Below are 57,671 nucleotides of genomic sequence, written 5' to 3' on the forward strand. Positions count from 1 at the left end.
AAGGCTTGATGCGCGTACACCATTTAATGTGGAATATAATCCATCGTTAGAAAGTGTTATAAAGTCGTATTTAAAGCATAGAAGGCGTCATTTACAAACATTAATTACGGCGAGTGCGTTTTATTTTCCAATGTTTGAGCGTGAGTTAGATAATCAAAATATTCCTTTAGAAATTAAATATTTGGCCATTGTGGAATCTGCATTAAAACCACGTGCAAAGTCTAGAGTTGGTGCTACCGGTTTGTGGCAGTTTATGTTCGCTACCGGAAAGCAATATGGTTTAGATGTTAGCAGTTATGTAGACGAGCGTAGCGACCCTATAAAATCCACAATAGCAGCTTCTAAATATTTATCAGATTTGTACCGTATTTTTGGTGATTGGGATTTGGCTTTAGCTGCTTATAATTCGGGTCCAGGAAACGTTTCTAAAGCTATTAGGCGCTCTGGAGGTTATAGAAACTACTGGAATATTCGTCATAATTTACCACGTGAAACAGCAGGATATTTACCAGCTTTTTTAGCAAATATGTATATTTTTGAATATGCAAAAGAGCATGGCTTTACGCAATATAAACCCGAAATAGCATATTTTGAAACCGATACTATTCGTGTAAAACGCATGATTACTTTAGATCAAGTTTCGGAAGTTACAAGTGTGCCTATAGAAAAATTACAGTTTCTAAACCCTTCATATAAATTAGATGTTGTTCCTTTTGTAGAAGAAGAAAACTATAGCTTAAGGTTACCAAATGATGTGATAGGAACCTTTGTAAATAATGAAGATTCTATTTATGCTTACGCTAAAGCGGAATTTGAAAAAAGAGAAAAACCATTGCCACAGTTTTTTGAGGCGGATGATAAAATTACCTATCGTGTAAAATCTGGCGATTATTTAGGTAAAATTTCTAGAATGTACGCCGTTAGAGTTAGCGATTTAAAACGCTGGAACGGGCTAAGGAGTAATAGCTTAAAAATAGGGCAGCGATTAACTATTTTCCCTAAAAAACCTCATACTTCAACGTCTAGTGCTCCAAAGGCAGCGGTTAAAACAAAGCCTATTACAGGCGAGGTTATTTACTATACAGTAAGCGATGGAGATTCGTTATGGAGTATTTCTCAAAAATTCCCTGAAGTTTCTGTTCAAGATATTAAAGAATGGAACGGTATTAGTGGTAGTAAATTAAAAATAGGTATGAAACTTAAAATAGCTAAACTTTAAAAAAAAACAATATATCATTATGCGAAAAATTATTTTTTCTGCCGTGGCTTTAATATTATTAGTGTCTTGTGGCGATAAGAAAACTTCAGATAAATCTATGTTACCAGATTCTTCTGGAAATATAAGTCATGTTTCGGTGGTTTTAGGCAACGATTTATGGGATGGAAGTGTAGGTGAAGCGATTAGAAATATACTAGGAACACCTATTTATGGACTTCCGCAAGATGAGCCTATGTTTTCTGTAAGTCAGATTCCTGCTTCGGTTTTCTCTGGTTTTGTAACTAAAAACAGAACGATTTTAAAGATTGTTCCGAATAAAGAAGCCGGAATTAAATTTGTTGATGATGTGTATGCAAAGCCTCAAAAGGTGATTACGGTTTCTGGAAAAACAAGGGAAGAAATCATTAGTACGCTTAATGCAAATGCCGATAAAATTATTGAAACCTTCAGAGATGTGGAGCTTAAGGAGCGTTTACGCCAAATGAGTAAATCGAACCACACGCATACATCTATAGAAGAAAAGCTAGGGTTAACTATTGATTTTCCTTCTATTTATAGAATAGCGAAGGAGAGTGATAATTTCTTTTGGGTAAGAAAAGAGATAACAACCGGAACCAATAATTTAATGATTTATACATTACCGTTCGATGCTATAACGCGGAATGATAGTGTGGTTAATCAAATTATAAAAGTAAGAGATTCTGTTGGTGAGTTATACATACGTGGAAGACAAGATGGAGAGTTAAAGGCAAACGGTGATAAAATAGAGTCTTATATGATCACTGAGAACGCTTATACGCCCTTTCATGGTGAAACTATTGTGGATAATAAACCAACCTTAGAGACTAAGGGTTTGTGGGATTTAAAAGCCGATTTTATGGGCGGACCATTTATTAACTATGCTATTGAAGATAAAATTAATAAGCGTTGGGTAGTTATTGAAGGTTTTGCTTTCGCACCATCGGTAGAAAAGCGTAACTATATGCTAGAACTCGAGGCTATTATTAGATCGGTTAAAATAAAATAAGCCTAAAAAACGGCATAAAAAAAGACCAACATTTAAATAAAATGTTGGTCTTTTTTTTAAACTAAAATTAGTTTTATTCTTTTTTGTTGCTTGCTGTATCTTCTTCTTTACTAGCGTCTTTAAATTCTTTAATTCCACTACCAAGTCCGCGCATTAATTCAGGTATTTTTTTACCTCCAAATAAAAGTAAAACAACCACTACAATTAAAATAATTTGTGGAGCCCCAATCATTCCTAAAAATATGTTTGATAACATCATAACTTTCAATTTTGTTTTGCAAAGTTAATAATTAAACTTAAATAACATCGTTTTAAACATAACTTTAGCATATTGCCAAACCCATATTTAAATAGTTGAATTTGTAATTACTTAATAAATTCTATTTATTTTTGTTTTAACATGAAAGAAAAAAAGAAAAAGCCAAAGAAAATAAAACGCAAACTGCTTGATAGGTATAAGCTTGTTATACTTAACGAAAATACGTTTGAGGAGCGTTTATCGCTTAATTTAACGCGTTTAAATGTGTTTGTTTTAATATCGGTGTCTGCTATATTTTTAGTGGCGGCAACCTATGCTTTAATTGCATTTACACCACTTAGGGAGTATATTCCTGGTTATTCTTCAACAGCATTGAAAAGAAAAGCTACCGAATTGAATTATAAAACGGATTCTTTGCAGAAATCAATTTCGGTAAACGAGCTTTATTATGCATCGATTAAAAAGGTTTTAAAAGGCGATTTAAGTCCAGAAAATTTTAATAAAGATTCTATTATTCAAGCCGTTCAATTAGAAGCTAGTGAGGTCGATTTAAATCCATCTTCAGCTGATTCTTTACTTCGTGAAAAGGTGGATAAGGAAGATAAATATAATTTGTTCGAGTCGGCAACATCGGCAACTAACTTTATATTATTTCCTCCGGCAAGTGGAACCATTAGTGCTTCCTATAATATTAAAGAAAAGCATTATGCGGTAGACGTTGTAGTGGCGAAAGATACACCAATTAAGGCTACAGCCGATGGTATTGTTATTTTTGCCGAATGGACGGCTAGCACAGGTTATGTGGCGATAATAGAACATAGTTATGGTTTAATATCGGTATATAAGCACAATGCGAGCTTAACAAAAGCACAAGGCGATTTGGTAAAAGCAGGAGAGGTTATTGCTACTGCAGGAAATACAGGCGATTTATCTACTGGCCCACATTTACATTTTGAGCTTTGGAATGATGGATACCCTATAAACCCAACAAACTTTATAGATTTTAAATAATATGTTCAGTTCAAATTAGGTTTTGAATCTTTTGGCTTGTATGCTGTTTTCTTTTATTGAAATTTTAAAAAAAAGAACGTTTTAAAAAGTTTTTTAATTTTTAGTTAAACTAATTAAAATATTCAATTTTACCTTTTAAAAAAGGGGTGTTTATGGAAATAAGATAATGGTAGAAGCATTAGATATTAAGGTTGAATTTTATAAAAGAAACCAAAATATTTTTGCTAAATTACGATGCTTAAATAGTTCGAAAAATTTAGCTGACGAAGGTGATAGTTTAATTATTAATTGGTTCAAAACGCATTCAAAATAAATATGTTTTCATTAAAAGCTGCATTAGCAAAACCCTTTGCAAAACGTGTTTTTAAATCCATTCAAAAATGGAGCAATAACCCTGTGGAAACTCAAGAAAAGGTATTTCGTGAGTTAATTACAAAAGCTACGGCAACCCAATTTGGTAAGGATCATGATTTTATTAGTATAAATACGCATACCGATTTTGTAAAACGTGTTCCTGTTCGAGATTACGAAGCCTTAAAACCTTATGTAGAACGAGTAGTTGCTGGTGAAAAGGATATTCTTTGGACCGGAAAACCGCTATACTTTGCAAAAACCTCAGGAACAACCTCTGGTGCAAAATATATTCCTATTACAAAAGAAAGTATGCCAAGCCATGTAGAAGCGGCTCGAAATGCGATTTTAATGTATATTCACGAAACTGGTAATGCTAAGTTTGTAGACGGAAAAATGATTTTTTTACAAGGAAGTCCTATTTTAAAAGAACAAAACGGAGTGCAATTAGGACGTCTTTCAGGTATTGTGGCGCATTATGTTCCTAAATATCTTCAGAAAAATAGATTACCATCCCTAGAAACTAATTGTATTGACGATTGGGAAACCAAAGTAGATGCTATAGTGGAAGAAACACTGCCGGAGGATATGACTATTATTTCTGGAATTCCATCTTGGGTACAAATGTATTTTGAGAAGCTTCAGGAAAAAACGGGTAAAAAAGTTGGCGATATTTTTAAAAATTTCAACTTGTTTATTTTCGGAGGTGTTAATTACGAGCCTTACCGTGCTAAATTTGAAAATCTTATCGGAAGAAAAGTAGATAGCATTGAACTCTATCCTGCAAGTGAAGGTTTTTTCGCTTTTCAAGATAAACAGAATGAAAAAGGCATGTTGCTTCAATTAAATTCTGGCATATTTTACGAGTTTATAAAAGCAGATGAGTTTTTTGATGATCACCCAAAACGAATTACTATTGGTGCCGTTGAGATTGGTGTAAATTATGTGATGATTATTTCGTCTAACGCCGGGCTTTGGGCTTATAATATTGGTGATACTGTTGAGTTTACTTCAGTAAAACCATATCGTGTTATTGTTTCGGGACGTATAAAACATTTTATCTCGGCCTTTGGAGAGCACGTAATTGGAAAAGAAGTAGAGCAGGCCATGCAAGAAGCAACGGCAAATACAGATATTCGCGTTTCAGAATTTACTGTAGCACCACAAATTAATCCTTCCGAAGGGTTGCCCTATCATGAATGGTTTGTAGAATTTGAAAATAACCCTGAAGATCTTTCCGCTTTAGCGAAAAAAATAGACCAGTCTTTACAAACCCAAAATAGTTATTATTTCGACCTAATAAAAGGCAAGGTTTTACAGCCTTTAAAAATTACAAAAGTTGAGAAAGATGGATTTCAAAATTATATGAAGTCTATTGGTAAATTGGGCGGACAGAACAAAATACCAAGGCTTTCAAACGACCGTAAAATAGTTGATTTATTACGGTAAGAAAATTAATTAAAATAGTATTACCTTTGACCCACCAAATTAAATTATGAGTAATAAAAAACATCACGAAAGAACGAGAGCTCAGGAGAGTTCGAATGCTATTGAGCGCTTGTATATTACTATGCGCCACTTGTTTAATCGCGGTTTCTATAAACCTATGGGGATTTCTGGTGAAACACTAAGGAGTTCTTTACTTTTACTAAGGCCAGAAATTTATGGTTCTATTGGCGACGAAAAAGCTGAGCTAGAAGGTTTGCTTTACGTAATTGATAGATTACCAATTGGTATTGAAGAGTGCATGTTTATCAATTTAACCAGTGATGAAGGTTATGGAGATTCGCATTTTGAACCTATAATTCCACCAAAAAGACGTCGTAATTGCTATCGTATTGATGATGAGCAAATGAATATCGAAATTACACGCGGTCGCTCTGAAATTTACGATATTTTAACTCACCTTACTTTTCTATTTGTAGAGTCTCATAAAATTAGCACGCGTGTATTAATTAATGATGAAGGTGATACAACGCGCGATTGGATAAAATTAGAAAATGCTGTTTTATCTAAAAAGAAATTTACACAAGAAGAACGTGAAGTTGCTATTACACATACTGCAAATATTTTAGGCAGAACTTTTAAAGAAATTACGGATGTATATAGCGCATTTGCTACGGCTTCGCAGCCAGAGCGTTTGTTGCATATTGTGTATTGGTTAGGTAAATTGGCAATAGAAGAATTGGTTGGTAATAATAAACGAACTATTACGTTTAGCCCGGTTTTAAGAGAACGTATTGGTCATCATATCCATGGTGAAATATGGTCGAATACCATTAAGGAAACATTACACAAAAATAACTTATTAGAAAGACCAATTCATATTATAAGTGCAAACATGCATAGTGTTATGAATACGCTTTTTGCTCCAAATGCTTTAAAACCTATCGTTGCTAAAAAAGATATATTTGAAGTTTACGAGTCTTTGAGTCATAAAGAAAACGAGAGCTTACGCAATAAAATTTCTAAGGAAGCGTTGCAGAAAGGGATGTTCTATATTAAAGATACATCGGGTGCAAATATTGATGTACAAATATTTGACACCAGTAAAATTGATAATTCTAAATTAGATATTAAAGCTTCTGAAACCGTTTTAAAAGAAAAGAAGCCCGTAATTATAGTAATGGACTATGCTTTTGGAGAGCAAGCTTACGAAACGATAGACGAACTTTTAAAGCCATATAAACCTAAAGGGAAAGAGAAAGTACATATGAATGTAGAATCTCTATCCATAATGGGTAAAGCAGGTATTTTAGAAGGTGGTAAAGGTGATATTATGATACCATCGGCACATATTTTTGAAGGTACAGCAGATAACTATCCTTTTGATAACGAATTAAAACGTGAAGATTTAGAAGGAAAAGGTGTAAATGTTTATGATGGTTCTATGATAACCGTTTTAGGAACATCGCTTCAAAATAAAGACATTTTGAAATTCTTTTATAATTCCACATGGAATGTGATTGGATTAGAAATGGAAGGTGCACATTACCAAAAAGCGATACAAGCTGCATCTAAAGTACGTGGAAGTATAAGTCCTGATGTAAAAGTGCGTTATGCATATTATGCTAGTGATAACCCGTTAGAAACAGGAGCAACATTAGCCTCTGGAGGTTTAGGTGCCTCTGGAGTAAGACCAACATATTTAATTACAAGAACCATATTAGAACAAATATTAAATTAAAATTATGAGTAAAGAGTTACCACAACCGCAACAATCTGAAGAGTTAGATTTAGGGCAGTTATTTAAACTTATAGGCAATGCTTTTGATAGACTTTTTAAGTTTATTGGAGGGATTTTTACAAAGATATTTGGATTATTTATGGGTGTTCTATCTCATTTTTTTAAAAGAAAAATTTGGTATATTTCGGTTGTTATAATTGGGATTGCAATTGGATATTTCATAGATTCAACGGCAGATAAAACTTACGGTGCAAATATGTTTATCGAGACTAATTTTAATTCTGCTAGGCAGGTTTACGAAAACATTAAAGAGTTTCATCAATTAGCCAATAAAGATAAAGATTTTGTAGAGCTTTCTAAGCGATTAAATATTACAGTAGAGGAAGCGGAAACATTAAACGGGTTTTATATTCAGCCTGATGAAGATGAAAGTTTAATCGTAGAGAAATATTCAGATTTTTATAAAAAATTAGATTCTACTTCACGATTGGAGATGAATTATGAACGGTTTAAAAAATCTTTATCATCTTATGATTTTAGAATCCATCTAATCGGTGTGTCAACAACAAATAAAAAGATTTATAAGAGTATAGAGGAAGCTTTTGTTAAAGAAATATCTCGTAATACTTATTTAGAAGAAATTGTTGAGGTTAATCTTGAAAACTTAAATAGAAAAGATGATGCTCTTTTAGTGCAGATACAAAAAACAGACTCGTTAGTAAAAGAATATTTAAGCATAAGAATAAACGAATCTGAAAAAGAGAATTTAACTGGTTCTGGGACAAATTTATATATGGGTAATACGGAATCTGGAAGTTTAATTATGGATGAGTCCGTGATTATAGAAAAACGTCTTGATCTGGAGGCTCAAAGAAGAATGATTAATAAGGATAAGGTTGAGCAAAAAAATGTTATTAATGTGATAGCTAATTTTCCTACTAATGGTTATGATATTAGTAATTGGTATGAGAAAAACAAGTTTCTAATTCCTATAATTTTGTTTGTATTAACTTTTTCTATTTTTATGATTGTTGGGTTAGGTAAGTATTTAGATAAGGAAAGTAACAAGTAAAACTAATTAAATGACTATTTTAATAACAGGAGGAGCTGGTTTTATAGGGTCTCACGTAGTAAGGCTTTTTGTTAAAAACTATCCCGATTACAATATTTTTAACTTAGATAAACTTACCTATGCTGGTAATCTGGAAAATTTAAAAAACATTGAATCTAAATCTAATTATACGTTTATAAAGGGAGATATCACCGATGAAGTTTTTATCGATGGCCTGTTTAAAAAGTACAGATTTGAAAGAGTCATTCACTTAGCTGCAGAATCACATGTGGATCGTTCTATTACAGATCCTTTAGCATTTGTTAAAACCAATGTTATTGGAACTATGGTTTTATTAAATGCCTTTAAAAATACGTGGAAAGATAATTTTAATAATAAATTATTTTATCATATAAGTACCGATGAGGTTTATGGATCTTTAGGACAAACGGGATTATTCAAGGAAACAACGTCCTATGACCCGAATTCACCATATTCAGCATCAAAAGCTAGTTCCGATCATTTTGTAAGAGCTTACGGAGAAACTTACGGATTACCTTATGTTATAACAAATTGTTCTAATAATTACGGCCAAAATCAATTCCCGGAAAAATTAATTCCTTTATTCATTAATAATATAATTAAGAATAAAGCATTGCCTGTTTATGGCGATGGTAATTACACAAGAGATTGGTTGTATGTGGTAGATCATGCTATTGCGATAGATTTAGTTTTTCATAAAGGAAAACAAGGAGGTACTTATAATATTGGTGGTTTTAATGAATGGAAAAATATCGATTTAGTAAAATTGCTTTGCCAACAAATGGATGAAGCATTAGGAAGAGAAAAAGGGTCTTCCGAAAAATTAATAACTTATGTTAAAGATCGTCCAGGGCATGATTTAAGGTATGCTATTGATGCATCTAAAATAAACAAAGAATTAGGTTGGGCGCCATCGGTTACATTCGAAGAAGGTTTAAAAACAACTATAGACTGGTACTTAAATAACGAAACTTGGTTAAATAACGTTACAAGCGGGATTTACCAAACATATTACCAAAAACAGTACAGTTAAAATATAAACATTATGAAAGGGATAATTTTAGCAGGAGGCTCAGGAACAAGACTTCACCCATTAACATTATCAGTAAGTAAGCAACTTATGCCTATTTACGACAAACCAATGATTTATTATCCGCTTTCTACTTTAATGTATGCTGGAATAAATGAAATATTAATTATTTCAACACCTAAAGATTTACCTTTATTTAAGGATTTACTCGGAGATGGTAAAAAATATGGTTGTAAATTTGAATATGCTGTTCAGGATGTTCCTAATGGTCTAGCTGAAGCATTTATTATTGGTGAAGAGTTTATTGGAAACGATAAAGTCGCATTAATATTGGGGGATAATATCTTTTACGGAACAGGCTTAGCAAAACTTTTAAAAGCCAACAATAATCCTGACGGTGGCATTATTTATGCCTATCGTGTACACGATCCGGAGAGGTATGGGGTTGTGGAGTTTGATGATAATATGCATGCAAAATCGATAGAAGAGAAGCCAGAACACCCTAAATCAAACTATGCTGTCCCTGGTATTTATTTTTATGACAACTCTGTGGTAGATATAGCAAAAAATATAAAACCTAGCCATAGAGGAGAACTGGAAATCACTGATGTAAATAGAGAATATCTTAAACAAGGAAAACTTAACGTTAGCATTTTAGACAGAGGCACAGCTTGGTTAGATACGGGCACATTTCAATCGTTAATGCAAGCCTCTCAGTTTGTTGAAGTGATAGAAGAAAGGCAAGGATTAAAAATAGGAGCCATTGAAGGAGCTGCTTTCGAAATGGGGTATATAAACAAGGAACAGTTTAAAAATTTAGCGGAGCCACTATTAAAAAGTGGATACGGTAAAAACTTATTAGGCTTACTTAAAAATAAATAATGATTGCAAAAGAAACCAAATTAAGAGGTTGTTTTATATTAGAACCTAAAGTTTTTGAAGATAGTAGAGGTTATTTTTTTGAAAGTTTTAATCAAAAAACATTTAATAAATTGATTGGTCAAGAGATTAATTTTATTCAAGATAATGAATCCTTTTCGTCAAAAGGAGTTTTAAGAGGCTTACATTATCAAGAAGGAGAATCTGCTCAAGCAAAATTAGTGAGAGTTATTAAAGGAAAAGTACTTGATATAGCTATAGATATTAGAAAAGAATCTTCAACCTATGGACAGTATGTATCTATAGAATTAACAGAAGAAAATAAAAAGCAGTTATTTGTACCACGAGGATTTGCACATGGCTTTATTGTGTTGAGTGATACCGCTATTTTTTCTTATAAATGTGATAATTTTTATAAGAAGGAAGCTGAGGGAGGTATTATTTATAATGATAAAGACTTAAATATTGATTGGAAATTAGATGAAAAAGATTTTGTGATTTCTGAAAAAGATTTACAATTACCAACTTTTAAGGAGGCTATTTTATGACAACTATTTTAGTTACTGGAGGTAACGGACAATTAGCAAGATGCATAAAGGATGTTGAAAAACAGTATGATGATTTAGATGTAATTTATACAGATTATATAGAACTTGATATTTGTGATTTAAATCAAGTACAAGCTTTTTTTAAAACAAATAAAAAAATAGAATATTGCATTAATTGCGCAGCCTATACAGCTGTTGATAAAGCAGAAACAGAGGTTGAAAAAGTTTTTGATATTAATGCAAAAGGCGCAAAAAACTTAGCATTAGCTTGTAACGAATATGGAGTGATTTTAATTCATATTTCAACCGATTTTGTGTTTGATGGTGAAAAAAGAGAACCGTATATAGAAACAGATGTAGCTAAACCGATTAGTGTTTATGGAGCGTCTAAATTGCAAGGAGAAGTTGAAATACAAAAAATTTTAGATGAGCATTTTATAATAAGAACTTCTTGGTTGTATTCAGAGTATGGTAATAATTTCATGAAAACAATGTTAAGATTAGCTGAAACAAGAGATGAAATTAGCGTAGTTTGTGACCAAATAGGAACACCAACTTATGCAAGAGACTTGGCGGAGGTCATACTAAAGATAATATTGAAAAGAAATAGCTTTTATGGGGTTTATCATTATAGTAATGATGGGGTAGCAAGTTGGTATGATTTTGCAAAAGAAATATTTGATTCACAAAGCATTCCAATTAAAATTATTCCAATTAAAACAGAATTTTATCCAACTCCTGCAAAGAGACCCATGTATAGTGTGTTTGAAAAAACGAAAATAAAAACCAAGATAGAATTAGAAATTCCTTATTGGAAAGATAGTCTCATGGTAGCAAAATATAATTATTGTAGTTAGTTTTTTTGTTTTAAGGCAATTAGGGACAAACTACTTTTAAAATTATGGAAGTTGACGGATAAGGTTTAGCTAGCTAAACAAAAAGGATAAAAAAAATATATTAATCATATGCGTATTAAAAATCTAATAATTTTCGGCACAAGACCGGAAGCGATTAAAATGGCTCCATTAGTAAAGGAGTTCCTAAAATACAACCATAAATTTGATACGAAAGTATGTATTACGGCTCAACATAGGGAAATGTTGGATCAAGTACTTTCGTTTTTTGAAATTATTCCAGATTTTGACCTTAATCTTATGAAGCCGAATCAGAACTTATATTCCTTAACTTCTGAAATTATTAATAATTTAAAACCAGTTTTAGAAAGTTTTGAACCTGATTACGTATTCGTGCATGGAGATACAACCACTACTATGGCGGCCAGTATCGCCTCATTTTATTCTGGAGCAAAAATTTGTCATGTAGAAGCCGGATTGCGAACTTTTGATATGACATCACCTTTTCCTGAAGAAATGAATAGATCTGTTACTGGTGTGGTTGCTAATGTTCATTTTTCTCCTACGGAAACATCAAAACAGAATTTAATTAATGAAAACAAGAATCCCAATACAATTCTGGTTACTGGAAATACAGTAATTGACGCTTTGTTGTTCAGTGTTGATAAGGTCAATAACCCTAAGTTTAAAGACCAAGAGATTGATGATTTAAAAGCTATTTTAGAAGCTGATAAAAAACTGATTTTAGTTACAGGGCATCGCAGGGAAAACCACGGACAAGGTTTTATAAATATTTGCCAAGCATTAAAGCAGATTGCATTAGAACAACCAGAAATCCAAATAATTTACCCTGTTCATTTAAACCCAAACGTTCAAAAACCAGTATACGAATTACTTGGTGGAATTAGTAATATAAAACTTATTCAGCCTTTATCATATCCTGCTTTTGTTTGGCTAATGGAAAAATCTTATTTAATTTTAACGGATAGTGGTGGTGTACAAGAGGAAGCGCCTGGTTTGGGAAAACCAGTTTTAGTAATGAGAGATACAACCGAAAGACCGGAAGCTGTTGATGCAGGAACTGTGATATTAGTTGGAACAAATACTACTGAAATAATTAATAAGACAAAACAGTTGTTGTTGCAGCCAGACACTTACTCAAATATGAGTAAACTTCATAACCCTTATGGAAATGGGAAAGCTTGTAGTCAAATTGTGGAATATATTTTAGAGCATTCGAAAAAGCTTCAATAAAAAAACTAATAAAAACTAATAAATAAACTAGATGAATCATCCAGAAGTTGTTATGATTGGATTGGGTTATATTGGACTCCCAACAGCGGCACTTATTGCTCAAAAGAAAACTAAAGTTTATGGGGTAGATATTAATCCGAGTGTTGTAGAAACTATAAACGCAGGAAAAATACATATTGTTGAGCCAGAATTGGATATTGCAGTTGCTAATGCTGTAAAAGAAGGCTATTTTAAAGCGGCAATAGCCCCTGTTATCGCTAGCACTTATTTAGTTGTGGTTCCAACACCTTTTAAGGCAAAGAATGAGCCAGATATTTCTTTTGTAGAAGCTGCGACTCGATCCATACTGCCTTTGTTGAAGCCTGAGGATTTATATATAATTGAATCAACATCTCCCGTAGGAACAACAGAGAAAATGATGAATCTAATATATTCTGAAAGACCGGAGTTAAGAGGTCAGTTGCATATTGCTTATTGTCCAGAGCGTGTACTTCCCGGTAACGTGATGTTTGAGCTGGTTCATAATGATCGAGTTATTGGTGGCATAGATGATAACTCAACAGAAAGAGCTGTGGCTTTTTATAAACAATTTGTAAAAGGAGATTTACATAAAACCAATGCACGAACAGCAGAGATGTGTAAATTAGTTGAAAATTCGTCAAGAGATGTTCAAATAGCGTTTGCTAACGAACTATCTTTAATTTGTGATAAAGCTGATATTAATGTATGGGAACTAGTTGCTTTAGCAAATAAACACCCTAGAGTAAATATCTTACAGCCAGGTTGTGGAGTAGGAGGACATTGTATCGCTGTGGATCCCTATTTTATTGTATCAGATTATCCAATGGAATCGAAAATTATTGGAAAGGCACGAGAGGTTAATAACTACAAATCCTTTTGGTGTGCTGAAAAAGTGCAAACAGCCAAACTTGAGTTTGAGCTAATAAACCACCGTAAACCAAGTATAGCTTTAATGGGCTTGGCTTTTAAACCAGATATTGATGATTTGAGGGAGTCACCAGCCAAATACATTGTTCAAAAAGTATTACAAAACGCTAATAATGAAGAATATTTTATTGTTGAGCCTAATATAATTGAACATAAGGTGTTTAAAATTACGGAATATAAAGAAGCCGCAGAAAAAGCTGATATAATTGTGTTTTTAGTGGGGCACAAAGAGTTTAAGACATTAGAAATTTCTTCAGATAAAGTCGTTTTAGATTTTTGTGGCATAAGTAATTAGTAAATTGATATATATAAAAAAATTACTAGCTTCTGATATTGGTGTTTCAACCATTTTTAACCTATTTACTAAAGTAATAGGTCTAGTAGGTGGGTTTATTTTGACATTATTAATTACTAATTATTTTGGTTTAAATACCCTAGGAATTTATGCAACGGTATTTACTTTAATTAACATTGCAGGTCTGTTTGGGAAATTTGGACTGGATATTGTAGCTGTAAAAATGATAGCGGAGAAGGATGGTTTAAAAGATAGACAATCGTTGTATAGAAAGTTGTTTATTCAGGTCTTTATTATTTCAACTATAGTTTCTGTGTTGTTTTATTTTAGTTCAGCTTTTATTGTTGGTAAATTACTGGATAATGATAAAATTATTCATATTACTAAAATGTCTTCATTTGTTATTTTGCCTTTCAGTTTTTTTTATTTGAATATAGAAACCCTCAGAGGCTGCGGAAAAATAACGATATATAGCTTTATGTATACGTCTGCGGTAGTATTATTAAATGTTTTAATAATTTTAGTGATCATCAACTCTTCTCATTTCGAATTGAATTCAGATTTAATCATCTACGTTCTTCTAATATCTATTTTAATCGCTTTTCTAATAAGTTTCATTTTAGTTATAAATACGTTGTTTAAAGGAAATTTATGGTTTCTGTTTCAAAAAAAAATTAGTGTTGATTTTTCACTTTTAAAAACGTCTGCACCTTTACTATTCAGTGGGGCATTATATATGCTAATGAATAGAATGGATATATTAATGCTAAATAGATTTGCAGATTTAGATGCTGTAGGTAGCTATAATATTATTTTAAAATTCTCTAATTTACTACCCATTGGGGTCATGGCGACAAACGCAATGGTAGGCCCCATGTATTCAAAGTATTTTGTTGAGAAGAATTTTGAAGAAATAGAAAAGTTAGCGCTCAATTCAACAAAGTTGATTTTTCTAATTGGGTTGGGTGTTTTGATTTTTTTGCTTTTATTTAAAACGCAATTGATTTCATTATTTAATATTGATTATAATGTTATAATAACATCATATCTTACCGCTATAGGCTTGTCTTTTGTTTATGCTATGACGGGTGCTGTTGGGTTAATTTTACAAATGACAGGAAAGCAAAACGTTCAGATGTATGTGTCAATTTTCGCGTTGATTGCTAATGTTTTATTAAATATTATTTTAATCCCAATTTATGGCTTACTAGGCGCAATTTTTTCTACTTATTTAAGTTTGATATTGCTAAATATTACGCTTTCAGTTATAGTAAAAAAGGAATTTGGAATTAGAACAATTATTAAAATATGAAAAAAGATTTAACTATAGGTATTTTACTATGGAACAGTATTAGTCATTTAGAAGATTTATATGGTTCTATTGTTAGTCAAGATGTTATAAATGATTTCCAATTATTAATAATTGATAATGGCTCTTCAGATGGCTCAGTTTCGTATTCTAAAGCTTTTTTTAAAGACAAAGATATTGACCTTCGTATTATAGAAAACCCAGTTAACAGGGGGTTTTGCCAAGGGGCCAATCAATTAATTGAAGAGACAAATAGTGAATATTTTATATTACTAAATAGTGATGTGAAATTTGAAAGTGATTATTTTGAAAGCTTATTATCTAATATTAAAAAAAGTGATTCAGAAGTTATTGGGTTGATTCCTAAAGCATTGTATTTCTATGATGAAGCTAGAATAAATAATTTTGGAAATAATTTTAGTCCATTTAGTTTATGGCAAGGAGAGTATACTGATAAAATTGATGAGGCTTCAATAAGCACTTATGAGTGTATGGGAGGTTTGTTTATTTCACCTATTTTTAAAGTAAATTTACTTAAGGAAATTGGCGGATTTATTGATGAATTTGGATCATATGGAGAAGATTTTGATGTATCCTATAGAGCAAGAATTATGGGTTATAAATGGATTGCGGATTCAGATTCTATAATTTATCATAAATTTCAGGCTTCAATAAAGGATAATAATGTAGATAGAAGAAAATGGTACATTAATGGTTTTAGAAATGCATTTTATGTTTTGATCATCAATTTGCAATTATTAAATCTTATTTATGTTCTTCCCATTTTTTTTGCTAGAATTTTAACGCGATACAATATTTACTCGCACCAAAACAATTATAATTTTTTTGAAACAAACAGCTTATTTTTTAAAACTTTTTTAAGAAAAGCCGATTTCACTTGGATTAAATCATGGCGAAAGTTTGTTCAAGACAAACGGGTAATTTCAGATTTTAAAGTTTGGAAATTATGAGAATTAAAAAAGATATATTGTATAGAACGCTAAGCTACTTTTTTCTTATAGCTGCATTTTTATTAGAGATTACTTTTTTAAAAGTAATCTGTTTTTTCTGTTTTCTATATTTTTTTATTTCAATATCACGTAGTTATATAAAAAACAATTTAAATTATTATTTCTTACTAGCACTCGCTACGTTCTATTTTATTGGGAGCATAGATTATGGAATCGTTTTAGAATATAATCAGCGTGAAATTTCTTATGTTTCACGGATAGCTGTTGTTTTATTTTTTATGGTATATCATTCACTTATGACAAGTAGTTATGATGTGTCAATAAATATAAATGCACTAAGAACTGATTTAAAAAACAGAAATTTTAATCATAATCTATTGTTTTTTATAAATGTAGTTTCTATTGCTATTAACATTGCTGTAATTGCTTATGTAATCTCTATTTTAGGTAAATACACATGGGGTGATGAGTATAGGCGTGTTTTAGGCAGGGTTATCCCAGGTGAGTTCACTGTTTTTAGTTTACTTGTCATTATTCTTTTTCATTATAATACTTTATTCATATTACGTTCAAAATCCAAAACAAAGTTTTACTATTATATATTCAATTTATTGATTGTGTTACAAGTGTTTTTGAATTCATCAAGATCATCTTTTGTGTTTTTGTTTGGGCCATCTCTTTTATTGTTTTTCCTAATAAAAGGAAAAACAGTCTTTAAACTTAAGTATTTAATTATTGGGATCACCTTACTTGCGCTTTCCAGTTTTTGGGGATATTATAGATTAATGAACAGACCCAAGCTTGACTTCGCAAAAATAGTACGACAAACAGGATTTCCAGAAGAGTATATTGTGTTTTATGATGCTGTAGTAACTTTTAGAGGTTCGGTAGAGATTTATAATAAAGTAGTAACTAAAGATGTTAGTCCAGAATATGGCTCTTTTTTAATTAGGCCGATAAATCAATTATTCAATAAAGGAGAATTAGGACCAGCACAGCATGTTGCTAGAAAGTACGTTGGAAGAACCTATGATTCAGCCCTACCTCCAACCTTAGTAGGTGGTTTTTATATAGATTTTAGACTATTGGGATGTATTATAGGTCCTTTGCTTATGTTATTTCTTTTTCATTTTTTTAAAACAAATTTTAATATACTCGCGTATGCCCTTGGCTATACCTACTTAATTACTTATTATGTGATAAGTATTTATGGAAATTTTTTTAATAATATTGGTTTCCCCTTGACCTTGGTTATTTATATAGGAATAAGTTTCTTCCTGTTTACTAAGTTTAAATGCAATATTACAGGGTTATTGGGACGTAAAATTTAGAGCTATGATAGAAGTTTTTATATACAAGTTATTAAATAAGTTTGTTAATAGACCATTATTGAAATTTAGGTTAAAAGCATGTGGGAAAAATTTCAGAATTGGCTATAGTTCTGAGTTAAAAAACCCAAAGAATTTCACTTTTGAAGATAATTTTTTTTCGGGGCCTTATGGATATTTTGTTACTAATGAGTTTATTCCTGTAAAAATTGGAAACCATGTAATGTTTGGTCCTTTTTGTAAAATTTTTGGAGGTAATCATAATATTAAGTATACAAAGAATCACATTTATTATGCACCAGAATCAAAGGTTGAAGAAAAAAAAATAGTTATTGAAGATGGAGTTTGGGTTGGAGCAAATACTACTATATTAACTAGTACTTATATTTGTGAAGGTGTTGTTGTGGCCAGTGGCGCATTAGTTAATCATTATATACCGCCATATTGTATTGCTTATGGCGTGCCCGCTAAGCATTTTAATAGAAGGTTCAACGATAAAGAATTAATTGAAGTATTACAAAATACAAAGAGTAAATATAAACTTGAACAATTACTAGATATTTATAAAAGGCATGAAATTTATTTGTAGTAGAAGGCACTTGTTGGTTATGGGATGTAGTTTGGCTGCTATAGGATATGTTTTTTCTATTGCAACGGCATCCTTAGGGTTAATGGCTTTTTTGTTAATATGGCTATTAAATATTAAGAATTTAAACTTTAGTAATTTTTTAAATAATAAAAGCCTTTGGATTCCTGCGGGGTTTTATTTAATAATGTTAATGAGTTTGTTGTATTCACTGGATTATAGTCAAGGTGTTAAGATTGTTATAAGGTATTTGTCTTTTGTTTTATTGCCAATTATATTTCTTACAATTAAAGGTTTTAGTGATAAAGAAAGATCTTTAATATTAAAAATATTTGTATTTGCTGTAACTTTTTTTCACCTAAGTTGCTTTCTAAATGCAATATATCGACAAGTTGTTTTTTTTTGGAATGGAGGCGTTTTTAATTGGTACTTTTTTTTTAGATATGATTTATTGGAGATATTTGAGCAACACCCAACTTATGTTGCCATGTTTACTTTAATGTCAATAAGTATTCTTTTATTTTCTTCACTAAAACAATTGTTATCCAAAAAATATTCATTTTTTTTATTATTAGTGCAATTTGTGGGCTTATTGTTTTCAGGCAGTAGAATAGGTCTTTTAATTTTAATTGTGATTATATCACTTTATGTATATAGAAAAGTGTTTGTACAGTTACAAAAAACAAATTCAAAAAGGATTTCAATCATACTCGTTTCTACTTTTTTAATGCTTTTTATAGTCTGGAATATCCCTGTCATCAAAGAGAGAATACTTTTTACTATTGGATATGATTATGATTATAAGTTTAATAAAAAGAAATTTGTAAAAAATGGCGCTCCTGAAAAACACGGAAGGTTATTATTGTGGGGAGATGTGATAGAGTTAATAAAAGAAAAACCAATTTTTGGTTACGGAACGGGCTCTAACAATATAGTTTTAAATAAAAAGTATGAAGAAAAAGGACATAGACATTTTTTAAATGAAAATTATAATGCGCATAATACATATTTGGAGTTATTAATATCTGGAGGTTTTTTTCATTTAAGTATATTTCTTTTGATGTTATTATCTATTGTTTTTAAAGGATGGAGAAAGAAAGATTTTGTAACGCTTTCTTTTTTTTGTGTCATATCGATAACAGCATTAACAGAAACGATTTTTAGATCTCAAGGAATTATTTTTTTTACTTTTTTTTATTGTTTTTTATTATCAAAACCAAAGATAAAAAGGGAGGGAGTCTTGTTGGTTGGGCCATACCCGCCTCCAATAGGAGGGATTTCTCTTTTTATTAAGAAATTAAACAGCTTTTTAAGTTCAACCTTTAATGAAGAGGTTAACATTGTAAATGAATTTGGAAATAATACTGAAAATAGTTCTGTATATAATTTATCTTCAAGTTCCAAATTATTATATTTTTTTAGATTATTATATTATTTGTTTTTTTTAAACACTAACAAATATGTCTTTTATCATGGAGTTCATGGAATTACACGATTTATACTTGTTTTTTTAAGTAAAATTTTAAATTATGAAGTTGTATTTCAGTTTCATGGAAAATCGGTTGTGCAATTTCATGAAAAGAATAAACTAACAAATAAGATTAGTTCTTTTTCATTAAAAGGAGCAAGAAAGTTAATTGCTGTTAATAATGATATTATTAATGAATTAAAAGTATATATCCCTTCTTTGGAAGTAAGTAATATTCCGGCATATTTACCAGATCATAAAATGATTTTAAATCCTGATGTAGATGGGTTTTTTAAAGGCTTGGATAATAGAAAAAAATATTTCTTAAGCTATGCTACATTGGATAAAGCTAACAATGGAGAATATAATTATGGAATCAATGACCTTTTTGATTTTTTTGATAAAAATAAAATACGAGATAATGGATGTTGTTTAATATTGGTATTGATTTTATACAAAAAAGAGCATGTTAAAGAATATGAGGAAAAATTATCTGTATTATTTAAAAGGGAGAACAGTAATGTTGAAGTTTTTATAAATCATGGAAACACACCATTAGTTCCATTTTTTAGATATGTTGAAGGTTATATAAGATGGACATACGAGGATGGATTAGGCGTTTCGTTAATAGAAGCATTAGATTATGGGATATCAGCTATCGCAACAAACGTATGTGAAAGACCAAAAGGAGTAAAAACTTTTGATATAATAAACCCAATCGAACTTGAAAAATACGTACTTTTATCGTCCAATAAAAAAGTAATTCATAGAAGAATTGATTACCAGAAAGAATATATTAATTTGTTTACTGATTTTGGTTTTACATTTATATAATAACAGATTCCGTGGAAGATAAGTTATATCACCTACTTACATTATACAAAAATTTACCTTTTCCAATAAAGTTTATTGTGGGGAAAATATATAATTCTCTGCCAACTAATATAAAATATGGAAGGTTTTATAATTTATACCTTAAAAGAATTAATGATTTTAACAAGAGACAGAACGTTCTTCTTGAAAATCAAATTTCTTATGTTATAGAGAATATACCTTATTATAAAGGAAATGAATATAAATCTATTATAGATTTTCCTGTTATAAATAAAAATATTATTAGAGAAAACTTTAATCAATTCCTTAATTTAAAAAATAATGGAATAAAAACAAATACAGGAGGGTCAAGTGGTACTCCATTTGAATTTTATTTAGAGAAAGGAGTTTCAAGACCTAAGGAAAAAGCTCATTTTGATTGGTATTGGAATCAATTCGGTTATAATTCTGGCAATAAGATTTTGATGATTAGAGGAGAGTCACTGGCTAATGATAAACTTTATGAGTATCAGGCAATTGGTAATAAATTAGCTATTTCCTGTTATCATATTAATAAGATAAATATAGAAAGTGTGATAAATATCATTAATAAATTTAACCCTAAGTTTATTCATGGATATCCATCTGCATTGAAGAATTTTATTGATTTAGTAGAAGAAAACAGCAAGTCTCTTGAACTAGAAATAAAAGCGATTTTTTTAGGTTCGGAAGGCCTTTTTTATAAGGACAAAGAAAGGATAAAAAAATATTTTAATTCAAAAATTGCGCATTGGTATGGGCATTCTGAACGCTTGGTTCATGCAGGGAATTGTATGTATTCAGATGATTTTCACATATTTCCATTTTATGGCTATGTTGAGCTTCTTGATGATGAGAATAATGTTATAACTGAGCCTAATATTAAGGGTAAAATTGTAGCAACTGGTTTTGATAATACTGTAATGCCATTTATTAGATATGATACAGGAGATGAAGCAGAATATTCAGAGATGAATAAATGTAATTGTGGTTTTATTGGAAATAGTTTTAAAAAAATTCACGGTAGAAATCAAGATTATATTTACTTAATAGATAGAACTAAAGTTTCTTTAACAGCTTTTGTTTTTGGTCAACATTTTGATGAGTTTTCAAAAATTAATCAGATTCAATTGGAGCAGAATGAATATGGGAAATTAATAATTAGGATTGTTCTTCGAGGGGAAACAATAAATAATAAGGGTTTTGTAAAAAAGCTTACAGATTCGGTTAATGCACAATTAGAAATTGAGCTTAAAATTGTTGAGAATATTAAGAAAACGAAGAGAGGGAAGCATATCTTTCTTATTCAAAATTTAAAAAAAACGTAATATAAAATGAAGCAAGTTATACAAAATTTTAAAACCGGCGATTTATATGTCGATGAAGTCCCTGCCCCATCTATTTCAAAAGGAACAGTATTGGTTGAAAACAAATTTTCTTTAATAAGTGCAGGAACAGAGCGTAGTACTGTAAGTGTAGGTAAAGCTAGTTTAATAGGAAAAGCTAAACAGCGACCAGATTTGGTTGCTCAAGTTTTGCAAAACATAAAAAAAGAGGGATTAAAAGCTACTATTGATAAAGTCAAAACGAAGCTAGACTCCTTAAAAGCGCTTGGGTATAGTACTTCTGGAATTGTTACAGCATCTATGGATACTAATGGAATATTTAAACCAGGAGATAGAGTGGCTTGTGCAGGGCAAGATTATGCTTCACATTCAGAGGTTGTATCGATACCACAAAATTTAGTTGCTAAGATTCCAGATAATGTTTCTTTTGAAGAAGCTAGTTTTACAACTCTTGGAGCTATTGCATTACAAGGGGTAAGACAAGCCAATCCGAAACTTGGGGAGAATGTTTGCGTTATAGGATTGGGTCTTTTAGGTCAAATTACATGTCAGTTACTTAAAGCAAATGGTTGTAATGTTTTTGGAATAGACTTATCAAAAGATTTAGTAAGAATTTCTGCTGAAAATGGAGCAGAGAAAGCAATGTTACGTAATGATGATAATCTCATATCAGCTATTGATAATTTCACTAACGGTTATGGATTTGATAGTGTTATAATAACAGCAGCAGCTCCAACAAATGACCCAATAGAACTTTCTGCTGAAATAACTAAGAAGAAAGGAAAAGTTATTGTAGTAGGGGCTGTAAAAATGGATATTCCTAGAGATCCCCATTTCTACAGAAAAGAATTGGAGTTAAAGCTATCGTGTTCTTATGGACCAGGAAGATATGATGTAAACTATGAAGAATTAGGTCAAGATTATCCCTTTGGTTATGTGCGTTGGACGGAACAACGTAATATGGGGGCATTCTTAGATTTGATTTCTAAAAAAGCCATTAATTTGGAGCCATTAATTACACATGTTTTTGATATTCAAGAAGCAGAAAAAGCTTATGATATAGTACTAGGAAAGGTAAAAGAAGCTCACCTTGGTATATTGTTAAAATATAAAGAAAATACTAGTAAAGGCTTAACTAAATTTGAATTAGGGACTAATGAAATAAAAGATTTAAATGTAGGCTTTATTGGGGCAGGAAGTTTTGCGCAGAGTTATTTAATCCCAAATGTTAAATCAAATAAAGGGTCCTTAGATACAGTAGTAACAACTAAGGGTATAACAGCAAAAAATGTAGGAGATAAGTTTGGTTTTAATTCGGCATCTTCAAACTCGGAAGATATTTATAGTAATGAAAAAATAAACACCATATTTATTGCCACACCTCATAATTCTCATGCTAATTATACTATTAAAGGGTTTGAATCTAATAAACATGTTTTTGTAGAAAAACCTTTAGCTATGGATTATGAAGAGCTAGAAAAGGTTAAAATAGCCTATGAGCAAAGTAAATCTAAGTTAATGGTTGGGTTTAACAGGCGGTTTTCTCCTTTAGCAAAAGAAATTAAGAAAAGATTTGATGGAGCAGAGGAATCATTAGTGGTAAATATTAGAGTAAATGCTGGTTTTATACCAAAAGATCATTGGACTCAATTGGAGGAAGTAGGAGGAGGAAGGATAGTTGGTGAAATGTGTCATTTTATAGATTTAATGCAATATTTTACGGATGCCAAACCTATATCTGTTTTTGCAGATTGTATAAATTCAAGCAATTCACAACTAAAAACAGATGATAATATTTGTGTTATAGTAAAATTTAGTGATGGTTCTATGGGTAATCTAACTTATCTAGCTAATGGAGATAAATCTCTTCCTAAAGAGCAAATCGAGGTATTTGGTGCAGGGAAAGTTGGAATTATAAATGACTTTAGAAGTGGAGTGTTTCATAATGGTAATAAGGCCGAGAAATTAAAAATGACAGGTAAAGGGCATAAACAAGAGGTTCAAGCCTTTTTAGACGCTTTAACTTTAAACCAAGAGAGTCCAATCTCTTTTCAGTCTATCTATAATACTACATTAGTAACATTTAAAATTCAAGATAGTTTGAGAACAGGTTTACCTCAAAACTTAGATATATAGTAATTAGTCTTAAAATAGACTGTTTTGCAAATAAGATTTGATATTATACAATAATGAATAATTTTTTTTTAAAACCTACTCAGTTTTGGTTGTTCTTCTTGTTAAACTTTAGTGTTTATAGTCAAACTGAAGTAGTGAGTGGTTATATTGATATGCATTATTCAATTTTAAAAGGAAATGGATATTTGCAAAAGGAAAAAGGTGGAACTTTAGTTTTTGATATTTTAAAGGATGTAAATGCCTCTGAAAATCAGATAACCGTTGGGAATACAGTAGACTTGTTACCAAATCAGTTAATTGTTTATTTTGGAGATAATTTAAAATATAATATTAACGTTATTTTAAACATATCTGGTAACATTGTCACTTTGAAAAACAACTTAGGCTGTAATGTAAAAAAGGGAGCGAATTTTTTTAACTTTTATTACAATAATTATCATCCCAATAAGTACGGGTATTACGCTATAGCAGATAATTTAGTTGGCAAAAACTTAATAACAGGAGAATTAGAGTATGAAACTCAATACCCATCATACCGCGGCAATATTAGAATAACTGAAAATTATTCTAATGATTATAGTAATTGTGGCTCTTTAAATTGTTCTGCTCTAGATGTAATTGGTAATAGTTCTAGTCAATATCTAGAATACTTTTTAATAAAAAGGGCTAAAGAAGAATATATTATAAGAGTGGTGGCTAACACTTATGGAGAAGATGTATCTATAGTAATAGATAATGGGAAATTTTCTACTGAAAAGATTATCAATTCAAATAGTCCAAAAGAATTTAATCTTAAAATTGATTTGAAAAAAATTGAAGATAATGAGATTAGGCTAAAAATTTATTCTAAAAACTCAAATCAGAAGTTTAATATTCTTAAAAAAATTAAATTAATCAGAAGGAAAAAGCGTGAATTGAATTTTAATAATAAAAATGTTTTATTATTCGGAGATAGTTGGTTTTTTCAAGATGATGGAGGTTATATCAAAAAAAGATTAAAGGAGTTATTTCCTTCAGCAAGATTTATTAATAGTGGAATTGGAGGAAATACAACTGAAAATTTAATACAAAGATTTGAAAAGGACGTAATCCTAAATAAACCAGATGCAGTTGTTATTTTATCAGATACAAATGACTATTATTCAAAGTTCAATCCTGATAACTACAACAATAATATACAATTATTAAAGAAAAAATGCTTTTTAATAAATGCTAATCCTCTTTTCATCACCAATTCAGTAGGTAGTTCTGATGTTGAAGATGAATTTGATTTGTCAAGAATATATGCCAATGAAACTAATTGGTTGAGTATTTTAAATTATAAAATCATCTTAAAAGAAAAAATAATTATCCCTAATATAATTGTTGATCCTAACGAATTAAAGAAAATAATGGTTTTAGGAAAAATGGAAAATAGTATTTCAATAAGTGATTATTATTTTACACATACTGTTGAATTTAATATAAGTACAAGTATTAATGGTAATATCACACCAGTTTTGAGTTTACCAGGCAATACATATTCCTAAGAACCTTCTACTTTTAGTTTAGATTCGCCTCGATTTTTAGTACTCTCAGTTAAAAACAATAGTTCTGAGCCAATTGAATTCATGGGTTTTTGGAATATACTTAAATAACTGTTATTATGATGGAAGAAAATAAAATCGTTAAAAAAAGTTTTGAAGACTTAAAACTGTTTTGTGAGAAAGAAGAGTTTAAAGGTTGGGATCCTTATGATGGGCTAAACAGTTGGGTAATACAAAAGACACCTTTAGGTAAATCGAGACTATTTCGGTTGGCTTGGATTCAGTTTTTTAAGCGAAGCCATATAAATCTAAGACCTTTATTTGGTGTAAAAAAAGACTATAATCCCAAAGGGTTAGGATTGTTTTTAATAGGTTATTGTAACCTATATAAGGTTGAGCCTAAAGAAATTTATCTGAATAAGATTAATTTTTTAGCATCCGAAATTTTGAAGTTACAAACAAATGGGTATTCGGGAGCCTGTTGGGGGTATAATTTTGACTGGCAAGCCAGAGCTTTTTTTCAACCAAAATACACACCCACAGTAGTTGCTACATCATTCATTGGTGAAGGCCTTCTAGAGGCATATGAAATTACAAAAAGAGAGGATTTATTGCTAACAGCCATAAGTTGTTCAAAATTTATTCTAGAGGATTTAAATAAATCATATGATGAAGATCAAGACTTTACTTTTTCATACTCACCTGTAGATAATACTCAGGTGTATAATGCAGGTCTTTTAGGAGCTAAATTATTAGTTTTGATATACAAATATAATCAAGACGATAAATTATTGTCTACAGCTAAAAAAGTTGTAGCATATGTTTGTAAGAGGCAGGCTCCAGATGGGTCATGGGCTTATGGAACGCTTCCTTTTCATCAATGGATTGATAATTTTCATACGGGGTATAATTTGGAATGTATTTATAAATATCAAGAAATATCAGGAGATTCGTCGTTTCAAGAATATATTAAAAAAGGGCTAGATTATTATCTGAACACCTTTTTTACAAAGGAAGGAATCTCCAAATATTATAATAATAAAATGTATCCTATAGATATTCATGCTCCTGCACAATTAATAGTCACTTTAAGTAAACTAGGTTTGCTAATCGATAATATTGAGTTAGTTGATAATATATTGAAATGGACTATTAAAAATATGCAATCTGATAAAGGATATTTTTACTACCAAAAAAAGAAATTTATAACATCTAAAATACCATATATTCGTTGGGCACAATCATGGATGTTTTATGCCTTTAGTTACTATTTATTAGAGGAAAAATTTAAATAGATCTCTTATGTTTAAAAAGTACCTGAGCGATTATGGAAGTTTATTACTTGCATCTTTGTTGTTGTTTCTTTTCTGTACTGAAGCTTACTTTAAGGTTTTGTATTTTACCACAGGTAATATTTCGAACATACTTAAGTGTACAAAAGGCATGCTTTTATTGATATGTCTTTTTGTGATATTAAAAAAAAACATTAAAAGTTTATTATGTTTAAGTTTGTTTTCTGTTTTATTTATAATTGGACAGTATTCTACTAATTTAGGTTTTTCAGAGCCAATACTAATCTATTTTATAAAGTTTGTTTATCCCATTGTCATTTTCTTGTTTTTTTCGATTGATTATATTCAACAAATAAATAAAAAATTATTGTTTTCTGTTTTTGAGTATCTAATGATTTTTAATAGCATATTAATTCTATTGGCAGTAGTATTTGATATACAAATTTTCCGCACCTATTTTACGTCTAGATTTGGGTACAATGGATTGATTATATCTTCTTCTTCAAGTTCATATATATACGCTTTATTCTTGATATTTTTAATTACTAAATACAAGAAAAATATATTAAAAAAATGGACTAACTATATAATATTATTAGCAATAGTTTTTGTGGGAACTAAGGCATTATATTTATTTAGTTTATGTTTTGTCTGCTTTTATTTTTGGGTGTATTCTAACATCGATAAGAAGATGCTTTTGGCTCTATTGGTTACTGTAATTTTCTTAATACTGTATGTTTTTTTCTTTCAAATTGGGATATTTAATGAAATTAGAGAACAAGACGGTTTGATTTCTTCTGTTTTTTCTTATAGAGACAGATTATTATTGGAAAAAACAATCCCATATATAAAGGAAAATTGGAGCTTTACTAATTATTTGTTTGGAGGAATAAATGATTTAAGAACAAAGTCTCAAATGGAAGTTGTAGATGTTTTTTACTATTTTGGAATTTTGGGAGGCCTCTATTATTTATATCTTTATTTAAAAGCTTTTTTTAAATTTAAATCCAATTTAAATATTGTTTTTTTACTTGGAGCATTATTGTTTATTGTATTTTTGTCAGGAAATTTTTTTACATATTCTTCTATTGTAATTTATTTAGTAATTTTAAGTGAATACCTGAAATTAGATGATCAAAATACTTAATACAACGATACACAACTTAAATATGATGGAAACCCTTGATATTATTAATAAAACAATAATTAAGGGAAGGCAACTTCATCATGTTGTCGTAAATGCAGGTAAAATAGTAGCCATGCAAACTGATTTACAACTACAGCAAAGTGTTAACGGGAGTGATTTAATCAATGCAGATGGGCAAGCCGTTGTTTGGGCTTCCAAAGTGCTGGGGAAACCATTGAAGGAACGGGTAGCCGGTATTGATTTAATGATTAATCTTGTTGCTTTAGCGTATAAAAAACAATATAAAATTTTCTTTTTCGGTGCAAAAGAAGAAGTGGTGAAAGAGGTTGTTAACAGGTATTCACAGCAGTATTCATCAAATATAATAGCAGGTTATAGAAACGGTTATTTTAAAAAAGAAGACGAGGCCACTATTGCTCAACAAATTTCACAAAGTGGAGCTCATATTTTATTTGTAGCAATAAGTTCGCCAACAAAAGAAAACTTCTTATATGAAAACAAGAAATTACTGAGTAATGTAAATTTCGTAATGGGAGTTGGCGGAAGTTTTGATGTGGTGGCAGGTAAAGTAAAACGTGCTCCTTTATGGATGCAAAATACTGGATTGGAATGGTTTTATCGTTTTGCTCAAGAACCTAAGCGTATGTGGAAACGATACTTAGTCGGAAACAGTAAATTTATTGGCTTGGTGCTTAAAGAGAAATTTAAAAGATTTAATCATTAGAATTCCCCGACGCTTGCTTCGGTGGTCAAAAGGAAAGTTTGAAAACCTAAGGTTTTCATCAAACTAAAAATAAGTTTTTTTCCTCTTGACACCGCGTACCCTTGGGTTGAGGTAGTTCATTTTGTAAGTTTTTAATCTTATTAAATTCTTGTGAAAACTAAAACTATGCTGCTGCATTGGAGGCGGCTACGCAGGAGTTCCAACCATGGCAGTTGTTGCTCAAAAATATTTATATATAAAAAGTAACTATGTTTGATATCAAGGCTTTAAGAAATACGTTTCAAGTCTAATCCGTTAGGAATAGTTCGCAAGGCTCTTTAAGTATCCAATTTAAAGACATATTTATAAAATTTAAAAGTGTTAATGGCTAAACAAAAAGGCATTATAAAACTTAAGGGAACGCTTAACGGGTTATGTTACTATAAACTAAATGGAGAAGACATCGTTCTAAAAGTAGTGGACCTTCTAAAGAGCGCATTAATAACGATCCAGCATTCATTCAAGTAAAAGGGCATAATCAAGAATTTGCAGCTGTCGTATATCTTACTAAATCTATAAGTATCGGTTTAAGTTCTGTTGTCAAAGCTTTTAAAGATAGCTATATGCATAGTCGGTTAACAGATGTTTACCGCAACATAATTAAAAAAAGATCAGGTACCCAAGGACAAAGAGAAGTCAATCTTTTAAATGATTCAGAAATTTTCGTAGGATTTTAATTGCATAAAGAAAGCTGTTTAATTAAATCAGGGTATTAATACTTGACGTTACTACCAATGCAGAACGTAATATGTTAACCATCACGATTCAAAGACATGCTCATGATAAGTTGAAAACGATAGGAGTGTTGTTTATACAGCAGTAGTATGTTTGGTATCACGCCAACATTGGAATAAAACATTAGAAACCTATCAACCAATGTGTGCATAACAAAATGACTTAGGGGTCAATATAGAATGAAAAGTAGAACATTTAAACTACAAATTCCAAGACGTTCAACTTCGAGTGCATACAAATATGAATATAGATAGTAATGTAGCATTAACCGTTTGGTTGGGTATGAGTTTGGTTGAAACTACACAAAACAAACAAGTGGTAGCACAATCACCCTATCAGACCTATGGTAAAGTCGACCCAAAGCTATTCATTTCATATACGAAACGAATACCACATCCTGTGATTCATTTACAATTGTAAGCCCTTTTGATTGGAACTGCTTAATTTTATAAAACGTCTATAAAGGGGTGCCCTTATTAGTGCGTATTTGTTCACATAGTAAGAGATTCTTTAGTCATAGTACTCCTTTTTTGAAAGATAGAAGGTTATTATGTTTAACATTGTCATTTAGAGCGCAGCGAAGAATCTATATTTTGAGGTGTTTTATTGTATTAACAGAAAAATAATTTCTGGCATTGAAGATTCCCAAAAAAGAACTGTTTATATTGGTGATATTCCTTTAAATTTGTTTAACAAAAAATATTATTAAAAAAACAGCCTATTGAAACGCATTTTAATAACAGGAGCAGCTGGGTTTTTAGGATCTCACCTCTGCGATCGATTTATCAAAGAAGGCTTCCATGTTATTGGAATGGACAACTATATTACTGGAGATCCTAAAAACCTTGTTCACTTAAAAGAAAATCCAAACTTTGATTTTATAGAGCACGATGTTACCGAGTTTATTAAAATTGAAGGTGAATTAGATTATATATTACATTTTGCCTCTCCAGCAAGTCCAATCGATTATTTGAAAATTCCAATTCAGACCTTGAAAGTAGGGTCTTTAGGAACTCATAATTTATTAGGGTTAGCCAAGGCTAAAGAAGCACGTATATTAATTGCGTCTACCTCTGAAGTTTATGGTGATCCATTGGTACATCCACAAACAGAAGAATATTACGGAAACGTAAATACTATTGGTCCAAGAGGTGTTTACGACGAGGCCAAGCGTTTTCAGGAATCGATAACTATGGCTTACCATAGATTTCATGGACTCGAAACTAGAATTGTACGCATATTTAACACTTATGGACCACGAATGCGTTTAAACGATGGTAGAGTTATTCCTGCTTTTATGGGGCAAGCGTTAAGGGGAGAAGATCTTACTATTTTTGGTGATGGTTCTCAAACTCGATCTTTTTGCTATGTAGACGATCAAGTAGAAGGAATTTACAGATTACTACTTAGTGATTATACAGAGCCTGTTAATATTGGGAATCCTCACGAAATTTCTATTAAAGATTTTGCTGAAGAAATAATAAAATTAACAGGAACCGATCAGAAGGTTATTTATAAAGAATTACCTGTTGACGATCCGTTACAAAGGCAGCCTGATATATCATTAGCAAAAAAATTACTAAATTGGTCTCCCAAAATCGATAGAGAAGAAGGGATGAAACTCACTTTTAATTATTTTAAAACTTTATCAGCCGAAGAGTTGTTAAAAAGCGAGCATAAAAATTTTGAAAACCATATAAGGAATTAGTCTAATTAAGCATGTTTAAACAAAGCAGATATTCGGGTTTTATAACGCCTATTTCCTACTTATTAGATTTAAGTATTATTATTGGTTGCGTATTTTTGTTCTCCATAAATATCACGCATATATATGGTTTCTTAAGTTATGTTGGTGTTTTCTGGATTATTATAGCATTTACAAGTCATTTTTATGAAGTACATAGGCACACTAGAATAGTTCAAATAGTTGCTTTGCTTTTTAGACAAATGTTGTTTTTTGCTATAGTTCTTTATGCTTTTATTGGGGTTTTTAAACAACCAAACATTAGTAGACTAGAATTAGGTAATTATCTAATATGTGTATTTTTATTAATTAGTTTTTTTAAATTCCTTGTTTTCTTTTTGTTGAATAAGTATAGGGCAACTTTAGGAGGGAATATTAGGAATGTTATAGTAATTGGAGATAACGAAAAAACACGACAGTTAATTAATATTTTCAACAAACGACAAGATTTTGGATATAAGTTCCAAAAGCAATTTACCATTAAAGATGACGATTTCTCACTTCAGAAATGCTTTAACTACGTTATAGAGAATGACATCAATGAAATATATTCCTCAGTTGCCGAGTTATCTAATAAGCAGATAAACAGGTTAGCCGATTTTGCAGATAATAATTTACGAGAACTTAAGTTTATTCCTGATAATAAGGATATATACTCTAGAAAATTGAAGTATGAATATTACGATTATATTCCAATTTTATCATTTCGTAGTATTCCAATACAAGAGCCTGTAAGCAAATTTGTTAAACGCGTTTTTGATATATTATTTGCGTCTTCTATAATTGTATTTGTTCTATCTTGGTTAACTCCAATAATAGCTATTTTAATAAAACTTGAGTCAAAAGGGCCTGTGTTCTTTAAGCAATCTAGAAATGGTTTTAATTATAAGGAATTCGATTGTTATAAATTTAGGTCTATGACGCCTAATGAAGATGCGCATTTGCACCAAGCGACCAAAGGCGATATGCGTATAACAAAAATGGGAGCTTTTATTCGTAAAACGAGTATAGATGAGCTGCCTCAGTTTTTTAACGTGCTCTTTGGAGATATGTCTGTTGTTGGTCCAAGGCCTCACATGGTAAGTCATACTAACTTGTATGCCCGTAAAGTTGATAAGTTTATGGTGCGCCATTTTGTAAAACCAGGGATTACAGGTTTAGCTCAGGTAAGTGGTATGCGTGGAGAAATAGAAGAAGATAAGGATATTATAAATCGTGTAAAATATGATATCTTTTATATTGAAAACTGGTCGTTACTGCTCGATATTAAAATTGTGATACAAACCTTTGTAAATGCAATAAAAGGCGAAGAGAAGGCTTATTAACACTAAAAATTTTGACGACTTCAGTTACTATTATAACGCCCATGTTTAATTCTGAAGATTTTATTTCAGAAACTATAAACAGTGTTATAAGTCAAACCTATAAAAACTGGGAACTTATTTTAATAGATGATTGTTCTAGCGATAGTACTTTAAAAATAATTCAACCCTTTTTAGAAATACATACCAATATAAAACTTCTTAAAAATGAAGTGAATTCTGGTGCTGCTGTTTCTCGGAATAAAGGGGTTCAACTTGCAAAGGGCGATTACATTGCATTTTTAGATGCCGATGATTTATGGTACCCTAAAAAACTTGAAACTCAAATTGCTTTCATGCAAAAAGAAAACTGTCATGTTTCTTTTACGAGTTACCAATTAATTAATCAAGATGGAAAATTACTAAACACAGAAGTTAAAGCGCTAAAGCGCTTAAGTTATCCCAAACTTTTAAAAAGTAATTACGTTGGAAATTTAACTGGTGTGTATAACGCTAAAGTTTTGGGAGAAATAACAGCTCCTAATCTAAGAAAACGTCAAGACTGGCTCTTATGGTTGGCTGCAATTAAAAAGTCCGGAAAAGACGCTAGAGGTGTTCAAGAGCCCTTAGCTTATTACCGTGTTCATCAAAATTCTATGTCTGCTAATAAATTGAGCTTAGTAAAACATAATTATTGGGTTTATAAAAAAGGGCTAGGCTTTTCTATTTTAAAATCAACTTGGTGTATGTTGGTGTTTTTGAGAGAACATTTTTTTGTGAAATCGAAGCAAATTGTTAAGTTAAATAAGAGCTGAATTGCTTTAGTTTTCCGCTTTTAGAACGTGTTAGTTTTTCTTTTATTTCAAAATTTACAATAAGGTTTGGTTCTAAATATTTCGAAATGGCCTTTTTGATTTCGGTAATATGTTTTTCTGTTAAAGGAGTTTTACTAACATAACTAATTTTAAAAGTATCCAATTTTAGTTGCTCAATAATAAACTCTTTTACGTTACCGGTGTTTTCTATAATGGTTTTTGTGACGTAGTAAAATGTAAGTCCCGCAGCTTTTTTTCCACTAGGGAGTTTAACTAAATCGCTAGTTCGTCCTATTAATTTCTCTAGTATGGGTTTTTGTGGTGTACTTATTTTAGATAGCATACCAATATCGCCTAAATCGTACCGAATAAAGGCATGTGCTTTATTGTAAAGCGAGGTAATAACGACTCGTCCTTCTTCGCCGTAAGGCAGAGCATTGTTCTTGTCGTCTAGAATTTCAATAAATAAATCTTCGGTATTTACAATCCATTCGTCTTTTTGGTTTTGGAAAGCAATTAAACCAAGTTCTGCAGCACCATATTCGTTAATAACGGGAATGCCAAGTTGTTTTTCTAAAAGGGTTTTGTCTGTAGCAAAAAGCATTTCAGAAGTAACAATGCAAGCTTTTAATGATGGACAAATAGTTTTCAATACAATATGCTCTTGTTCTAAATATTTAGCAAATTGAACAATAGAACTTGTATAGCCATTAATATAATCGAAAGATGTGTTTCTGAATTTTTCTACATTCTTTGCTAGTTGCTCATCGCTTAAATCGAAAACCGAAAACCGAAATCGATTACTTAATTCGTCTTTAATACGCTCTTTGTAGTAGCCCTTTTTATCTAACGGAATACCATAAAACCTTGCCTGTTTAGAGCGGTTTAAATCTAAATTAAACCAACTATATCTATCCATAAAATTAGACCAAATTAAAGCATGGCAAAATTTATCTTTAGCAAAAACAAAGGGTGTGCCCGAGGAGCCTGAAGTTTTATTGATAAAAATGTTTTTAGTTGAAAAACCATTAGAAAGCCTTTGTTCTAAAGGTTGCTGTAAGTCATATTTGGTCATAACTGGTAATGTGTCCCAGTCATTCACATCTGCATGTTTTGCTAAGTCTCTATAAAAAGGATTATGTTTTAAATGATGGTTAACAATAACTTGTTTTGATGTTTCAAGATATGCATCAAAATCTAATTCCTGCTTTTTTTTAATCGTTTTCAAAAAGGCTTGAGCTTCCTTTATCGGGAAGCCTTTTAATTTTAAAGACAAGTTGAATAATTTCAAAATAAAAGTAAGTAAAATAGTTTTTGTAAAGTAAATAAAAAATATTCGTGTTTTCGTGGCATTAGTTTTATTTTTGTCTTTCGAAAATTACGAAAAAACAATAATCAACAATTTGTTATTTCCGTGTAAACGGAAGTAGAAAAACATTAAAAATAATGAACATATTAATTCTTGGTTCAGGCGGAAGAGAACACACATTTGCTTGGAAAATAGCTCAAAGTCCTTTATGTAATAAGCTTTTTGTAGCTCCTGGAAATTCAGGTACGGCAAATGTAGCAACTAATGTAAATATTGGTGTTACCGATTTTGATGCGATTAAAGAATTAGTGTTAGAGAAACAAATCGATATGGTTGTTGTTGGTCCTGAAGATCCTTTAGTACAAGGTGTTCACGATTTTTTCTTGAATGATGATGCTATAAAGCACGTGTCTGTAATTGGGCCGCAAAAAGTAGCAGCAGAATTAGAGGGAAGTAAAGAATTTGCAAAAGAATTTTTATACCGCCACAACATTCCAACGGCAGCTTACGAGAGTTTCACAAAAGAAACTGTTGAAAAAGGTTATGATTTTCTAGAAACGTTAAACGCGCCGTACGTATTAAAAGCAGACGGATTGGCTGCAGGAAAAGGTGTTGTTATTCTTAATGATTTAAATGAAGCTAAAGCCGAGCTAAAAAGTATGTTGGTTGATGCTAAATTTGGCCAAGCTAGTAATAAAGTGGTTATCGAAGAATTTTTAGACGGTATAGAATTAAGCTGTTTTGTGTTAACTGATGGTGAAAACTATAAAATTTTACCAACGGCTAAAGATTATAAACGTATTGGTGAAGGGGATACTGGTTTAAATACTGGTGGTATGGGAGCAGTGTCTCCGGTACCGTTTGCTACCGATGAGTTTTTAAGCAAAATAGAGGAACGTATTGTAAAACCAACAATTGATGGCTTTAAAAAAGATAACTTACCATATGTAGGTTTTGTATTTATTGGCTTAATAAAAGTTGGTGACGACCCAAAAGTTATTGAATATAACGTGCGTATGGGGGATCCGGAAACGGAAGTTGTTTTACCTAGATTAAAGAATGATTTTGTTGAAATTCTACAAGCTATGGCAAACGGTACTTTAGATACTATTAACATTGAAATAGACGAGCGTGCTGCAACAACTATTATGTTAGTATCTGGTGGGTATCCAGAAGCTTATGAGAAGGGTAAGGAAATTATTGGTGTTGATACTATTGAAGATTCTATCGCTTTTCATGCAGGGGCACAACTTCAAGATGGTAAAATTGTAACTTCTGGTGGACGTGTTATGGCTATTACATCGTATGGAGATACGTACCAAGAGGCCATAAAAAAATCTTACCAAAATATAGATAAACTACATTTTGATAAGATGAATTATCGTAAAGATATTGGATTCGATTTATAGGTAAGAATGAGCAGAGATACTTTTATCTTCCTCATTATTATCGCTAAAGCTTTTTAATTGTAACATCCAGTAAACCATAGCTGCAAAGCCAATGATTACAAAAATCCAAGAAATAGTACTTGCTGCGAACCAGTTTTCAAGTTCTAAAGCTTTTAAAGCATCCATAGGAGTTAAAAGAACATTAACAAATAAATCCTGTATTGCGTAAAAGAAATCTTTCATGTGTGGTATATTATTTTCTAACTTGGTTAGATTGTTAGTATATTTACGTAGCAAAAATACAAAAAGAGTTAATGATTACAAGTATTTTTAGTAAATCTCAACCAATAAATTTCATTATCGTATTTTTCATTACGTTATTGGCATTTGTTGTGGGGAGATTAGGTTTGCCAACCGAACACTTCACAGCGCTTTTTATCTTAGAAGAATTGGGGCTGTTTTGTGTATGTTATGCCTCTATTTTACTTGTTAATTTTATAGTTAGTAAAAATAGTTTAAGCAGAAAAAGTAATTACGAAATCTTGTTATTTAGCTTGTTTTTATTCACATTAACACAAACTACAAGTAATATTAATATTCTGTTTTCTAACTTTTTTGTATTGTTGGGTTTACGGCGTGTAATAAGCTTACGTTCTCAAATTGAGGTGAATAAAAAATTATTCGATTCTTCATTTTGGTTTGCTATTGCTGCTTTATTTTACTTTTGGGCCATCTTGTTTTTTTTGCTGATTTTAGTGTCCTTAGCATTTTATAACGATATAAAAGTAAATCATTGGGTAATTCCGTTTATAGGAGTTGCAACGGTTTTTATTATCGCTTCAGGTGTTTCTATTGTACTTTACGATAGTTTTTTCGACACGTTTAAGAGCTTGCCAGAAATAAGTTTAAACTTTAATAGTTATAATTCAGCATCATATATTGTTGCCATAACCATTCTATTGTCGTTCGGTATTTGGTCGTCTCTGTATTATGTAAATAGTATTAAAGAGAAGAAAAAAGCATTTAGAGTTTCCTTTAAATCTATTTTAGTTTCTGCAATAATAGCTGGTGTAATTGTAATATTGGCACCGGTAAAAGATGGTAGCGAATTCTTGTTTGTTTTCGCTCCGTTGGCTATAATTATTACCAATTACATCGAGATTATGGAAGACAAATGGTTTAGGGAAATATTCCTAGCGGTCTTATTTATTTTACCTTTTGTACTGCTATTGCTGTAGTTTTGCACCAAAAGCTAAATCGCCAGCATCACCAAGTCCTGGTATAATGTAACCTTTGTCATTTAGTTTTTTATCAATTGCAGCAATCCATAAATGAGTGTTTTTGTCAAAATGGTTTTCAATAAAATCGACACCTTCTTGTGCACCAATTATACAAGCTAAATGTACTTCTTTTGGTGTCCCAAATGGCTGTAAAGCCTCAAAAGTAGCAAGCATAGATTGCCCTGTTGCCAACATGGGGTCTGCGAGAATTAATGTTTTGTTTTCTAAACTTGGGCACGCTAAATATTCTACTATAATTTCAAAACTTTCCGGCTCATGTTTATGGTGTCGGTAAGCTGAAATAAAGGCGTTTTCGGCAGTGTCAAAATAATTTAGCAAGCCGTTGTGTAAAGGTACGCCGGCTCTTAAAATAGAACAGAGCACAATGTTATTATCAATTTCATTAATAACACAATCTCCCAAAGGTGTTTGTATTGTAGAGGCTTTAAAATTGAAAGATTTACTCATTTCATAACCCAAAATTTCACCTATACGCTCAATATTTCTACGGAAACGCATACTGTCTTTTTGAATATCAATGTTTCTCATTTCAGAAAGAAACGTGTTGAGTACGGAGTTTTGTTCAGATAAATGATGAATATGCATGATGTTGTTCGAGTTTCTAACAGTAAAGTTAAGTAAATATCAAGTATATTTGTACTTTAAAATTTATACAATATGTTTACAACTAAAGCTAATAAAATTTTTCAAGAGGTTATTGCAAAATACCACATTATTAATACAGTCGATCAACCTTTTACTAACGCTTACGCGGAAAGTGATTTGCTAGAGCATTTGCTATACAGAAAATGTTGGATTGATACAGTGCAATGGCATTATGAAGATATTATTCGTGACCCACAAATAGATCCTGTAGCGGCGTTAACTTTAAAACGTAAAATTGATGCATCAAACCAAGATAGAACGGATATGGTAGAATATATCGACAGTTATTTTCTTGAGAAATACAAGGATGTTGAGGTTAAAGAAGGTGCAACTATCAATACAGAAAGTCCAGCTTGGGGTGTAGATCGTTTATCGATTTTGGCTTTAAAAGTATATCATATGAATGAAGAGGCAACACGTACAGATGCTACCGATAGTCATAGAGCTGCTTGCCAAACAAAACTAGATATTTTGTTAGAGCAACGTGTAGATTTGTCTACAGCAATTGATACGCTTTTAGCCGATATTGAAAAAGGTGATAAATACATGAAGGTGTACAAACAAATGAAAATGTACAACGACGATGAATTAAACCCTGTATTAAGAGGGCAAAAATAATTAGTGAAATTATAAAAACGGACGGTGCTTTATTTTGGCTCAGTCCGTTTTTTTTAGTGCTTAAATTAAATGGTGAAACCAAAACAACACATATTAGTTATTCGCTTGTCTGCTATGGGAGATGTGGCGATGACGGTGCCTGTTTTACGTGCTTTAATTAAAAAATATCCAGACGTAAAAATCACGGTTTTAACACGAGAGTTTTTTGCACCATTTTTTCGAGATTTACCTAATGTTACCGTTTTTCCGGCTGAGGTAAAAAAGAGACATAAAGGTATTTTGGGGCTTTGGAAACTATCAAATGAATTAAAGGTTTTTAAAATTGATGCCATTGCCGATTTGCACAATGTTTTACGAAGTCAAATTCTAAAACTATTTTTCTTTGGAAAGCAGACTATACAGATTAAAAAAGGCAGAGCTGAGAAGAAAGCTTTGGTTTCTGGCACAAAGTTTCAGCAACTAAAAACCACGCATCAACGTTACGCTGATGTTTTTAATAAACTAGGTTATAATTTGGATTTGTCTAATCCAACCTTTCCTGAACGCGCCGTTTTAAGCACAAAATTGCAAGCATTTTTGGGGCATAATTTTAAAAAAATAATAGGTATTGCGCCTTTTGCTGCTCATGCAGGTAAAATGTATCCTCTAAACTTAATGAAACGAGTTATTGAGGCACTTTCTAAAGACTACCAAATTGTTTTATTTGGTGGAGGTAAACAAGAAATTGAAGCGCTTACTGCTATTGAAAACAGTTTTGACAATGTTGTAAACGCTGCGGGAAAACTTAATTTAAATGAAGAATTAGACCTTATTTCTAATTTAGATGGTATGTTGGCCATGGATTCTGGAAACGCGCATATGGCAGCCATGATGGGCGTAAAAACAATAACTATTTGGGGTGTAACACATCCGTTTGCTGGTTTTGCACCATTTAATCAACCTAGTGATTATGCTTTAGTCGCTAATAAAGATGAATTTCCCAAAATACCAACTTCCATTTTTGGTAATAAATATCCAGAAAACTACAAAGAAGCTGCGGGAAGTATTAGCCCCGAAACTATAATCACAAAAATAAAGAACAGTATCTAACCCGTTTTTACCATTAGCCTTTTAACCCTTTACTTTTAAATGCTTTTGTTAAGCTACCGTTTGTTGGGTAAGACCTATGTTTAGTCATGTTATTAAATATTAGAGCAACAACTAATAGGATTAACGAACCTGATAAAACAGGAGATAAAACATAAAAATATCCTAAGTTTTTAATGTTTTCAGTACCTATAATGGCAATAAGAGCGGTGGCTCCTCCTGGCGGATGTAAGGTTTTTGTAAACTGCATGGCAATTATAGAGGTTGCTACGGCTAGCGGTGCGGTAAGCCAAATAATATCGGGTATAAACTTAGCTATAGTAACACCAATCAATGCCGAAATTACTTGTCCGCCAATAACGTTTCTTGGCTGTGCTAACGGGCTTTGTATGGCTCCAAACACTAATACGCTCGATGCACCAAATGAGCCAATAAGAAACATATTTTCAGTTTCTAATAAGTATTTCGATTGAATAAAGGCTATAAGTCCAATACCCGTAAAAGCACCAATAAACGACCAAAATTTCTCTCTATAATCTACTAGAGTTTCTTTGTAGATTATATATTTCGAAATTCGTGCATTACGTTTAATTTTTTGACCAATGCGTTTTGTTTTACTCATAATGGTTTAAATACCAAAACAGGGGATTTTATTCGTGAATTATAATGCTGTCTTTCAGTTCGATAGTGGTTGGAGTTTCAAACCAAGTTTCCATAAAATCAAAATCAGTTTTGCTTACTTCAAACTCAAAAGTATTTCCTTTTTCGGTATTGCGTTTTAGAACGCGTTCAAGTCTAATGGCTTTGGGAATGTCTAGAAAATGAGTGGTTATTTGATAATTATGTTCAGTACAAAAAACTCTGAATTTTTCGCGGTGTTCAAATTTTGCAAGCCCTAGGTCTAAAATGGAGTCGATTCCTGCTTGTTCTAATTGATGTATTAAATCTAAAATCATAATTTCAGAACGCTCAATACGTTCCAAAAACCAATCTAATCCATCGGTTGCTTTTTTATCAGGGAGAAATAAGGTGTTGTTCCACTTATCAATAGAAAAAACAATAGCGTTTGTCTTTGCTTTTAAATTTTGTGCATAGGTTGTTTTCCCCGATCCTGTATTTCCAACAATTAGGTGAACCATTAATGTGTTCTGTTTTTAAACGTCATCAAAATCTACCGTAATAGAGTCTGTTGTAGGGTGGGCTTGGCACGTTAAAATTAAACCTTCGGCAACTTCACTTTCAGTTAAAATATTGTTTTGGCGCATAGTGGCTTCGCCTTCTGTAATACGTGCTAAACAACTGCTGCAAATTCCGCCTTGGCAAGAGTAAGGTGCATCTAGATCTTCATCTAAAGCCGCTTCAAGAATAGTTTGTTTCTGCGACATTTCAAAAGTTGTACTTTCGTCGTCAACAGTAACGGTAATTTTTGTTTTTCCGTTAGAAACTGCAGCGTTTGATTCAATTTCGGCAGGTTTCGAAGCTTTAAAAAGTTCGAAATGAATTCGGTTTTCATCAATATCATGTTCAGTTAAAACATCTTTCACCATATGGATCATAGCTTCTGGTCCACAAAGGTAAAAAGCGTCAACTTCAACGTGTTTATGCTTGTTTTTAATAACGTAGTTTACAGTGCTTTTTTCTATTCTTCCAAAAATAGCATCCTCTTCATCTTGTTGGCTAAATACAAATTGAACTGAAAAACGATCTTTGTAAGCATGTTGAAGTTCTAATATTTCATCAAAAAACATCGTGTCTGCGGTAGTTTTATTACCGTAAACTAATATTACTTTGCTTAGTTTTTCTTCTTCTAAAGCACATTTTATAATACTTAAAATAGGGGTTATACCACTACCAGCAGCAAAAACGGCTATGTTTTTAGTTTTACTATCGTTAGGCGTAAACGTAAAACGACCTTTTGGAGGTGCAACTTCTAGAGTATCACCAACTTTTAAAGTGTTATTAGCATAAGCCGAAAAAGTGCCATCTTTCACTTCCTTTACAGCAACTTTAAGTTCTCCGCTTTTAGGTGAAACACATAACGAATAATCGCGACGTATTTCATTACCGTTAATTTCGGTTTTTAAAGTAATGTACTGTCCTGCAGAAAACGAAAAAGTTTCTTTTAAATTTTCCGGTAAGTTGAAAGCAATGCTAATAGATTTTTCTGTTTCTCTATTTATGCTTTTAACTGAAAGTTTATTAAATGATGACATGGATATTAATTTTTAACAAAAATAGTGAAGCTTTAAGTTTTTGCCGAAAATTTTTGCACAAATTAACACCAAATTTTACATGCATAACTTATTTATGTATATTTGATGTAATCATGGGAAACGCAAAATTATATAAAGGCAGTCTTTCAACTATTATTTTAAAGCTTTTAAACGAGCATGAAAAAATGTATGGTTATGAAATTACTCAAAAGGTAAAAGAGATAACAAAAGGAGAACTTAAAATTACCGAAGGTGCTCTATACCCATCTTTACATAAGCTTGAAGCTGAAGGTTTACTAGAGGTTGAGGTTTTAAAAGTCGATAACAGACTCCGGAAATATTACAAATTAACCGAACAAGGTACTCAAGAAACAGTTAATAAACTTGAGGAACTAGAACGCTACATTAAAACCATGCGTGCATTGGTAAATCCTGAATTTAGATTTGATTAATAACAAAACCTTAGACATCATGGAACTTAGCGAAAGGCATATAGAAAATTTGTATCAGTTTACAAGAGACCATTTTGTAGAATATTACGATTTGCAAACAGAACTTGTAGATCATTTAGCTAATGATATTGAGGCTATTTGGGAGCAGGAACCTAATCTATCTTTTGTAAATGCTAGTGAAAAAGCCTTTAAGAAATTTGGTGTTTACGGGTTTAGTGATGTGGTTATCCATCGAGAACGTGCTATGACTAAACGCTATTTTAAATACTTATGGCGCGAGTTAAAAATATGGTTTTCATTGCCTAAGATAATTATAACATTGGCTTTAAGCATTTGCTTTTATACCTTACTTGTTTCTCAGTTTTCTGAATACTTCATCTATATTTTTTACGGAATTCTTGCAGTTTGGTGTACATATAAAAGTTTTATGTTGAATAGAAATTTTAAAAAGAAAAGTAAAGCCACTAAGCAAAAATGGTTGCTAGAAGATTTAATTTTTAAACAGGCTGGAGGGTTTGGAATGGTTTTAATTTATTACAATATTAATTTATTAAACAGTACAACACCATTACATCAAACAAAATATTTGGTTATTGTGATATCTGTATTATTGAGTGTTACCTGCTTATTGGCCTATATTAGTCTAGAATTAATTCCTAAAAAATCTGAAGAATTGCTTGAAGAAACTTATCCGGAATATCACTTACAAACGACTTAGAAGATTATTTTTCTGCATTCTTTGTAACAATTTCCCTAAATTTATTACTAACAATTATAATTCAATATATACAAACTATTAAACTTCAATTAAAATGAAAAAACTACTATGCATTGGCTTATTTATGCTAACACTTGCAACGCAAGCTCAAGAACAAAGCGATTTTAAAAAAGAAACTATCGAGTTTATTAAAATTACAGGTGCAGGTTCTGCTTTCGAAACGGCCATTGCACAACTAGGCATGATGGTTCCAGATGAAAAGAAAGACGCTTACACTAAAGAAGCAAATGGTACTTTAGATGGTTTGTACGATAAAATGGCAGATTTGTACATGGGTGAATTTACTCAACCAGAAATAAAAGAATTAGTTAAGTTTTATAATACAGATTTAGGAAAAAAACTAGCATCTAAGCAGTTAAACCTAGCACAACGGGGTATGGCCATGGGGCAATCTTGGGGAATAGAAGTTCAAGGTATAGCGGCAAAATATAATTAATCGCTAACATGATTAAACTATTTTTAAGTTTAGAATGGAAAGCATTTTTTAGATCTGCCGATTTTGGTAAAGGGCTTGCTTTAAAAGTTTTAATGGGCTTTTTTGCACTATACTTAGTGGGCATGTTTTTGTTAATAGGCATTGCTGTTTACCCTTTTTTGAATGATAAATTTCCAGATCAGAATCCATTTTTAACCGTAAATAGTTTTTTGTTTTACTGGGTATTGGGCGATTTGGTGTTACGGTTTTTTATGCAGAAACTACCAGTAATGAGCGTTAAGCCATTACTTACCCTACCTGTTAAACGAAGTCAAATTGTAAATTATGTATTGCGAAAATCGGTGTTTTCATTTTTTAATGCATTACCGCTTTTCGCAATTATTCCTTTCGGGATTACCTTAATATTTAACGACTATCCAACAACGTCTGTTTTGTTTTGGATGCTTGCATTGGTTATTACAACCTTAATAATTAATTTTTTAAACTTCATTATTGAAAGCTTTTCTGCAGAATACGAGCTTTCGTTTTTACCAATAATAGCTTTGGTTGTCGCTTTATATGCCTTAGACTATTTTCAAATTATTTCTTTAAGCACTTTAGTTTCTAGTGGGTTTCAAGCTATTTATAACACGCCTGGTTTTATTGGAATACTTATTGCTATTTTAGTTGGGCTTTATCTTTTCAATTTTAAATTACTGAAACAAAAACTGTTTTTGGATAGTGGTTTAAAAACTAAAATTAAGGAAGTACAAACTTCAAATTTAGACTGGACAAGAAGCTTTGGAGATGTGGCGCCTTTTATGCAATTAGATTTAAAATTGTTATGGCGAAATAAACGTACCAGATCTTCATTATGGATGCTAGGCATGGGGTTATTATACGGTTTGATGTTTTATCCAGATCAGAAATATATGGAAATGCCTTGGATGTATGCCTTTGTTGGCATTTTTGTAACAGGTATCTTTTTAATTAATTTCGGACAATTTATTCCGGCCTGGGATAGTGGATATTACAAACTCTTAATGAGTCAAAATATTAAGTACGAAAATTATTTAAAGTCCAAATTCACCTTAATGACGTTAAGCGTTATTATCCTTTTCGTGCTAAGTATTCCGTATGTATATTTTGGATGGAAAATTTTATTAGCACAATTTGTAGCGGCCATTTATAACATTGGTGTAAATACGCATGTTATTTTAATTGGAGGCTCATACAATAGAAAAAAAATTAACCTCGATCAAAAAGCGGCTTTTAATTTCCAAGGGACTGGGGCTGTGCAATGGTTAATTGGTATACCGCTTATGTTTGTGCCTTTGGCCATATTCGGTATTACGTATGCTATTAGTAGTTTTGAAATAGCATGTTTGGTGTTGGGCTTATTAGGTGTGATTGGTATTTTGCTTCATCAAAAAATAATGACATTTATTACCAATAAATACGTAAACTCCAAGTATAAAATGATTGATGCTTTCGATCAGGATAATTAAAAATATATTATGATAACAACATCAAATTTATCGAAAACATACAGCGGAAATCAGGTTTTAAACATTGAATCTCTAGATATTCCAAAAGGGCAGAGTTTTGGCTTAGTGGGTAATAATGGCGCTGGTAAAACCACGTATTTCAGCTTGCTTTTAGATTTAATTCAACCGACTACAGGTTTTATTAAAAGTAACGATGTGCAGGTGGATAAAAGTGAAGATTGGAAACCGTTTACATCAGCTTTTATAGACGAAACCTTTTTAATTGGGTATCTAACACCCGAAGAGTATTTCTATTTTATAGGAGAACTTCGGAATCAAAATAAGGCCGATGTGGATGCTTTGGTTGCACAATTTTCAGATTTTTTTCACGATGAAATTTTAGGAAAAAAGAAGTTTTTACGCGATTTAAGTAAAGGGAATCAAAAGAAAGCCGGTATTGTAGCCGCATTAATTGGCAACCCTGAGGTTATTATTTTAGATGAACCTTTTGCAAACCTAGATCCAACTACACAAATTAGACTAAAAGGCATTATTAAAAACCTTGCCGAAAAACAGGGCGTTACCGTTTTAGTCTCTAGTCACGACTTATCGCACGTAACCGATGTTTGCGAGCGCATTGTTGTTTTAGAAAAAGGAACGATAGTAAAAGATTTACAAACCAGTGAAGCTACCTTAAAAGAGTTAGAACTACATTTTTCGGGTGGGGCAGAGGTGTAGTTTACATTTTATAAATCCAACTCGATGGATTTTGTGTGTCCGTATCTTTGGAAATTACAAAACTCAAAATGGTTTCGCCTGTTGAAGGGTTGGTAAATACCTCGCCAATATCTTGTTTGGTTGTTACTTTATCTCCTGCTTTTACGTAAATTTTAGATAAGTTTTTATAGTACGTAATATAATTTCCGTGCTGTATAATTACAAACGGATTTACATTTTTGTTGGCCACTACACCAATAACTTCGCCATTAAAAACAGCTCTAGCTTTAGCGCCCTTTTCGGTTGCAATACGTACACCGTTACTGTTTATGGTTAACGATTTTATTACGGGGTGTGGTTGCTTACCGTAGCCCATTTGTACAACACCTTTGCTTACTGGCCAAACTAATTTACCACGGTTGGCTTCAAAGTTTTTGGCTAAGGCTAAACCTTCTGGTGTTAATGCAAATGTTTTTGAACTCGAAGATTTTCCAGCTTTTTTATTAGATTTAGCAATAGCGGCTCTAATAATTTTATTTATTTCGGCATCAATGCGTCGGGCTTCTTTTTCTTTATCTTTAATTTGATTAGCGTAGCGCGAAATATTACTCTGAATTTCTTTCATTAAAGCCTGTTGCTGTTTACGCTCGCTTTCTAAAGATTTTTGAGTAACCTTATTTTCAGCAATTAAATTATTTTTCTCCTCCTTTTGCTTTAATAAGTTGGTGTTTATGTCTTGTAACTCCTTTGTTTTTGCCTTTATAGTCTCACCTTGTTTTTTTTGATGGTCGGCATATTGCTGCATATACTGCACACGCTTGTAGGCTTGCTTAAAATTATTAGACGATAATAAAAACATAATCCTACTTTGTTGATTTTTGCTTTTATACGACTTAACAATCATAGCAGCGTATTCTGCCTTCAATTGCTTGAGTTCGTCTCTTAAACTCGTTATTTTGCTCTGATTCGTGTTTATTTCGCGTGTTAATAAGTTGGCTTGGCGGTTGGTTACTTTTATCAAATTATCCAACACATTTATTTTGTGATTAAAATCTTCAATTAAAGAAAGTTTCGATTTCGCTATCGTTTTATTTTCGGTACGTAATTCGTTTATTTTCTGAATTTCGCGACGCAGCTCTTGGCGACGCGTTTCTAGCTCTTTTTGTTTATTGTTTTGAGAAAAACTAAGAGAGCTACAAAGCAAAAAGCCTAGTAGAAAAATTATTTTATATGAAGATTTTCCTAAAATCATTCCAATTCAATTTTTTTGAAACCTGAAGGTATCTTAAACGGAAAACGTAAGTCTTCGTTTAATGTTACACTTTTAAATTCTAGATTTATAATGGTTTCTTCGTTGCCTTCTACAGCAATAACTTTTATGTTTTCTGGCAGTATTTGTTTCTCTACTTCCTGATGCGATAAATAATCAATTTGTAGATGTCTAAATTCTTTAGGCTGACTTATTTGTTGCGATTTCACTTTAAAAAGAGAAGGGTCTATTAAAAAGAAAATCTCAAACAAAAGCTGTTGTTTCTTAGGTTGCAGAATATAAGTGTCATCGTTAACCGAAGCCGTGTAACTTCCATTTTTTAAATCGAAAATAGCATCACCTAAAAGTAAGTTTTGCACCTTTTGAAAATCTAATTCCGTACCCAATAATTTACTTAAATATGAAAAATCGCCTTCAAAATAAGTGTTGTCTAGTTTATTATAAAATCCAACTTTTTCTGGAGTTATCATCGCTCTAATAACAGAAAACGGTGCGTTCATCCACAGTACTTCATCTTTTTTAGCTCTAAAGCTAACACTGTTGGTTTGCGATTTTCCGTTTTTATTAAAGTTAATTCTAAGTTTAGCTTGTAATGTTTTAAAATCCGGACTCTGCTTGCTGTTTTCTTTTATAACCGCTTTGGTAGATAGGCTTAAATTATCAGCGCCACCAGTAACCGTTCGTGCCGATTTACAGCTAAAACTTAAAAGCAGAATAATACTTAAAACGTAATATATAGGTTTGTTCATTAATTTTTTAATTGTTGTGCCTTATCACTAAACGTTTGCGCTTTGGCAGTATTGTTTAAAAGCGTGTAAGCTTTGCTTAATTGATTGTAAAAATCAGCCTCCATTTTAACATCATCAATAATATAATCTAATCCAATTTCTAAAGCTTCAATAGCTTCTTTAGGTTGGTTGAGGTTATTTAAAGCCACACCATTTACTAGATATAATAAAGGCTGCGATGGATATTTTTCTAAAGCTTCGCTGCTTTCTGCTTGCACGGCTTTAAAGTTCTGCAAATCAATTTTAAGCAACAAAATATTTTTTAAAACGGCAAAATTATTACCGTCTTGCTCTAGTGCTTTTTCAAAATATTCTAAAGCTTTAGTTTTGTTGTTTTTAGATAAATAATATTGTCCCATTTCTAACAGCGATTTCTCGTTGTCTTCTTCGGTGACCAAAGCTGTAGCTTCTAGTAAATCCGCTTCATATTGTGGGTTTTGCTTAACGAAATTAACAAAGTCAGATAATACTTTTACCTTAGCCTCAGGTTTTATTTGTGTGCTTTGCACAACAACCTTCATCGATTCTATAGCTTTATCCGCATTGTTTTCATCTAAATAGAATTTGTACAAAGCTAAATGTACAAGCTGCGAATTTGGGTTGTTTTCAAGAAGTTCCTTTGCGGTTTCAAAAGCTTTTTCTTTATTATTGTTTTCGCTGTAGCGGAAAATTAAAGCTAAATAGTTCGATTCTTTATCGGGATTATTTTCAACTCGAGACTCTAAATTTTCTATTTGATCTTTTTTTCTGCCTGTGGCTTCGTATGCTATATTTCGCATACGGTCTCTATCTATAGAAACACCAAGCTCAGTATCCAACTCATCTAAAAGTAGTAGAGCTTCATCATAACGCTTTGTTTTTACGTAAAGCGATGCCAAATCCTCTTTATAATCTGGATGATAACTAACTAATTGTTTAACCGTTTTAATAGCATTATCCAAATCGTTTTGTCCAGCATAAAAGCCATAAAGCTCATCTAGAAACCATTCATTATCTGGTTCTAAATCGACTGCTTTTTTTAGAGACTCTTCGGCAGAATTATAATTTTTAAGTTTATAATAGCTTTTTCCTAATTCAAAATGTAAAACAGGAATAGATTGGTTTAATGCAATACATTTTTGAAAACCTTCCGCAGCACGATCGAAATTCTCAATACTTTTTTGCTTTAAAGCTTCGTAAAATAACTCCTGAAAAGCATCTTCATTATTTCCTAAATCGTCGTCGGGAGGTTTATTTAAATCCACTTGCGCATAGTTTATCTGCGGAAGTAAAAACATTCCGAAGAGAAAAAATAATATGTAGATGTTTCTTTTCATTACTTTTAATTTGGGCGTTACCTAAAGGTCGGGCTTTACGTTACAAGTCCTCGCACCTCCTTACGTCGGGCTGTGGGCTTTTCTCTGCAATCCCTAACGCGAACTAATCCGCGGTAATTACGCTTTGGTCGTCAGTCAAATAATATCTATGAGCACTATTTGATAAGATTCCCCTTTTCGAGGGAATTAAAATTTATTCTAATACTGAATAATCACCAATACTAATGCTTGTAAAATCCCCATCGTATTTTACGTGATTTCCAATCATAGCATTATCCAAATTCGCATTTTTAATAGTCGAGTTTGTTTGAATTAAACTGTTTTTAATAGTCGAATTTTCTATAACCGTATTGTTTCCGATAGAAACAAAAGGGCCTACAGTCGCATCTTTTAGCACAACATTTTCACCAATAAAACAAGGTTCTATAATGTTAGAGTTTTCTAGTTTAGCCGATGTTGCAACTAATTGCTCTTCTCCATCAGCTTTTAAAAAGCCTAACATACGTTGGTTAGTTTCTATAGTAATGGCTTTGTTTCCACAATCCATCCACTCATCAACAGTTCCGGTTTTAAATACTTTACCGTCTGCCATCATGCGTTTTATACCATCGTTAATTTGGTATTCGCCACCATTCATAATATTTTCATCAAGAATTTCTTGAAGTTTTCCTTTTAAAACAGCAACATCTTTAAAGTAATAAATACCAATTACTGCTTGGTCGCTAACAAAAGATTCTGGTTTTTCAACAAGTTCAACAATTTCTTGGTTATCGTTTAATTTTACCACACCATAAGCTTCTGGGTTTTTTACTTGCTTGGTCCAAATAACACTATCGGCAGCCGGATCTAAATCGAATTCAGCACGAATTAAAGTATCGGCATAAGCAATAACTGCAGGGCCAGAAAGCGAAGGTTCTGCACACATAATAGCGTGGCCAGTACCTAATGGTTTATCTTGACGGTAAATAGAAGCTTTTGCGCCTAAGTTTTCGGCAAGGGCTTTTAAGCTTTCTACAACATCGTCTCCAAACCAAGCAGGATCGCCTAAAACAAAGGCAATTTCTTCTATGGGTTGTTTTAAAACTTTGGCGATATCTTTTACCAAACGGTGTACAATAGGTTGTCCGGCAACAGGAATTAATGGTTTTGGTACTGTTAAACTGTGAGGGCGTAAACGCGATCCGCGTCCGGCCATTGGTACTATTATTTTCATAATTTTATGCCTGCGAAAGCAGGTATCTATTAGTTAAACTTAATTCCAAAAACACCGATGTTTATCGGTTGGAATTTTTTATTCTCTTATTTTATTAAAGTTTAAATTCCAATTGAAGCTTAAATCTGCCCAACTCGGTTTCATGTCTTCAATTAATTTAATTTTCCAATCTCTTTTCCATTTCTTAAATTGTCTCTCTCTCTTTTTTCGGTGAGAGCTCCATTCTCGATGGTTTCAAAATAAACGAGACAGCTACAATTATATTTCGCTGTAAAAGAGCTAGGGTTAACTTTTATTTCACACCCGTACTTCCAAATCCGCCTTCGCCTCTTGAGGTTTCAGATAATTCTTCAACAGATATCCACTCCGCACGTTCGTGTTTTGCAATAACGAGTTGTGCAATGCGTTCACCGTTTTCGATAACGAAATCTTCATTAGAAATATTAACTAATATAACTCCAATTTCTCCACGGTAATCTGCATCAATGGTTCCTGGTGCGTTTAAAACGGTTACACCTTTTTTTGCAGCCAACCCACTACGTGGACGAACTTGAGCTTCAAAACCTATTGGTAATTCAATAAATAGACCTGTTTTAACAATTGTTCTTGCTAATGGTTTTAAGGTAATAGCTTCTGTTATATTTGCGCGTAAATCCATACCGGCCGATGCTATGGTTTCATAGTGCGGTAACTCGTGGTTAGATTTATTTATTATTTTTATCTCCATCTGTTTTACTTACGTTTTACTTCGTTTTTAAGATTTTTTTGATGTCATCTTTCTCTGAAAAATAAACGATTCCCAAAAATACAATTAACATTGATATGCCTACAACATAATCACCTCTAAATTGATAAAAGGATAATATGGATAGACCAATGGAGAGTATTAGGTACATTAGTATTTTTTTTAGATTGTAGGGTATAGGGTAATATTTTCTTCCGAAGTAATAAGATAAAACCATCATAACAGCATAGGCTGATAGCGTTGCAACTGCCGATGCCTTATAACTGAATTCTTTGATGAATATAATATTAATAGTTAAGGTTATTATTGCACCAACAATAGAAATATATGCTCCAAATTTGGTTTTATCGGTGACTTTATACCAAACAGATAGGTTATGATAAATACCTAAAAAGAAGTTGGCCATTAAAATTATAGGAACTACCCACATAGCTTCCCAATAATCTTCACTTCTAACAATTATAGGTTTCAATATATCCGCAAAAACGACAACGCCTAATAAAATTATAGAACCTAATGCAACATAGAATTCTAATATTCTTGCGTAATTTTTTTGCGGATTTTCGCTTTTAGCATGGCTAAAAAAATAAGGTTCGATACCTAATCGATAAGCTGTAGCAAAAAGTGTCATAAACAGGGCGAGTTTATAACATGCCGAATACATACCGATATCTACATCGGCAATATGTTTAGGAAGAAGCTCTTTAAGAAGAATTCTATCAAATGTTTCGTTAATTGAAAATGCTACGCCGGCAATTAAAACCGGATAGGCATAACACATCATACGTTTCCAAAGTTCTTTGTTGAAGACGTATTTAATTTTTGTGTAAAACGGAAACATTAGAAGTAGTGTGATACCACTTGATATAAGATTTGCTATGAAAATATAACTGATTTCGAAATTTTCTATATAAATGCTGTTGAAGAAAGAAAAGTTATTTGATAAATCTTTTAAAGCTAGGAGAAAGAAGAGGTTTAAACCTAAGTTTATGGCGACGTTTAATATTTTGATAATGGCGTAACGCAGGGGCTGTTGTGTGGCACGTAACCATGCGAAAGGTATGATAACAAGGGCGTCGCATAGTAATATCCAAATAACGATGTTAATATACTTAACATCTATATCTATAAATGAAGCGATTTGATTTTGAAAAATAAGCGCTATAGTAAAGAAGCTGATGGATGATATAACCAAGGATATAGCAGAGGTCCCTGTAACGCTATTTTTATCTTCTTCCTTGTTGAAAAACCTAAAGAATGCGGTTTCCATACCATAAGCTAAAATAACATTGAATAGAACAAAGTATGAGAAAATCACCGAAACTTCTCCATATTCACTTACGGAAGAAAGTACACCATCGCTTGTGTAAAGAGGAACAAGCATAAAACTCAACATTCTCGGTAAAACCGTCGCTAGGCCATAAATGAATGTTTGCTTGAAAAGTGATTTTAGTGCGCTCAATGCTAGTTGTTTTGTGGTGTTAAAAGTACGTTTTTAGAGAATGCCATGCAAAGATAAGTTATTGCTTGTTTTATGCCGGTTAATAGCTGTAAGTGGCGCTTTATTAGGTTATGATGTATTAATAAAATCATGAAATGGGGCGAGGCCTTTTTTAAGTTTAAGAATTAGAACTAAAAAAATCCCCTTCAAGTTTATAACCTGAAGGGGATTTTGAATTTTATTAAATGCGTTATCTAATTGTTCAATACTGTCGCTATTGAGATTTGACTTCGCTAAAGCTTCAGTCTAATTGTTCAATGCTTCTGCACCACCCACAATTTCTAAGATTTCGTTTGTAATAGATGCTTGACGTGCTTTGTTGTACGTTAATTTAAGCTGATCTCTTAATTCGGTTGCGTTATCTGTTGCTTTGTGCATAGCCGTCATACGAGCGCCATGTTCACTTGCAAAAGAATCGCGAATACCTTTGTATAATTGTGTTTTTAAGGACTTAGGAATTAACTGCTCTACGATTTCTAATTTCGATGGTTCGAAAACATAATCTGAAGTGTTAGCTGCTTCGCCTGCTACAGGTACAATTGGTAAAAATTGCTCGGTAGTTACAATTTGAGTTGCCGCATTTTTAAATTTATTATAAATGATATCGATTTTATCGAATTCACCAGTAATAAATTTATCCATTAACATTTCAGCAATTTCAGCAACGTTATCAAACGTTAAGTCATCGTAAATATCACTTTTGTTATCTATAACATTATTAGTTTTCTTAAAGGCATCATTTCCCTTTTTACCTATAGCAAGATAAGATACTTCTTGGTTTGCATAAGTTCCAGAAGTCATTTTCGTAACTTCTTTAATAATGTTAGAGTTAAAAGCACCTGCTAAACCTCTATTAGAGGTTATAGTTACAATTAATACTTTTTTTACTTCACGTTGTGTGGCGTATGCGCTTCCAGAATCAGCATCTAAAGTGGCACTCAAACTTTGTAAAAGTTCGGTTAACTTATCTGAATAAGGACGCATAGCTGTAATAGCATCTTGTGCCTTTTTTAACTTTGCAGCCGATACCATTTTCATGGCACTGGTAATTTGCATCGTTGAAGATACCGATGATATTCTGTTACGTATTTCTTTAAGATTAGCCATTCTTTATTTTATAAAGACTCTGCGATTGCCCTCAGAGTGACATTAATTTTATAATTTAAATTTGAAGTTATGAGCTTCTATAAACTCATAACTTCAAACTGTTTTATGCTTTGTATTTAGCTGAAAGTTCTTTACAAACAGAAATTAATGTGTCTGTAACAGTATCAGTTAATTTACCTGCTTTTAAAGTAGCTAATACATCACTATGCTTAGCGTTTAAGAATTCAATAAAATCTCTTTCAAATTCTTTTACTTTTTCAACAGGAACGTCTTTTAATAAGTTTTTAGAACCAGCGTAGATAATTGCTACTTGATCTTCTACTTTAAAAGGATCGTTTTGACCTTGCTTTAAGATTTCTACGTTACGTTTACCTTTGTTAATTACGTTTAAAGTAACCGCATCTAAATCTGAACCAAACTTAGCGAAAGCTTCTAGCTCACGGTATTGTGCTTGATCTAATTTTAAAGTACCAGATACTTTTTTCATAGATTTAATCTGTGCATTACCACCAACACGAGATACAGAAATACCTACGTTAATTGCTGGACGAACACCAGAGTTAAATAAATCTCCATCTAAGAAAATTTGCCCATCAGTAATAGAAATTACGTTTGTTGGGATATAAGCAGAAACATCACCTGCTTGAGTTTCAATAATTGGCAATGCAGTTAAAGACCCACCTCCTTTTACAATTGGTTTTAACGACTCTGGTAAGTCATTCATTTCTCTAGCAATTGCATCGTTATTAATAACTTTTGCAGAACGCTCTAATAAACGAGAGTGTAAATAAAATACATCTCCAGGATATGCCTCACGTCCCGGTGGACGTCTTAATAATAAAGATACCTCACGGTAAGCAACTGCTTGTTTTGATAAATCATCAAAAACAATTAAAGCTGGTCTACCAGTATCTCTAAAGTACTCTCCAATAGATGCTCCAGTAAATGGTGCATATACTTGCATTGCAGCAGGATCTGATGCATTTGCAGCTACTATTGTTGTGTAAGCTAAAGCGCCTTTTTCTTCTAAAGTTTTAGCAATAAGTGCTACTGTTGAAGCCTTTTGACCTACAGCAACATATATACAATATACAGGCTCGCCTGCATCGTAAAATTCTTTTTGATTTAAGATAGCATCGATACAAACTGCAGTCTTACCAGTTTGTCTGTCACCAATTACCAACTCACGTTGACCTCTACCAACTGGGATCATAGCATCAATTGCTTTAATACCTGTTTGTAATGGTTCTGTTACTGGCTCTCTATAGATAACACCAGGAGCTTTACGCTCTAAAGGCATCTCATAAGTTGTTCCAGCAATAGGTCCTTTACCATCAATTGGGTTACCTAAAGTATCTACAACACGACCAACAATACCTTCTCCTACTTTCACAGAAGCAATACGGTTAGTACGTTTTACTGTAGAACCTTCTCTAACTCCTACTGAAGTTCCTAAAAGTACAATACCTACATTATCCTCTTCAAGGTTAAGTACGATACCTTCTAATCCGCCTTCGAATTCTACTAATTCACCATATTGTGCATTAGCTAATCCGTAAGCACGAACAATACCGTCACCTACTGTTAATACAGTTCCTACTTCGTCTAATGAAGCGCTTGCCTCAAAACCCGAAAGTTGTTGTTTTAAGATTGCTGATATTTCAGCTGGTTTTACTTCTGCCATCTTATTGTTTATTTAGATCTAAAGACCTTAGTTTAATGTAAATTCTCTTTTTAATTTGTTAAGCTGATTGGCAACACTTGCGTTGTATTGCAAATCTCCAATACGTAAAATGAAACCACCTAAAATGTCTTCATCTATAATGTTTTCTACTTCAACATCTTTTCCTGTAAGGGTTTTAGCTTTTTCTAAAACACGCTTCTTTAAATCGTCTGTTAACGCTACTGCTGTCGTAACGGTAGCAACTTCAACACCTTTAGATTTATCTAATAACTCACCATATTTTACTGCGATATCGCCTAAAATATTAATTCGGTTGTTCGTTACTAAAGTATCAATTAAGTTATTTGTTGATTTATCAGCGTTTTTAAAAACTTCTAATAAAGTCGATTTTTTAATTGAAGAAGGAATTACAGGGCTTTGAAGTGCTTCGCTTAAATCTTTACTTGTTGCCAAAGTATTAGCGATTAGCTTCATATCATTACCAACAACTTCTGTTGTGTTTTGATCTGATGCTAAACTTAATAATGCTTTAGCGTAACGTATTGCTGCTCTTGCTCCCGCCATTATAATTTAGTTTAATGATTTTTCAGCTAACATAGTTTCAACCAATTGTAATTGCTTGTCTTTGTTAGATAATTCAGTACGCATTACTTTTTCGGCAATTTCTAAAGAAATACCAGCAACGTGATTTTTAAGTTCGGCTAAAGCGGCTTTCTTTTCACCTTCGATAGCAGCTTGTGCTTGAGCTATCATTTTGTTAGCTTGACCTTCTGCTTCAGACTTAGCGTCCTCAATCATTTTATTTTTCATCTCGCGTGCTTCTTTAAGCATCTCTTCGCGTTCTGCTCTAGCTTCTTGCAATAACTTTTGGTTATCGGCTTGAAGGTTTTGCATTTCTAATTTTGCTTTTTCGGCAGAATCTAATGCGTTTTGGATACCATCTTCTCTAGACTGTAAAGAGTCTAAAATTGGTTTCCAAGCAAATTTTCTCATTAATACTATTAATATTAATAAGATAATGGCTTGCATAAAAAATAAGCCTGGCGAAAAATCATGTAATAACTGATCCATGTAAAACTATAAATTAGTTGTTATTTGTTTTTGTTTAATTTTAAAAAACAGGTCCTGTAACCAACCGTTACAGGAATCTGTTCTTTTTTGTTTTTTAGGAAATTCTTATTTCCCTAAGATTAATGCACCGAATGCTAAACCTTCTAATAAGGCTCCAATGATGATCATTGCAGTTTGGATTTTTCCAGCTGCTTCAGGTTGACGAGCAATACCTTCCATTGCTTTTCCACCAATTTGACCTAATCCGATACCACCACCGATAACGATTAATCCTGCTCCAATTAAATTGTACATACTAATTTGATTTTTATAAATATTAATTAAACAAATTCTGTTTTGGATTTCAACTTTCATTGAAATCATTTCATTTTAGTTATTAGTGATGATCGTCGTGTTCTTCGACAGCCATACCAATAAATAACGATGATAACATCGTGAAAATAAACGCTTGTAAAAACGCTACTAATATCTCAATTACCATTATAAATAACGATAATGCTAACGACATTCCTGTAGAAACCACAGGTCCGAAAGATGCTTTTAATGTTATTGTTAATGCAATTAAGCTCATTACAACAAAGTGACCCGCAGTAATGTTTGCGAATAAACGTATTAATAATGAAAATGGCTTAATAATTACAAAACCAACTAGCTCAATAACTGCTAATATAGGGCGTAATATATAAGGAACTCCTGGCATCCATAATGTGTGTGCCCAAAAATCTTTAGTGCCACTAAACATATAGATAACAACTGTAAATAATGCTAAACAGGCTGTTACAGCTATTTGCCCTGTTACGTTAAAACCAAGTGGAGTTAAACCTAATAAATTTAATATCCAGATAAAGAAGAATACAGTTAGCAAGAAGCCCATAAATTTACGGTACTTTTTCTCTCCAATATTTGGTTTTGCTATTTCATCACGAACGTAGATTACTAAAGGTTCTAATACTCTAGAAAATCCTTTTGGAATCGTTTTTCCTTTTTTATAACCTCTAGCTAATGCGCCAAAACCTAATAACATTAGGATACCAGTTAATAACATTCCGAAAACAGATTTTGTTATCGAGAAGTCTAAAACTTTGTGCGCGTTAGTAGCGTGGTGGTCTTCATCAAAGTTAATTGTAGAAGCTCCGCTTTCTAATTCGTATATTTTGCTGTGTAGTTTTACAAGTTTAGTATCGTCTTTATCAACGATTACCTTTCCAGCATCATCATGATGAAACTCAGATGACATAAATGTTTTTAAACCATTACTGGTCCAAACAATTACGGGTAAAGGAAAACTGTAAT

The 57,671-nt window shown here is 31.9% G+C and carries 54 protein-coding genes (2 of these 54 cut by a window edge); 35 read left to right on the forward strand and 19 right to left on the reverse strand.

Features of this window, described 5'->3' with window-relative positions; translation table 11 throughout:
- Both V6246_RS10190 and V6246_RS10195 read left to right on the forward strand, forming a co-directional pair.
- A protein-coding gene (locus tag V6246_RS10190; protein WP_341560338.1) for a lytic transglycosylase domain-containing protein crosses the window boundary here: on the forward strand, positions 1 to 1,219 show its 3' portion. Its footprint begins 368 nt before the window's first position; 1,219 of the gene's 1,587 nt are visible here — the last part of the coding sequence; the start codon falls outside the window, past its left edge; the stop codon is at positions 1,217 to 1,219.
- Positions 1,220 to 1,238: 19 nt separating this feature from the next.
- Positions 1,239 to 2,246, forward strand: a complete 1,008-nt coding sequence (locus V6246_RS10195) for a DUF4837 family protein (RefSeq protein WP_341560340.1) — start codon at positions 1,239 to 1,241, stop codon at positions 2,244 to 2,246.
- A 73-nt stretch (positions 2,247 to 2,319) separates the two neighbouring features.
- Here the strand turns inward: V6246_RS10195 and tatA are convergent, their stop codons facing one another.
- Complete coding sequence (tatA, locus tag V6246_RS10200; RefSeq protein WP_042504148.1) at positions 2,320 to 2,505, reverse strand: twin-arginine translocase TatA/TatE family subunit; 186 nt, start codon at positions 2,503 to 2,505, stop codon at positions 2,320 to 2,322.
- A gap of 141 nt (positions 2,506 to 2,646) precedes the next feature.
- Between tatA and V6246_RS10205 the strand changes: the two genes are divergently transcribed.
- The 24 genes from V6246_RS10205 to V6246_RS10320 all read left to right on the forward strand — a co-directional run bounded on the left by V6246_RS10205 (position 2,647) and on the right by V6246_RS10320 (position 33,274).
- Positions 2,647 to 3,516, forward strand: coding sequence for a M23 family metallopeptidase (locus tag V6246_RS10205; protein ID WP_341560342.1), 870 nt, complete (start codon positions 2,647 to 2,649; stop codon positions 3,514 to 3,516).
- Between the two features lie 315 nt (positions 3,517 to 3,831).
- A complete protein-coding gene (locus V6246_RS10210) occupies positions 3,832 to 5,316 on the forward strand; it encodes a GH3 auxin-responsive promoter family protein (RefSeq protein ID WP_341560344.1) in 1,485 nt (494 codons plus the stop codon).
- A 46-nt stretch (positions 5,317 to 5,362) separates the two neighbouring features.
- Entirely contained in the window at positions 5,363 to 7,054 is a 1,692-nt protein-coding gene (locus V6246_RS10215) for a DUF6909 family protein (protein ID WP_159018800.1), read from the forward strand.
- Positions 7,055 to 7,058: 4 nt separating this feature from the next.
- A complete protein-coding gene (locus tag V6246_RS10220; RefSeq protein WP_341560346.1) occupies positions 7,059 to 8,126 on the forward strand; it encodes a hypothetical protein in 1,068 nt (355 codons plus the stop codon).
- A 10-nt stretch (positions 8,127 to 8,136) separates the two neighbouring features.
- Complete coding sequence (gene rfbB, locus V6246_RS10225; protein ID WP_341560347.1) at positions 8,137 to 9,180, forward strand: dTDP-glucose 4,6-dehydratase; 1,044 nt, start codon at positions 8,137 to 8,139, stop codon at positions 9,178 to 9,180.
- Between the two features lie 12 nt (positions 9,181 to 9,192).
- Positions 9,193 to 10,059 (forward strand): glucose-1-phosphate thymidylyltransferase RfbA, encoded by an 867-nt coding sequence (gene rfbA / locus V6246_RS10230; RefSeq protein ID WP_341560349.1) that lies wholly within the window; start codon positions 9,193 to 9,195, stop codon positions 10,057 to 10,059.
- Positions 10,059 to 10,604: a dTDP-4-dehydrorhamnose 3,5-epimerase gene (gene rfbC / locus V6246_RS10235; RefSeq protein ID WP_341560350.1), complete on the forward strand. Its 546-nt coding sequence runs from the start codon at positions 10,059 to 10,061 to the stop codon at positions 10,602 to 10,604. Before rfbA ends, rfbC begins: the two co-directional genes overlap by 1 nt.
- Positions 10,601 to 11,461 (forward strand): dTDP-4-dehydrorhamnose reductase, encoded by an 861-nt coding sequence (gene rfbD, locus V6246_RS10240; RefSeq protein ID WP_341560352.1) that lies wholly within the window; start codon positions 10,601 to 10,603, stop codon positions 11,459 to 11,461. Before rfbC ends, rfbD begins: the two co-directional genes overlap by 4 nt.
- Before the next feature lie 108 nt (positions 11,462 to 11,569).
- A complete protein-coding gene (wecB, locus tag V6246_RS10245; protein ID WP_341560354.1) occupies positions 11,570 to 12,712 on the forward strand; it encodes a non-hydrolyzing UDP-N-acetylglucosamine 2-epimerase in 1,143 nt (380 codons plus the stop codon).
- 31 nt (positions 12,713 to 12,743) lie between these two features.
- Positions 12,744 to 13,955: a UDP-N-acetyl-D-mannosamine dehydrogenase gene (gene wecC / locus V6246_RS10250; RefSeq protein ID WP_341560356.1), complete on the forward strand. Its 1,212-nt coding sequence runs from the start codon at positions 12,744 to 12,746 to the stop codon at positions 13,953 to 13,955.
- A 4-nt stretch (positions 13,956 to 13,959) separates the two neighbouring features.
- On the forward strand, positions 13,960 to 15,267 hold the full coding sequence (locus V6246_RS10255) for an MATE family efflux transporter (RefSeq protein WP_341560357.1): 1,308 nt from the start codon (positions 13,960 to 13,962) through the stop codon (positions 15,265 to 15,267).
- Positions 15,264 to 16,235, forward strand: coding sequence for a glycosyltransferase family 2 protein (locus V6246_RS10260; protein ID WP_341560358.1), 972 nt, complete (start codon positions 15,264 to 15,266; stop codon positions 16,233 to 16,235). Before V6246_RS10255 ends, V6246_RS10260 begins: the two co-directional genes overlap by 4 nt.
- Positions 16,232 to 17,566 (forward strand): O-antigen polymerase, encoded by a 1,335-nt coding sequence (locus V6246_RS10265; RefSeq protein ID WP_341560360.1) that lies wholly within the window; start codon positions 16,232 to 16,234, stop codon positions 17,564 to 17,566. Before V6246_RS10260 ends, V6246_RS10265 begins: the two co-directional genes overlap by 4 nt.
- A 4-nt stretch (positions 17,567 to 17,570) precedes the next feature.
- The gene (locus tag V6246_RS10270; protein ID WP_341560362.1) at positions 17,571 to 18,152 is read left to right on the forward strand and encodes an acyltransferase; all 582 of its coding nucleotides are present in this window, start codon (positions 17,571 to 17,573) and stop codon (positions 18,150 to 18,152) included.
- Positions 18,136 to 20,451: an O-antigen ligase family protein gene (locus V6246_RS10275; protein WP_341560363.1), complete on the forward strand. Its 2,316-nt coding sequence runs from the start codon at positions 18,136 to 18,138 to the stop codon at positions 20,449 to 20,451. Before V6246_RS10270 ends, V6246_RS10275 begins: the two co-directional genes overlap by 17 nt.
- 11 nt (positions 20,452 to 20,462) lie before the next feature.
- The gene (locus tag V6246_RS10280; RefSeq protein ID WP_341560365.1) at positions 20,463 to 21,797 is read left to right on the forward strand and encodes a hypothetical protein; all 1,335 of its coding nucleotides are present in this window, start codon (positions 20,463 to 20,465) and stop codon (positions 21,795 to 21,797) included.
- 6 nt (positions 21,798 to 21,803) lie between these two features.
- Positions 21,804 to 23,951: a bi-domain-containing oxidoreductase gene (locus tag V6246_RS10285; protein ID WP_341560367.1), complete on the forward strand. Its 2,148-nt coding sequence runs from the start codon at positions 21,804 to 21,806 to the stop codon at positions 23,949 to 23,951.
- A 53-nt stretch (positions 23,952 to 24,004) separates the two neighbouring features.
- On the forward strand, positions 24,005 to 25,480 hold the full coding sequence (locus V6246_RS10290) for an SGNH/GDSL hydrolase family protein (protein ID WP_341560369.1): 1,476 nt from the start codon (positions 24,005 to 24,007) through the stop codon (positions 25,478 to 25,480).
- Positions 25,481 to 25,596: 116 nt separating this feature from the next.
- Positions 25,597 to 26,772: a delta-aminolevulinic acid dehydratase gene (locus V6246_RS10295; RefSeq protein ID WP_341560371.1), complete on the forward strand. Its 1,176-nt coding sequence runs from the start codon at positions 25,597 to 25,599 to the stop codon at positions 26,770 to 26,772.
- A gap of 7 nt (positions 26,773 to 26,779) precedes the next feature.
- The gene (locus V6246_RS10300; RefSeq protein WP_341560373.1) at positions 26,780 to 27,916 is read left to right on the forward strand and encodes a hypothetical protein; all 1,137 of its coding nucleotides are present in this window, start codon (positions 26,780 to 26,782) and stop codon (positions 27,914 to 27,916) included.
- Between the two features lie 22 nt (positions 27,917 to 27,938).
- Positions 27,939 to 28,640 (forward strand): WecB/TagA/CpsF family glycosyltransferase, encoded by a 702-nt coding sequence (locus V6246_RS10305; RefSeq protein WP_341560374.1) that lies wholly within the window; start codon positions 27,939 to 27,941, stop codon positions 28,638 to 28,640.
- A 1,495-nt stretch (positions 28,641 to 30,135) separates the two neighbouring features.
- Positions 30,136 to 31,122 (forward strand): UDP-glucuronic acid decarboxylase family protein, encoded by a 987-nt coding sequence (locus tag V6246_RS10310; protein ID WP_341560376.1) that lies wholly within the window; start codon positions 30,136 to 30,138, stop codon positions 31,120 to 31,122.
- Between the two features lie 11 nt (positions 31,123 to 31,133).
- On the forward strand, positions 31,134 to 32,483 hold the full coding sequence (locus tag V6246_RS10315; RefSeq protein WP_341560378.1) for an undecaprenyl-phosphate glucose phosphotransferase: 1,350 nt from the start codon (positions 31,134 to 31,136) through the stop codon (positions 32,481 to 32,483).
- An 11-nt stretch (positions 32,484 to 32,494) separates the two neighbouring features.
- The gene (locus tag V6246_RS10320; protein WP_341560380.1) at positions 32,495 to 33,274 is read left to right on the forward strand and encodes a glycosyltransferase family 2 protein; all 780 of its coding nucleotides are present in this window, start codon (positions 32,495 to 32,497) and stop codon (positions 33,272 to 33,274) included.
- Here the strand turns inward: V6246_RS10320 and V6246_RS10325 are convergent.
- Positions 33,255 to 34,568, reverse strand: coding sequence for a phenylacetate--CoA ligase family protein (locus tag V6246_RS10325; RefSeq protein ID WP_445818997.1), 1,314 nt, complete (start codon positions 34,566 to 34,568; stop codon positions 33,255 to 33,257). The genes V6246_RS10320 and V6246_RS10325 overlap by 20 nt on opposite strands.
- A 152-nt stretch (positions 34,569 to 34,720) precedes the next feature.
- Between V6246_RS10325 and purD the strand changes: the two genes are divergently transcribed.
- Positions 34,721 to 35,992, forward strand: coding sequence for a phosphoribosylamine--glycine ligase (gene purD, locus V6246_RS10330; RefSeq protein ID WP_282148688.1), 1,272 nt, complete (start codon positions 34,721 to 34,723; stop codon positions 35,990 to 35,992).
- Here the strand turns inward: purD and V6246_RS10335 are convergent.
- Positions 35,987 to 36,214 (reverse strand): DUF6341 family protein, encoded by a 228-nt coding sequence (locus V6246_RS10335; RefSeq protein WP_042500807.1) that lies wholly within the window; start codon positions 36,212 to 36,214, stop codon positions 35,987 to 35,989. The two genes, purD and V6246_RS10335, sit on opposite strands and share 6 nt — an antisense overlap.
- 71 nt (positions 36,215 to 36,285) lie before the next feature.
- On the opposite strand from V6246_RS10335, the gene V6246_RS10340 reads away from it, so the two are divergent.
- Positions 36,286 to 37,209, forward strand: coding sequence for a DUF6427 family protein (locus tag V6246_RS10340; protein ID WP_341560387.1), 924 nt, complete (start codon positions 36,286 to 36,288; stop codon positions 37,207 to 37,209).
- Here the strand turns inward: V6246_RS10340 and upp are convergent.
- Positions 37,198 to 37,857, reverse strand: coding sequence for a uracil phosphoribosyltransferase (upp, locus tag V6246_RS10345; RefSeq protein ID WP_341560388.1), 660 nt, complete (start codon positions 37,855 to 37,857; stop codon positions 37,198 to 37,200). The genes V6246_RS10340 and upp overlap by 12 nt on opposite strands.
- A gap of 72 nt (positions 37,858 to 37,929) precedes the next feature.
- On the opposite strand from upp, the gene V6246_RS10350 reads away from it, so the two are divergent.
- Positions 37,930 to 38,535: a DUF4254 domain-containing protein gene (locus V6246_RS10350; RefSeq protein WP_074936489.1), complete on the forward strand. Its 606-nt coding sequence runs from the start codon at positions 37,930 to 37,932 to the stop codon at positions 38,533 to 38,535.
- A 69-nt stretch (positions 38,536 to 38,604) separates the two neighbouring features.
- Positions 38,605 to 39,624, forward strand: a complete 1,020-nt coding sequence (locus V6246_RS10355) for a glycosyltransferase family 9 protein (RefSeq protein ID WP_341560390.1) — start codon at positions 38,605 to 38,607, stop codon at positions 39,622 to 39,624.
- A gap of 13 nt (positions 39,625 to 39,637) precedes the next feature.
- On the opposite strand, the gene V6246_RS10360 is transcribed toward V6246_RS10355, so the two are convergent.
- From V6246_RS10360 to V6246_RS10370, 3 genes are read right to left on the reverse strand one after another with little or no spacing between them, the layout of a single operon-like run.
- Entirely contained in the window at positions 39,638 to 40,243 is a 606-nt protein-coding gene (locus tag V6246_RS10360) for an HPP family protein (RefSeq protein ID WP_341560391.1), read from the reverse strand.
- Positions 40,244 to 40,271: 28 nt separating this feature from the next.
- Positions 40,272 to 40,760, reverse strand: coding sequence for an AAA family ATPase (locus V6246_RS10365; RefSeq protein ID WP_042500705.1), 489 nt, complete (start codon positions 40,758 to 40,760; stop codon positions 40,272 to 40,274).
- Between the two features lie 15 nt (positions 40,761 to 40,775).
- Complete coding sequence (locus V6246_RS10370; RefSeq protein WP_341560394.1) at positions 40,776 to 41,834, reverse strand: ferredoxin--NADP reductase; 1,059 nt, start codon at positions 41,832 to 41,834, stop codon at positions 40,776 to 40,778.
- Positions 41,835 to 41,947: 113 nt separating this feature from the next.
- Here V6246_RS10370 and V6246_RS10375 point away from each other — a divergent pair, with 113 nt between their 5' ends.
- The 5 genes from V6246_RS10375 (at position 41,948) to V6246_RS10395 (ending at position 45,704) form a co-directional block, all read left to right on the forward strand.
- Positions 41,948 to 42,286 (forward strand): PadR family transcriptional regulator, encoded by a 339-nt coding sequence (locus tag V6246_RS10375; RefSeq protein WP_074936480.1) that lies wholly within the window; start codon positions 41,948 to 41,950, stop codon positions 42,284 to 42,286.
- Between the two features lie 19 nt (positions 42,287 to 42,305).
- Complete coding sequence (locus V6246_RS10380; protein WP_341560396.1) at positions 42,306 to 43,004, forward strand: hypothetical protein; 699 nt, start codon at positions 42,306 to 42,308, stop codon at positions 43,002 to 43,004.
- Between the two features lie 94 nt (positions 43,005 to 43,098).
- Positions 43,099 to 43,500 carry a DUF2059 domain-containing protein gene (locus V6246_RS10385; protein WP_159018830.1) on the forward strand — a complete coding sequence of 134 codons (402 nt, stop codon included), beginning with the start codon at positions 43,099 to 43,101 and terminating at the stop codon, positions 43,498 to 43,500.
- Positions 43,501 to 43,508: 8 nt separating this feature from the next.
- Complete coding sequence (locus V6246_RS10390) at positions 43,509 to 44,987, forward strand: DUF5687 family protein (RefSeq protein WP_341560397.1); 1,479 nt, start codon at positions 43,509 to 43,511, stop codon at positions 44,985 to 44,987.
- A gap of 9 nt (positions 44,988 to 44,996) precedes the next feature.
- Entirely contained in the window at positions 44,997 to 45,704 is a 708-nt protein-coding gene (locus tag V6246_RS10395) for an ABC transporter ATP-binding protein (protein ID WP_341560398.1), read from the forward strand.
- Position 45,705: 1 nt separating this feature from the next.
- Here the strand turns inward: V6246_RS10395 and V6246_RS10400 are convergent, their stop codons facing one another.
- The 12 genes from V6246_RS10400 to atpB all read right to left on the reverse strand — a co-directional run.
- Positions 45,706 to 46,935, reverse strand: a complete 1,230-nt coding sequence (locus tag V6246_RS10400) for a murein hydrolase activator EnvC family protein (RefSeq protein WP_341560399.1) — start codon at positions 46,933 to 46,935, stop codon at positions 45,706 to 45,708.
- Positions 46,932 to 47,702, reverse strand: a complete 771-nt coding sequence (locus tag V6246_RS10405; protein WP_341560400.1) for a DUF4292 domain-containing protein — start codon at positions 47,700 to 47,702, stop codon at positions 46,932 to 46,934. The genes V6246_RS10400 and V6246_RS10405 overlap by 4 nt, the downstream gene beginning before the upstream one ends.
- Positions 47,702 to 49,057 (reverse strand): tetratricopeptide repeat protein, encoded by a 1,356-nt coding sequence (locus V6246_RS10410; RefSeq protein WP_341560401.1) that lies wholly within the window; start codon positions 49,055 to 49,057, stop codon positions 47,702 to 47,704. Before V6246_RS10410 ends, V6246_RS10405 begins: the two co-directional genes overlap by 1 nt.
- A 193-nt stretch (positions 49,058 to 49,250) precedes the next feature.
- Complete coding sequence (locus tag V6246_RS10415) at positions 49,251 to 50,270, reverse strand: sugar phosphate nucleotidyltransferase (protein ID WP_341560402.1); 1,020 nt, start codon at positions 50,268 to 50,270, stop codon at positions 49,251 to 49,253.
- A gap of 292 nt (positions 50,271 to 50,562) precedes the next feature.
- The gene (gene dut / locus V6246_RS10420) at positions 50,563 to 50,997 is read right to left on the reverse strand and encodes a dUTP diphosphatase (protein WP_341560403.1); all 435 of its coding nucleotides are present in this window, start codon (positions 50,995 to 50,997) and stop codon (positions 50,563 to 50,565) included.
- Positions 50,998 to 51,013: 16 nt separating this feature from the next.
- The gene (locus tag V6246_RS10425; protein ID WP_341560404.1) at positions 51,014 to 52,477 is read right to left on the reverse strand and encodes an oligosaccharide flippase family protein; all 1,464 of its coding nucleotides are present in this window, start codon (positions 52,475 to 52,477) and stop codon (positions 51,014 to 51,016) included.
- A gap of 285 nt (positions 52,478 to 52,762) precedes the next feature.
- Positions 52,763 to 53,623 carry an ATP synthase F1 subunit gamma gene (gene atpG / locus V6246_RS10430; RefSeq protein ID WP_341560405.1) on the reverse strand — a complete coding sequence of 287 codons (861 nt, stop codon included), beginning with the start codon at positions 53,621 to 53,623 and terminating at the stop codon, positions 52,763 to 52,765.
- 103 nt (positions 53,624 to 53,726) lie between these two features.
- Positions 53,727 to 55,307 (reverse strand): F0F1 ATP synthase subunit alpha, encoded by a 1,581-nt coding sequence (gene atpA / locus V6246_RS10435; RefSeq protein ID WP_341560406.1) that lies wholly within the window; start codon positions 55,305 to 55,307, stop codon positions 53,727 to 53,729.
- A gap of 27 nt (positions 55,308 to 55,334) precedes the next feature.
- Entirely contained in the window at positions 55,335 to 55,871 is a 537-nt protein-coding gene (atpH, locus tag V6246_RS10440; RefSeq protein WP_042504077.1) for an ATP synthase F1 subunit delta, read from the reverse strand.
- Positions 55,872 to 55,877: 6 nt separating this feature from the next.
- Positions 55,878 to 56,378, reverse strand: a complete 501-nt coding sequence (locus V6246_RS10445; protein ID WP_042500727.1) for a F0F1 ATP synthase subunit B — start codon at positions 56,376 to 56,378, stop codon at positions 55,878 to 55,880.
- Between the two features lie 105 nt (positions 56,379 to 56,483).
- Positions 56,484 to 56,672, reverse strand: a complete 189-nt coding sequence (gene atpE / locus V6246_RS10450) for an ATP synthase F0 subunit C (protein ID WP_004569351.1) — start codon at positions 56,670 to 56,672, stop codon at positions 56,484 to 56,486.
- Positions 56,673 to 56,754: 82 nt separating this feature from the next.
- A protein-coding gene (atpB, locus tag V6246_RS10455; RefSeq protein WP_341560407.1) for a F0F1 ATP synthase subunit A crosses the window boundary here: on the reverse strand, positions 56,755 to 57,671 show its 3' portion. Its footprint extends 199 nt past the window's final position; the window shows 917 of its 1,116 coding nt (coding positions 200-1,116); its start codon lies beyond the right edge, outside the window; its stop codon occupies positions 56,755 to 56,757.

It is taken from the genome of Algibacter sp. TI.3.09, from assembly GCF_038154905.1.
In the GTDB taxonomy this organism is placed as follows: Bacteria; Bacteroidota; Bacteroidia; order Flavobacteriales; family Flavobacteriaceae; genus Algibacter.

What these genes read in the sequence shown, in the direction of transcription:
- V6246_RS10410 (WP_341560401.1), bottom strand. Translation starts at nt 49,057, where the DNA reads ATGAAAAGAAACATCTACATATTATTTTTTCTCTTCGGAATGTTTTTA.
- V6246_RS10375 (WP_074936480.1), top strand. Translation starts at nt 41,948, where the DNA reads ATGGGAAACGCAAAATTATATAAAGGCAGTCTTTCAACTATTATTTTA.
- tatA (WP_042504148.1), bottom strand. Translation starts at nt 2,505, where the DNA reads ATGATGTTATCAAACATATTTTTAGGAATGATTGGGGCTCCACAAATT.
- V6246_RS10260 (WP_341560358.1), top strand. Translation starts at nt 15,264, where the DNA reads ATGAAAAAAGATTTAACTATAGGTATTTTACTATGGAACAGTATTAGT.
- rfbC (WP_341560350.1), top strand. Translation starts at nt 10,059, where the DNA reads ATGATTGCAAAAGAAACCAAATTAAGAGGTTGTTTTATATTAGAACCT.
- V6246_RS10195 (WP_341560340.1), top strand. Translation starts at nt 1,239, where the DNA reads ATGCGAAAAATTATTTTTTCTGCCGTGGCTTTAATATTATTAGTGTCT.
- V6246_RS10390 (WP_341560397.1), top strand. Translation starts at nt 43,509, where the DNA reads ATGATTAAACTATTTTTAAGTTTAGAATGGAAAGCATTTTTTAGATCT.
- V6246_RS10220 (WP_341560346.1), top strand. Translation starts at nt 7,059, where the DNA reads ATGAGTAAAGAGTTACCACAACCGCAACAATCTGAAGAGTTAGATTTA.
- V6246_RS10210 (WP_341560344.1), top strand. Translation starts at nt 3,832, where the DNA reads ATGTTTTCATTAAAAGCTGCATTAGCAAAACCCTTTGCAAAACGTGTT.
- V6246_RS10415 (WP_341560402.1), bottom strand. Translation starts at nt 50,270, where the DNA reads ATGAAAATAATAGTACCAATGGCCGGACGCGGATCGCGTTTACGCCCT.
- V6246_RS10275 (WP_341560363.1), top strand. Translation starts at nt 18,136, where the DNA reads ATGAAATTTATTTGTAGTAGAAGGCACTTGTTGGTTATGGGATGTAGT.
- V6246_RS10305 (WP_341560374.1), top strand. Translation starts at nt 27,939, where the DNA reads ATGATGGAAACCCTTGATATTATTAATAAAACAATAATTAAGGGAAGG.
- V6246_RS10215 (WP_159018800.1), top strand. Translation starts at nt 5,363, where the DNA reads ATGAGTAATAAAAAACATCACGAAAGAACGAGAGCTCAGGAGAGTTCG.
- V6246_RS10340 (WP_341560387.1), top strand. Translation starts at nt 36,286, where the DNA reads ATGATTACAAGTATTTTTAGTAAATCTCAACCAATAAATTTCATTATC.
- V6246_RS10315 (WP_341560378.1), top strand. Translation starts at nt 31,134, where the DNA reads ATGTTTAAACAAAGCAGATATTCGGGTTTTATAACGCCTATTTCCTAC.
- V6246_RS10335 (WP_042500807.1), bottom strand. Translation starts at nt 36,214, where the DNA reads ATGAAAGATTTCTTTTACGCAATACAGGATTTATTTGTTAATGTTCTT.
- rfbD (WP_341560352.1), top strand. Translation starts at nt 10,601, where the DNA reads ATGACAACTATTTTAGTTACTGGAGGTAACGGACAATTAGCAAGATGC.
- upp (WP_341560388.1), bottom strand. Translation starts at nt 37,857, where the DNA reads ATGCATATTCATCATTTATCTGAACAAAACTCCGTACTCAACACGTTT.
- V6246_RS10395 (WP_341560398.1), top strand. Translation starts at nt 44,997, where the DNA reads ATGATAACAACATCAAATTTATCGAAAACATACAGCGGAAATCAGGTT.
- V6246_RS10370 (WP_341560394.1), bottom strand. Translation starts at nt 41,834, where the DNA reads ATGTCATCATTTAATAAACTTTCAGTTAAAAGCATAAATAGAGAAACA.
- V6246_RS10445 (WP_042500727.1), bottom strand. Translation starts at nt 56,378, where the DNA reads ATGGATCAGTTATTACATGATTTTTCGCCAGGCTTATTTTTTATGCAA.
- atpE (WP_004569351.1), bottom strand. Translation starts at nt 56,672, where the DNA reads ATGTACAATTTAATTGGAGCAGGATTAATCGTTATCGGTGGTGGTATC.
- atpG (WP_341560405.1), bottom strand. Translation starts at nt 53,623, where the DNA reads ATGGCTAATCTTAAAGAAATACGTAACAGAATATCATCGGTATCTTCA.
- atpH (WP_042504077.1), bottom strand. Translation starts at nt 55,871, where the DNA reads ATGGCGGGAGCAAGAGCAGCAATACGTTACGCTAAAGCATTATTAAGT.
- V6246_RS10405 (WP_341560400.1), bottom strand. Translation starts at nt 47,702, where the DNA reads ATGAACAAACCTATATATTACGTTTTAAGTATTATTCTGCTTTTAAGT.
- V6246_RS10385 (WP_159018830.1), top strand. Translation starts at nt 43,099, where the DNA reads ATGAAAAAACTACTATGCATTGGCTTATTTATGCTAACACTTGCAACG.
- V6246_RS10350 (WP_074936489.1), top strand. Translation starts at nt 37,930, where the DNA reads ATGTTTACAACTAAAGCTAATAAAATTTTTCAAGAGGTTATTGCAAAA.
- V6246_RS10295 (WP_341560371.1), top strand. Translation starts at nt 25,597, where the DNA reads ATGATGGAAGAAAATAAAATCGTTAAAAAAAGTTTTGAAGACTTAAAA.
- atpA (WP_341560406.1), bottom strand. Translation starts at nt 55,307, where the DNA reads ATGGCAGAAGTAAAACCAGCTGAAATATCAGCAATCTTAAAACAACAA.
- V6246_RS10270 (WP_341560362.1), top strand. Translation starts at nt 17,571, where the DNA reads ATGATAGAAGTTTTTATATACAAGTTATTAAATAAGTTTGTTAATAGA.
- V6246_RS10355 (WP_341560390.1), top strand. Translation starts at nt 38,605, where the DNA reads ATGGTGAAACCAAAACAACACATATTAGTTATTCGCTTGTCTGCTATG.
- V6246_RS10265 (WP_341560360.1), top strand. Translation starts at nt 16,232, where the DNA reads ATGAGAATTAAAAAAGATATATTGTATAGAACGCTAAGCTACTTTTTT.
- V6246_RS10290 (WP_341560369.1), top strand. Translation starts at nt 24,005, where the DNA reads ATGAATAATTTTTTTTTAAAACCTACTCAGTTTTGGTTGTTCTTCTTG.
- wecC (WP_341560356.1), top strand. Translation starts at nt 12,744, where the DNA reads ATGAATCATCCAGAAGTTGTTATGATTGGATTGGGTTATATTGGACTC.
- rfbB (WP_341560347.1), top strand. Translation starts at nt 8,137, where the DNA reads ATGACTATTTTAATAACAGGAGGAGCTGGTTTTATAGGGTCTCACGTA.
- dut (WP_341560403.1), bottom strand. Translation starts at nt 50,997, where the DNA reads ATGGAGATAAAAATAATAAATAAATCTAACCACGAGTTACCGCACTAT.
- V6246_RS10365 (WP_042500705.1), bottom strand. Translation starts at nt 40,760, where the DNA reads ATGGTTCACCTAATTGTTGGAAATACAGGATCGGGGAAAACAACCTAT.
- V6246_RS10380 (WP_341560396.1), top strand. Translation starts at nt 42,306, where the DNA reads ATGGAACTTAGCGAAAGGCATATAGAAAATTTGTATCAGTTTACAAGA.
- purD (WP_282148688.1), top strand. Translation starts at nt 34,721, where the DNA reads ATGAACATATTAATTCTTGGTTCAGGCGGAAGAGAACACACATTTGCT.
- wecB (WP_341560354.1), top strand. Translation starts at nt 11,570, where the DNA reads ATGCGTATTAAAAATCTAATAATTTTCGGCACAAGACCGGAAGCGATT.
- V6246_RS10285 (WP_341560367.1), top strand. Translation starts at nt 21,804, where the DNA reads ATGAAGCAAGTTATACAAAATTTTAAAACCGGCGATTTATATGTCGAT.
- V6246_RS10205 (WP_341560342.1), top strand. Translation starts at nt 2,647, where the DNA reads ATGAAAGAAAAAAAGAAAAAGCCAAAGAAAATAAAACGCAAACTGCTT.
- V6246_RS10400 (WP_341560399.1), bottom strand. Translation starts at nt 46,935, where the DNA reads ATGATTTTAGGAAAATCTTCATATAAAATAATTTTTCTACTAGGCTTT.
- V6246_RS10300 (WP_341560373.1), top strand. Translation starts at nt 26,780, where the DNA reads ATGTTTAAAAAGTACCTGAGCGATTATGGAAGTTTATTACTTGCATCT.
- V6246_RS10360 (WP_341560391.1), bottom strand. Translation starts at nt 40,243, where the DNA reads ATGAGTAAAACAAAACGCATTGGTCAAAAAATTAAACGTAATGCACGA.
- rfbA (WP_341560349.1), top strand. Translation starts at nt 9,193, where the DNA reads ATGAAAGGGATAATTTTAGCAGGAGGCTCAGGAACAAGACTTCACCCA.